General features: G+C 71.8%; 59 protein-coding genes and 2 tRNA genes (1 of these 61 cut by a window edge). 20 read left to right on the forward strand and 41 right to left on the reverse strand.

What is annotated here, in order from left to right; all coding sequences use genetic code 11:
- Positions 1-231 (forward strand): helix-turn-helix domain-containing protein (locus MR1_RS03370; protein WP_169797642.1); only part of this gene is annotated, 231 nt, incomplete at its 5' end.
- A 49-nt stretch (positions 232-280) separates the two neighbouring features.
- Here the strand turns inward: MR1_RS03370 and MR1_RS03375 are convergent.
- Positions 281-979, reverse strand: a complete 699-nt coding sequence (locus MR1_RS03375; RefSeq protein ID WP_067243278.1) for an MBL fold metallo-hydrolase — start codon at positions 977-979, stop codon at positions 281-283.
- 78 nt (positions 980-1,057) lie between these two features.
- Between MR1_RS03375 and MR1_RS03380 the strand changes: the two genes are divergently transcribed.
- Positions 1,058-1,609, forward strand: a complete 552-nt coding sequence (locus MR1_RS03380; protein ID WP_067243279.1) for a TetR/AcrR family transcriptional regulator — start codon at positions 1,058-1,060, stop codon at positions 1,607-1,609.
- A gap of 159 nt (positions 1,610-1,768) precedes the next feature.
- Positions 1,769-2,428 carry an amino acid deaminase gene (locus tag MR1_RS03385; protein WP_255218082.1) on the forward strand — a complete coding sequence of 220 codons (660 nt, stop codon included), beginning with the start codon at positions 1,769-1,771 and terminating at the stop codon, positions 2,426-2,428.
- Positions 2,429-2,516: 88 nt separating this feature from the next.
- On the opposite strand, the gene MR1_RS03390 is transcribed toward MR1_RS03385, so the two are convergent.
- A complete protein-coding gene (locus MR1_RS03390) occupies positions 2,517-3,953 on the reverse strand; it encodes a helix-turn-helix transcriptional regulator (protein ID WP_067243280.1) in 1,437 nt (478 codons plus the stop codon).
- Between the two features lie 131 nt (positions 3,954-4,084).
- Between MR1_RS03390 and aceA the strand changes: the two genes are divergently transcribed.
- From aceA to MR1_RS03425, 7 genes are all read left to right on the forward strand, one after another.
- Entirely contained in the window at positions 4,085-5,398 is a 1,314-nt protein-coding gene (aceA, locus tag MR1_RS03395; protein WP_067243281.1) for an isocitrate lyase, read from the forward strand.
- Positions 5,399-5,539: 141 nt separating this feature from the next.
- Entirely contained in the window at positions 5,540-7,231 is a 1,692-nt protein-coding gene (gene aceB, locus MR1_RS03400; protein WP_067243282.1) for a malate synthase A, read from the forward strand.
- A 116-nt stretch (positions 7,232-7,347) separates the two neighbouring features.
- Positions 7,348-7,815: a ribonuclease E activity regulator RraA gene (gene rraA, locus MR1_RS03405; protein ID WP_067243283.1), complete on the forward strand. Its 468-nt coding sequence runs from the start codon at positions 7,348-7,350 to the stop codon at positions 7,813-7,815.
- A gap of 79 nt (positions 7,816-7,894) precedes the next feature.
- A complete protein-coding gene (locus MR1_RS03410; RefSeq protein WP_067243284.1) occupies positions 7,895-8,347 on the forward strand; it encodes a hypothetical protein in 453 nt (150 codons plus the stop codon).
- 96 nt (positions 8,348-8,443) lie between these two features.
- On the forward strand, positions 8,444-9,814 hold the full coding sequence (locus MR1_RS03415) for an LCP family glycopolymer transferase (RefSeq protein ID WP_255218083.1): 1,371 nt from the start codon (positions 8,444-8,446) through the stop codon (positions 9,812-9,814).
- 122 nt (positions 9,815-9,936) lie between these two features.
- Positions 9,937-10,356, forward strand: a complete 420-nt coding sequence (locus tag MR1_RS03420; protein ID WP_067243285.1) for a YccF domain-containing protein — start codon at positions 9,937-9,939, stop codon at positions 10,354-10,356.
- Between the two features lie 33 nt (positions 10,357-10,389).
- Complete coding sequence (locus tag MR1_RS03425; RefSeq protein WP_067243286.1) at positions 10,390-11,589, forward strand: pyridoxal phosphate-dependent aminotransferase; 1,200 nt, start codon at positions 10,390-10,392, stop codon at positions 11,587-11,589.
- Between the two features lie 123 nt (positions 11,590-11,712).
- Here the strand turns inward: MR1_RS03425 and MR1_RS03430 are convergent, their stop codons facing one another.
- The 16 genes from MR1_RS03430 to MR1_RS03505 all read right to left on the reverse strand — a co-directional run bounded on the left by MR1_RS03430 (position 11,713) and on the right by MR1_RS03505 (position 25,478).
- Positions 11,713-12,108: a VOC family protein gene (locus tag MR1_RS03430; protein ID WP_067243287.1), complete on the reverse strand. Its 396-nt coding sequence runs from the start codon at positions 12,106-12,108 to the stop codon at positions 11,713-11,715.
- Positions 12,109-12,141: 33 nt separating this feature from the next.
- Positions 12,142-13,281 carry a UDP-N-acetylmuramate dehydrogenase gene (locus MR1_RS03435; protein WP_067243346.1) on the reverse strand — a complete coding sequence of 380 codons (1,140 nt, stop codon included), beginning with the start codon at positions 13,279-13,281 and terminating at the stop codon, positions 12,142-12,144.
- Positions 13,282-13,292: 11 nt separating this feature from the next.
- Positions 13,293-13,715 carry a MaoC/PaaZ C-terminal domain-containing protein gene (locus tag MR1_RS03440; RefSeq protein WP_067243288.1) on the reverse strand — a complete coding sequence of 141 codons (423 nt, stop codon included), beginning with the start codon at positions 13,713-13,715 and terminating at the stop codon, positions 13,293-13,295.
- Positions 13,712-14,179, reverse strand: a complete 468-nt coding sequence (locus MR1_RS03445; RefSeq protein WP_067243289.1) for an FAS1-like dehydratase domain-containing protein — start codon at positions 14,177-14,179, stop codon at positions 13,712-13,714. The genes MR1_RS03440 and MR1_RS03445 overlap by 4 nt, the downstream gene beginning before the upstream one ends.
- A 103-nt stretch (positions 14,180-14,282) precedes the next feature.
- Positions 14,283-15,080, reverse strand: a complete 798-nt coding sequence (locus MR1_RS03450; RefSeq protein WP_067243290.1) for a sulfite exporter TauE/SafE family protein — start codon at positions 15,078-15,080, stop codon at positions 14,283-14,285.
- Positions 15,081-15,157: 77 nt separating this feature from the next.
- Positions 15,158-15,928: an enoyl-CoA hydratase/isomerase family protein gene (locus MR1_RS03455; protein WP_067243291.1), complete on the reverse strand. Its 771-nt coding sequence runs from the start codon at positions 15,926-15,928 to the stop codon at positions 15,158-15,160.
- Positions 15,929-16,071: 143 nt separating this feature from the next.
- Positions 16,072-17,331: a 1,2-phenylacetyl-CoA epoxidase subunit PaaE gene (paaE, locus tag MR1_RS03460; protein ID WP_084344336.1), complete on the reverse strand. Its 1,260-nt coding sequence runs from the start codon at positions 17,329-17,331 to the stop codon at positions 16,072-16,074.
- Complete coding sequence (paaD, locus tag MR1_RS03465; protein ID WP_409366238.1) at positions 17,331-17,822, reverse strand: 1,2-phenylacetyl-CoA epoxidase subunit PaaD; 492 nt, start codon at positions 17,820-17,822, stop codon at positions 17,331-17,333. Before paaD ends, paaE begins: the two co-directional genes overlap by 1 nt.
- Positions 17,819-18,679: a 1,2-phenylacetyl-CoA epoxidase subunit PaaC gene (gene paaC / locus MR1_RS03470; protein ID WP_067243293.1), complete on the reverse strand. Its 861-nt coding sequence runs from the start codon at positions 18,677-18,679 to the stop codon at positions 17,819-17,821. The genes paaD and paaC overlap by 4 nt, the downstream gene beginning before the upstream one ends.
- Positions 18,676-18,993, reverse strand: coding sequence for a 1,2-phenylacetyl-CoA epoxidase subunit PaaB (paaB, locus tag MR1_RS03475; protein ID WP_067243294.1), 318 nt, complete (start codon positions 18,991-18,993; stop codon positions 18,676-18,678). The genes paaC and paaB overlap by 4 nt, the downstream gene beginning before the upstream one ends.
- Positions 18,990-19,967: a 1,2-phenylacetyl-CoA epoxidase subunit PaaA gene (gene paaA, locus MR1_RS03480; protein ID WP_067243295.1), complete on the reverse strand. Its 978-nt coding sequence runs from the start codon at positions 19,965-19,967 to the stop codon at positions 18,990-18,992. The genes paaB and paaA overlap by 4 nt, the downstream gene beginning before the upstream one ends.
- Before the next feature lie 131 nt (positions 19,968-20,098).
- On the reverse strand, positions 20,099-20,458 hold the full coding sequence (locus MR1_RS03485) for a hypothetical protein (protein WP_067243296.1): 360 nt from the start codon (positions 20,456-20,458) through the stop codon (positions 20,099-20,101).
- Positions 20,459-20,607: 149 nt separating this feature from the next.
- Positions 20,608-22,674 carry a phenylacetic acid degradation bifunctional protein PaaZ gene (gene paaZ, locus MR1_RS03490; protein WP_067243297.1) on the reverse strand — a complete coding sequence of 689 codons (2,067 nt, stop codon included), beginning with the start codon at positions 22,672-22,674 and terminating at the stop codon, positions 20,608-20,610.
- Positions 22,659-23,552 (reverse strand): 3-hydroxyacyl-CoA dehydrogenase family protein, encoded by an 894-nt coding sequence (locus tag MR1_RS03495; protein ID WP_067243298.1) that lies wholly within the window; start codon positions 23,550-23,552, stop codon positions 22,659-22,661. The genes paaZ and MR1_RS03495 overlap by 16 nt, the downstream gene beginning before the upstream one ends.
- On the reverse strand, positions 23,549-24,289 hold the full coding sequence (locus MR1_RS03500) for an enoyl-CoA hydratase/isomerase family protein (RefSeq protein WP_067243299.1): 741 nt from the start codon (positions 24,287-24,289) through the stop codon (positions 23,549-23,551). The genes MR1_RS03495 and MR1_RS03500 overlap by 4 nt, the downstream gene beginning before the upstream one ends.
- Position 24,290: 1 nt before the next feature.
- Complete coding sequence (locus MR1_RS03505; protein ID WP_067243300.1) at positions 24,291-25,478, reverse strand: thiolase family protein; 1,188 nt, start codon at positions 25,476-25,478, stop codon at positions 24,291-24,293.
- A 191-nt stretch (positions 25,479-25,669) separates the two neighbouring features.
- On the opposite strand from MR1_RS03505, the gene MR1_RS03510 reads away from it, so the two are divergent.
- Positions 25,670-26,302: a TetR/AcrR family transcriptional regulator gene (locus tag MR1_RS03510; protein ID WP_067243301.1), complete on the forward strand. Its 633-nt coding sequence runs from the start codon at positions 25,670-25,672 to the stop codon at positions 26,300-26,302.
- A gap of 79 nt (positions 26,303-26,381) precedes the next feature.
- Here MR1_RS03510 and MR1_RS03515 read toward each other — a convergent pair whose 3' ends face one another.
- The 3 genes from MR1_RS03515 to MR1_RS03525 form a co-directional block, all read right to left on the reverse strand.
- On the reverse strand, positions 26,382-27,032 hold the full coding sequence (locus MR1_RS03515; protein WP_067243302.1) for an aquaporin: 651 nt from the start codon (positions 27,030-27,032) through the stop codon (positions 26,382-26,384).
- Positions 27,033-27,287: 255 nt separating this feature from the next.
- Positions 27,288-28,007: a GntR family transcriptional regulator gene (locus MR1_RS03520; RefSeq protein WP_067243303.1), complete on the reverse strand. Its 720-nt coding sequence runs from the start codon at positions 28,005-28,007 to the stop codon at positions 27,288-27,290.
- On the reverse strand, positions 28,004-28,690 hold the full coding sequence (locus tag MR1_RS03525; protein ID WP_169797643.1) for a GntR family transcriptional regulator: 687 nt from the start codon (positions 28,688-28,690) through the stop codon (positions 28,004-28,006). Before MR1_RS03525 ends, MR1_RS03520 begins: the two co-directional genes overlap by 4 nt.
- Positions 28,691-28,932: 242 nt before the next feature.
- Here MR1_RS03525 and MR1_RS03530 point away from each other — a divergent pair, with 242 nt between their 5' ends.
- Together MR1_RS03530 and MR1_RS03535 are read left to right on the forward strand one after the other, a co-directional pair.
- Positions 28,933-29,691: a GntR family transcriptional regulator gene (locus tag MR1_RS03530; protein WP_067243305.1), complete on the forward strand. Its 759-nt coding sequence runs from the start codon at positions 28,933-28,935 to the stop codon at positions 29,689-29,691.
- A 797-nt stretch (positions 29,692-30,488) separates the two neighbouring features.
- On the forward strand, positions 30,489-30,881 hold the full coding sequence (locus MR1_RS03535; protein WP_169797644.1) for an FCD domain-containing protein: 393 nt from the start codon (positions 30,489-30,491) through the stop codon (positions 30,879-30,881).
- A gap of 45 nt (positions 30,882-30,926) precedes the next feature.
- Here MR1_RS03535 and MR1_RS03540 read toward each other — a convergent pair whose 3' ends face one another.
- Entirely contained in the window at positions 30,927-31,637 is a 711-nt protein-coding gene (locus MR1_RS03540; protein WP_067243307.1) for a YceI family protein, read from the reverse strand.
- 490 nt (positions 31,638-32,127) lie between these two features.
- Between MR1_RS03540 and MR1_RS03545 the strand changes: the two genes are divergently transcribed.
- Positions 32,128-33,486: a GntR family transcriptional regulator gene (locus MR1_RS03545; protein ID WP_169797645.1), complete on the forward strand. Its 1,359-nt coding sequence runs from the start codon at positions 32,128-32,130 to the stop codon at positions 33,484-33,486.
- A gap of 129 nt (positions 33,487-33,615) precedes the next feature.
- Here MR1_RS03545 and MR1_RS03550 read toward each other — a convergent pair whose 3' ends face one another.
- The 8 genes from MR1_RS03550 to MR1_RS03585 all read right to left on the reverse strand — a co-directional run bounded on the left by MR1_RS03550 (position 33,616) and on the right by MR1_RS03585 (position 39,361).
- On the reverse strand, positions 33,616-33,942 hold the full coding sequence (locus tag MR1_RS03550) for a hypothetical protein (protein WP_157517882.1): 327 nt from the start codon (positions 33,940-33,942) through the stop codon (positions 33,616-33,618).
- Between the two features lie 411 nt (positions 33,943-34,353).
- Positions 34,354-34,427: transfer RNA gene (locus tag MR1_RS03555), tRNA-Met, on the reverse strand.
- A gap of 27 nt (positions 34,428-34,454) precedes the next feature.
- Positions 34,455-34,526, reverse strand: a tRNA-Thr gene (locus tag MR1_RS03560).
- 40 nt (positions 34,527-34,566) lie between these two features.
- Positions 34,567-35,676 carry a M23 family metallopeptidase gene (locus MR1_RS03565; RefSeq protein WP_157517883.1) on the reverse strand — a complete coding sequence of 370 codons (1,110 nt, stop codon included), beginning with the start codon at positions 35,674-35,676 and terminating at the stop codon, positions 34,567-34,569.
- A 221-nt stretch (positions 35,677-35,897) separates the two neighbouring features.
- A complete protein-coding gene (locus MR1_RS03570; RefSeq protein ID WP_067243311.1) occupies positions 35,898-36,713 on the reverse strand; it encodes an inositol monophosphatase family protein in 816 nt (271 codons plus the stop codon).
- Complete coding sequence (locus MR1_RS03575) at positions 36,710-37,843, reverse strand: hypothetical protein (protein ID WP_067243312.1); 1,134 nt, start codon at positions 37,841-37,843, stop codon at positions 36,710-36,712. Before MR1_RS03575 ends, MR1_RS03570 begins: the two co-directional genes overlap by 4 nt.
- Positions 37,844-37,957: 114 nt before the next feature.
- Complete coding sequence (locus tag MR1_RS03580) at positions 37,958-38,752, reverse strand: enoyl-CoA hydratase/isomerase family protein (RefSeq protein ID WP_067243313.1); 795 nt, start codon at positions 38,750-38,752, stop codon at positions 37,958-37,960.
- 117 nt (positions 38,753-38,869) lie between these two features.
- Complete coding sequence (locus MR1_RS03585; RefSeq protein WP_067243314.1) at positions 38,870-39,361, reverse strand: FBP domain-containing protein; 492 nt, start codon at positions 39,359-39,361, stop codon at positions 38,870-38,872.
- Between the two features lie 92 nt (positions 39,362-39,453).
- On the opposite strand from MR1_RS03585, the gene MR1_RS03590 reads away from it, so the two are divergent.
- Positions 39,454-40,602: a PQQ-dependent sugar dehydrogenase gene (locus MR1_RS03590; protein WP_067243315.1), complete on the forward strand. Its 1,149-nt coding sequence runs from the start codon at positions 39,454-39,456 to the stop codon at positions 40,600-40,602.
- A gap of 35 nt (positions 40,603-40,637) precedes the next feature.
- On the opposite strand, the gene MR1_RS03595 is transcribed toward MR1_RS03590, so the two are convergent.
- On the reverse strand, positions 40,638-42,137 hold the full coding sequence (locus MR1_RS03595) for a sensor histidine kinase (RefSeq protein ID WP_067243316.1): 1,500 nt from the start codon (positions 42,135-42,137) through the stop codon (positions 40,638-40,640).
- On the reverse strand, positions 42,134-42,856 hold the full coding sequence (locus tag MR1_RS03600) for a response regulator transcription factor (RefSeq protein WP_303621318.1): 723 nt from the start codon (positions 42,854-42,856) through the stop codon (positions 42,134-42,136). The genes MR1_RS03595 and MR1_RS03600 overlap by 4 nt, the downstream gene beginning before the upstream one ends.
- Before the next feature lie 153 nt (positions 42,857-43,009).
- Here MR1_RS03600 and MR1_RS03605 point away from each other — a divergent pair, with 153 nt between their 5' ends.
- Positions 43,010-43,666: a GNAT family N-acetyltransferase gene (locus MR1_RS03605; protein ID WP_084344341.1), complete on the forward strand. Its 657-nt coding sequence runs from the start codon at positions 43,010-43,012 to the stop codon at positions 43,664-43,666.
- 39 nt (positions 43,667-43,705) lie between these two features.
- Here MR1_RS03605 and MR1_RS03610 read toward each other — a convergent pair whose 3' ends face one another.
- The 6 genes from MR1_RS03610 to aztB form a co-directional block, all read right to left on the reverse strand.
- The gene (locus MR1_RS03610; RefSeq protein WP_067243319.1) at positions 43,706-44,959 is read right to left on the reverse strand and encodes a cytochrome P450; all 1,254 of its coding nucleotides are present in this window, start codon (positions 44,957-44,959) and stop codon (positions 43,706-43,708) included.
- A 122-nt stretch (positions 44,960-45,081) separates the two neighbouring features.
- Positions 45,082-45,303: a hypothetical protein gene (locus tag MR1_RS03615; RefSeq protein WP_067243320.1), complete on the reverse strand. Its 222-nt coding sequence runs from the start codon at positions 45,301-45,303 to the stop codon at positions 45,082-45,084.
- A 226-nt stretch (positions 45,304-45,529) separates the two neighbouring features.
- Positions 45,530-46,735, reverse strand: coding sequence for a zinc metallochaperone AztD (gene aztD / locus MR1_RS03620; RefSeq protein ID WP_067243321.1), 1,206 nt, complete (start codon positions 46,733-46,735; stop codon positions 45,530-45,532).
- 26 nt (positions 46,736-46,761) lie between these two features.
- The gene (gene aztC / locus MR1_RS03625) at positions 46,762-47,667 is read right to left on the reverse strand and encodes a zinc ABC transporter substrate-binding protein AztC (RefSeq protein ID WP_067243322.1); all 906 of its coding nucleotides are present in this window, start codon (positions 47,665-47,667) and stop codon (positions 46,762-46,764) included.
- Positions 47,664-48,854, reverse strand: coding sequence for a hypothetical protein (locus MR1_RS03630; protein WP_067243323.1), 1,191 nt, complete (start codon positions 48,852-48,854; stop codon positions 47,664-47,666). Before MR1_RS03630 ends, aztC begins: the two co-directional genes overlap by 4 nt.
- Positions 48,855-48,871: 17 nt before the next feature.
- A complete protein-coding gene (gene aztB, locus MR1_RS03635) occupies positions 48,872-49,780 on the reverse strand; it encodes a zinc ABC transporter permease AztB (RefSeq protein WP_174522505.1) in 909 nt (302 codons plus the stop codon).
- A 62-nt stretch (positions 49,781-49,842) separates the two neighbouring features.
- Here aztB and MR1_RS03640 point away from each other — a divergent pair, with 62 nt between their 5' ends.
- Positions 49,843-50,529 carry a metal ABC transporter ATP-binding protein gene (locus MR1_RS03640; protein ID WP_067243348.1) on the forward strand — a complete coding sequence of 229 codons (687 nt, stop codon included), beginning with the start codon at positions 49,843-49,845 and terminating at the stop codon, positions 50,527-50,529.
- Here MR1_RS03640 and MR1_RS03645 read toward each other — a convergent pair.
- A complete protein-coding gene (locus tag MR1_RS03645; RefSeq protein WP_067243324.1) occupies positions 50,523-51,194 on the reverse strand; it encodes a GntR family transcriptional regulator in 672 nt (223 codons plus the stop codon). The two genes, MR1_RS03640 and MR1_RS03645, sit on opposite strands and share 7 nt — an antisense overlap.
- Positions 51,195-51,280: 86 nt before the next feature.
- On the opposite strand from MR1_RS03645, the gene MR1_RS03650 reads away from it, so the two are divergent.
- The 3 genes from MR1_RS03650 to MR1_RS03660 all read left to right on the forward strand — a co-directional run bounded on the left by MR1_RS03650 (position 51,281) and on the right by MR1_RS03660 (position 53,216).
- A complete protein-coding gene (locus MR1_RS03650) occupies positions 51,281-52,018 on the forward strand; it encodes a DsbA family protein (RefSeq protein WP_084344342.1) in 738 nt (245 codons plus the stop codon).
- A gap of 1 nt (position 52,019) precedes the next feature.
- Entirely contained in the window at positions 52,020-52,862 is an 843-nt protein-coding gene (locus tag MR1_RS03655; protein ID WP_067243325.1) for a cytochrome c biogenesis CcdA family protein, read from the forward strand.
- A 147-nt stretch (positions 52,863-53,009) separates the two neighbouring features.
- On the forward strand, positions 53,010-53,216 hold the full coding sequence (locus tag MR1_RS03660; protein WP_067243350.1) for a DUF6458 family protein: 207 nt from the start codon (positions 53,010-53,012) through the stop codon (positions 53,214-53,216).
- Between the two features lie 17 nt (positions 53,217-53,233).
- Here the strand turns inward: MR1_RS03660 and MR1_RS03665 are convergent, their stop codons facing one another.
- Positions 53,234-54,775: a helix-turn-helix transcriptional regulator gene (locus MR1_RS03665; RefSeq protein ID WP_157517884.1), complete on the reverse strand. Its 1,542-nt coding sequence runs from the start codon at positions 54,773-54,775 to the stop codon at positions 53,234-53,236.
- A 101-nt stretch (positions 54,776-54,876) separates the two neighbouring features.
- Positions 54,877-55,342, reverse strand: partial view of a LacI family DNA-binding transcriptional regulator gene (locus MR1_RS03670; protein WP_067243327.1) — the final stretch only. The gene runs 584 nt beyond the window's last position; the window shows 466 of its 1,050 coding nt (coding positions 585-1,050); the start codon falls outside the window, past its right edge — the gene reads right to left on this strand; its stop codon occupies positions 54,877-54,879.

Consider the following 55,342-nt stretch of genomic DNA (forward strand, 5'->3'; position numbering starts at 1 on the left):
GACGGATCCGGCGGCCGCTGCACGAGGGGCGGGGAGCTGGAGCGCGCGCTGCGCGTCTGGCTCGAGCACGACGCCCGGCTCGAACCGGCCGCCGCCGCGCTGGGGGTGCACCGCCACACGCTGCGAACCCGCATCGCCCAGGCCGCCGAGCTGCTGGGGATGGACCTCGCCGCGTTCCCGGCTCGCGCCGAGCTCTGGACCGCGCTGCGTCTCTCCGATCCTCCGGCCTGAGCCGGCGCGCCCACCCCCCGTGCCCGCGGCGTCGGCATCGGCGTCAGGCTCAGGACGACAGGGCGGCGAGGAGGTCGTCGGCCGTACCCGAGAACTCCGGGCCATGGCCGGGGAGGAGCCGCCGCTCGGGCAGGCCGCGCAGCCGCTCCAGGCTGCCCGGCGTCACGGCCGGCTCGTCGCTGAAGGGCCCGATCCCGACGCCCGTCCGACCGGTCAGCACGTTGCGCGTGGTGACGGCGTCGCCGAGGAACAGCGCGTCGGCGGACGGGACCCGGATCGCCACGGATCCCGGCGAGTGCCCGGGGATCCCGATGATCTCGGGGCGCCCGGGGAGATCCAGCACGTCGCCGTCGACCATGGTGCGCACCTCGGTCACGGGACGCGTCCGGATCGCACCCCGCCGCAGCGCCCCGCCGAGGAACCGCAGGACCGGACCGAGGCGCCACGCCCCGCCCGGAGCGTGCGACGAGCTCGTGCCCCGCGCCCGGTCGGCGTCCGCCTCGTGGACGTACACCGGCACGCCGTAGGTCCGGCGCAGCCACTCCGCCACTCCGATGTGGTCGCTGTCGCCGTGCGTCAGGACGACGCCGCGGATGTCCCTGAGCGTGCGGCCGGCCTCCACGAGCGCCCGCTCCAGTCGACGGCGGTCGCCGGGCAGTCCCGCGTCGATGAGGGTGACTCCGTCAGGGGTCACGATCGCGTGCATCGCGACGATGTCGTCGCCGATCCGAAGAAGCTGCGTGGTCATGAAGGCTACGTTACATAGCTTTCATGGCTATGGTCAATAGCCTATTGTGGACGCGAGACGACAGCAGAGGAGGCCGCGATGCCCGCACCGCAGCGCGTGAGCACGGAGACGCTCGTGCGCGCCGTGCGTAGGATCGCGGAGCGCGACGGCGTGGACGCGGTGACGATGAGCGCCGTGGCCGCGGCCGTCGGCGTGCGCCCGCCGAGCCTGTACAAGCGCGCCGAGAACCGGCTCGCGCTGCTGCGGCTGGCCGCGGACGACGCGGCCGCGGAGCTGACCGGGATGATCGACGCGGTGGCCGTATCGACTCCGGACCCGCGCACGCGGCTCGTCGGGATCGCGCACGCGCTGCGCACGTTCGCCGCCCGCTCCCCCCGGGTCACGACGCTGCTCTTCTCCGCCGAGGGCACCGGGCCGTCCACCGGGGCGACGGCGCCCGTCATGCGGATCCTCCTGGAGACCATGACGACGATCGCCCCGGACGACCCGCTCTCCGCCGCCCGCACGCTGACCGCCTGGGCCTACGGGTTCTGCACCATGGAGCAGAGCGGCGCCTTCCGCCAGGGCGGGGACGTCGACACGGCGTTCGCGCACGGGCTCGACGCCGTCCTGCGCGGTCTCGGCGCCTGAGCTGCGCCTGCGCGGACCACGCGCCCGCATCCGACCGATGCGCCCCCACCCGCCCATCGGGGTCCGTCGTCGGCGAGGTTGTCCGAGAGGATCCCGAGCACACGCGCCCGCACGTCCCGGCCGTCGTGGTCGAGCGCGCGGTCACGTAGGGTGGGCACCGTGGCCCCGATTGATGAGCTCATCCGTGTCGCCGAGCGTGCCGCCGACGGCACGGCGGACGCCGCCCATGACGCCCTGACCGCGCTCCCCTGGCTCGGCGCGTCGATCGACGACGACCGTGCGGCGGACCGGTTCTCCCGCTGGGGCGCGTCCACCGTGATCGACGAGAAGACCGGCGGCGAGATCATCCCCCGTGCCGTGTTCGACGCGCTGCACAAGCGCGCGGGGCTCTCGGCGTCCTGGCCGGTGGGCAACGCCGGGCTGCTCCACGGCTACGGGTACCTGCTCTCGACCATGCCCACGCCGTACGGCCTGAAGCGCGACCGCTGGCTCGGCGACGCACTGGCCGTCTCGCTCGGCCTGCCCGCGGACCACTTCCTGCCGTGGAGCGGATCGACCACCCTGCTCGCCCGCGCCGAGGCGGCGGCCGCGTCCGTGCGGGACGCCGCCGAGTTCGCCTGGTTCGCCCCGGTGGACGGCCGGGCCACCCACACCGCCCTCGGCGCGGAACGCGGCGGGTTCCGCGCCCTCGTCCACGCGGTCGCGCCGACGCCAGGCGCCTCCCCGCTCCTGGTGACGACCTTCCCCGTCGCCGACGTGTCCGCCCTCCGCCGCGAGCTCGACGAGGCCTCGGCCCGCCTGCGCTGGAACGCGGCCTAAGCCTCGTTTCGGGGCCCTTCCCGGGGCCGGCGCGCCTCGCCCGGCGCCCCGGATCCCCGATTCGCGCCCCAAAAGCAGGCCGAGCGGGTCAGGCGGGGGCGTGCGCCTCCAGGAACTCGTACACGTCCGTCGTGTCCACGCCGGGGAAGGATCCGGTCGGCAGGGTCGCGAGCAGCGTCCTCGGCGTCCGCACGTTCGGCCAGGAGTTCTCCCGCCACCGCTGCTCCAGCTCGGCGGGCGCTCGGCGGCAGCACGCCTCGACCGAGTGCTTCGACACCCCGCGGTTCGGGGTGTCGCGGCCCACGAACCACTTCGTGTCGTCGAAGCGCACGCCCACGCTGACCGAGTGCAGCCCCTCGCTGGAGGGCTCCACCCGCGCGGTGCACCAGTAGGTGCCGTTCCCGGTGTCGGTGTACTGGAAGTACGGGTTGAACCGGTCCTCGATGTCGAAGACCACCCGGCTCGTCCACCGCCGGCAGCACATCTGCCCCTCGATGGATCCGAGCCGGTCCGTCGGGAAGTTCACGTCGTCGTTCTCGTAGGCCTTGGTGATGGTGCCGGACTCGTGCACCTTCAGGAAGTGGACCGGGATGTCCAGGTGCCGGGTGGCGAGGTTGGTGAACCGGTGGGCGGCCGTCTCGTACGAGACCGAGTACGCGTCGCGCAGGTCCTCGATGGAGATGGCTCTCCGGGACTTTGCGTCCTGCAGCACCGGGACCACGTGCGCCTCGGAGATCAGCAGGGCGCCCGTGAGGTAGTTCGTCTCCACCCGCTGGCGCAGGAACTCCGCGTAGCTGCGGGGCTCGCCGTGTCCGAGGATCCGGCTGGAGAGCGCCTGCAGCACCGCCGTGCGGGCATCGCCCTTGGCCGGCACCGACTTGGGGAGATACAGCCGCCCGTGCGCGAGGTCGGCGACCGAGCGGGTGGACTGCGGCAGATCCGAGGCGTAGTGGAGCGTGAAGCCGAGGTAGGCCGCGATCTCGGAGGCGGTGCGCTGGGTGAGCGGACCGCCCGGATGACCGACGGCGTCGAGGATCTGCGCCGCCTTCGCCTCCAGCTCCGCGAAGTAGTTGTCCTGACGGCGCATGAGATGGCGCAGCTCCAGGTTCGCTCTCCGGGCCTCCTCCGGTGTCGCCGCGCGCTCGTCGCGCAGCCGTTCGATCTCGCCGTGCAGCGCGAGCATGGCGGCCAGCGCCTCGGACGGCACGGACTTCCCGATCCGGAACGGCTCGATGCCGAGCGTCTGGAAGGTCCCCCCGCGCATCGCCCGCTCCAGGGCGATCTCCATGGTGCTGCGCTCGTCGAGGGGGCCGTCCTCCAGCAACGCGTCCAGCGACGTGTCGAGGGCCCGCGCGATCGCCTGCAGGAGCGTGAGCTTCGGCTCCCTCTTGCCGGTCTCGATCATCGAGATCTGGCTCGGCGCGCGATCGACGGCGGTCGCCAGAGCCTCCAGCGTCATCCCGCGGGTGGTCCGCAGCTGGCGGATGCGGCGCCCGATGGTGAGCGCGTCGGTGTTGTCGTCCACGGGGCGATTCTGTCACAGAAACAGAAATTCGGAAGAACTTCACACCTGATTCGGCCAGATCCGACCCCGAACTTCACACAGAGTGGGAGCACGCCATCCGGCACCGATGCCGGTTCCCCGAAGGAGACGCCATGACGAACACCGCACCCCGCCCCGCCGGCCTCCGCGCGGGCGACCAGGTCCAGACGGCCGCCGAGCTCCGCGAGAGCTGGGAGAACGACCCGCGCTGGGACGGGATCGAGCGCACCTACACCGCCGAGGACGTCGTCCGCATCCGCGGCTCCGTCCGCGAGGAGAACACGCTCGCCCGCCGCGGCGCCGAGAACCTGTGGAACCTCCTGCACACCGAGGACTACGTCCGGGCGCTCGGCGCCTACACCGGCGGGCAGGCCGTGCAGCAGGTCCGCGCGGGCTTGAAGGCGATCTACCTCTCCGGGTGGCAGGTGGCCGCCGACGGCAACCTCGCGGGCCAGACGTACCCGGACCAGTCGCTGTACCCGGCGAACTCCGTGCCGTCGGTGGTCCGCCGCATCAACAACGCGCTGCTGCGCCAGGACCAGCTCGAGCACGCGGAGGGCCAGGTCACACGGGACTGGCTCGCCCCGATCGTCGCGGATGCGGAGGCCGGGTTCGGCGGGCCGCTGAACGCTTACGAGCTCGCCCAGTCGCTGATCCAGGCCGGCGCCGCGGGGATCCACTGGGAGGACCAGCTGGCGAGCGAGAAGAAGTGCGGCCACCTCGGCGGCAAAGTCCTCGTGCCCACTCAGCAGCACATCCGTACGCTGAACGCCGCCCGTCTCGCCGCCGACGTCGCCGGCGTCCCCACGGTGATCATCGCCCGCACCGACGCCCTCGCCGCCGACCTGCTCACCAGCGACGTCGACGAGCGCGACCAGGCGTTCACCACCGGCGAGCGCACGAGCGAGGGCTTCTACCGGATCCGCGCCGGGATCGAGTCGGTCATCAGCCGCGGCCTGGCCTTCGCGCCCTACGCCGACCTGCTGTGGGTCGAGACCGGCGAGCCCGACATCGCGCTCGCCCGCGAGTTCGCCGCGGCGATCCACGCGGAGTTCCCCGGCAAGATGCTCGCCTACAACTGCTCGCCGAGCTTCAACTGGAAGCGCCACCTGTCCGACGCCGAGATCGCGACGTTCCAGCAGGAGCTGGCGGAACTGGGCTACCGGTTCCAGTTCATCACGCTGGCCGGCTTCCACGCCCTGAACCACTCGATGTTCGACCTCGCCCGCGGATACGCCGAGCGCGCCATGAGCGCGTACGTCGAGCTGCAGGAGGCGGAGTTCGCCGCCGAGGCCTCCGGATACACCGCCACCAAGCACCAGCGCGAGGCGGGCACCGGCTACTTCGACGTCATCTCCACCGCGCTCAACCCCGACAGCGCCACTCTCGCCCTCGCCGGCTCCACCGAGGCCGCGCAGTTCCACTAAGCCGTCGCGGATGCCGCATCCGTCGAGACCCCCTCGGCCTCCCGAGACCCCCTCCGAATCACGCATCTCCGAGGGGGTTTCGGGGCCAAGAGGGGGTCTCGACACCACCACCGGCTCCGCTCACAGAACAGGACTCCCACCATGAGCATCACCGCCCCCACCACCGCCACCCGCAGCACCGGACCATCCATCGAGATCACCGGACCCCGCCACGACCGGTTCGACGAGATCCTGACGCCCGAGGCGCTGGCCTTCCTCACCGAGCTCCACCACCGCTTCGCCGGGCGGCGTCACGACCGGCTCGCCGCCCGGATGCGCCGCCGCTTCGAGATCGGCAACGGGCACGACCCGCGCTTCCGCGACGACACGGCGCACATCCGCGAGGACGCCGACTGGCGCGTCGCCGGCGCCGGGCCGGGCCTCGAGGACCGTCGCGTCGAGATCACCGGCCCGACCGATCCGAAGATGACGATCAACGCCCTGAACTCCGGCGCGAAGGTCTGGCTCGCCGATCAGGAGGATGCCACGAGCCCCACGTGGCGCAACGTCATCGGCGGCCAGTTGTCGCTGCGCGACGCGATCCGGGGGGAGCTCACCCACACGAGCGCCGAGGGCAAGGAGTACCGCGTCACGGCGGAGACGACGCCGACCATCGTGATGCGCCCGCGCGGGTGGCACCTGGTGGAGAAGCACCTGGAGTTCACCGACCGGACCGGACGGACCCTGGCCGCCTCGGGATCCCTCGTGGACTTCGGCCTGTACTTCTTCCACAACGCGCAGGCGCTCATCGACGCCGGGCGCGGCCCGTACTTCTACCTCGCCAAGCTGGAGTCCAGCGAGGAGGCGAAGCTCTGGGACGACGTGTTCACGTTCAGCGAGGACTACCTCGGGATCCCGCACGGCACGATCCGCGCCACGGTGCTGATCGAGACGCTGCCGGCCGCGTTCGAGATGGACGAGATCCTGTTCGAGCTGCGCGACCACTGCGCAGGGCTGAACGCCGGACGCTGGGACTACATCTTCTCCATCATCAAGAACTACCGCGGGCGCGGGGCCCGGTTCGTGCTCCCGGATCGCAGCGAGGTCACGATGACGGTGCCGTTCATGCGGGCGTACACGGAGCTGCTCGTGCAGACGTGCCACCGTCGCGGCGCCTACGCGATCGGCGGCATGAGCGCCTTCATCCCGAACCGGCGCGACCCCGAGGTCACCGCCCGTGCGATCGAGAAGGTGGCCGCCGACAAGAAGCGGGAGGCCGGGGACGGGTTCGACGGCACCTGGGTCGCCCACCCGGATCTGATCCCGACCGCGCAGGCCGAGTTCGACGCTGTGCTGGGCGAGCGCACGAACCAGCTCGATCGACGGCGCGACGACGTGCAGGTGCGGGCGGAGGACCTCCTGGACGTGCACATCGGCCGCCCCATCACCGCGGCGGGCGTGCGCGACAACGTCTCCGTGGCGATCCGCTATCTGGAGGCATGGCTCCGCGGTCAGGGAGCGGTGGCGATCGACAACCTCATGGAGGACGCGGCGACCGCCGAGATCTCCCGGTCGCAGGTGTGGCAGTGGATCCACCAGGATCGCGAGACGGAGGACGGCACCGCCATCACCGTGGAGTACGTCGAGAAGCTGATCGCGGAGGTGCTCGCCGAGGTCCGCGCCGACTCCGCTGGCGCGACGGGCGCCGCCGGCACGACGGGATCGTCCGCCGCGCGCACCGCGGACCGGTTCGACGATGCCGCGGAGGTCTTCCGCGAGGTGGCGCTGCGCGAGGAGTTCCCGGCCTTCCTCACCCTGGGCGCATACTCGAAGCACCTGACCGAGGTGGACTGATCGCCTCGATCCCTTCCATCGAGTGGTCAGTTTCTGCGGGTTCGGCGCCGTTCGACCCACAGAAACTGACCACTCGCGACGACGCGACGCCGATCGCGCGATCCCGAGGAGCCGACATGACCGAGTCCACCGCCGACCTCTACGACCGTCTCGGCGAAGCGCTGCAGTCCCTCCCGCTGCAACTGCGCTCGTTCGGCGGACGGGCGGCGTTCTCCGGCCCCGTCCGCACGGTGCGGTGCTTCGAGGACAACGTCGTCCTGAAGTCCGTCCTGGAGACGCCGGGCGCCGGCGCCGTGCTGGTCGTGGACGGCGGCGGATCCCTCGACCGCGCCCTGATGGGAGACATGATCGCCGGGCTCGCCGTGAGGAACGGGTGGGCCGGCGTCGTCATCCACGGCGCGATCCGCGACAGCGCCGACATCGCCCGGCTGCCGCTCGGGGTGAAGGCCCTCGGCACCAACCCGCGCAAGAGCACGAAGGAGGGCGTCGGCGAGATCGACGTGGAGGTCGCGTTCGGCGGCGTCGTGTTCCGTCCGGGCGCGCGCCTCGTCGCCGACGAGGACGGGATCCTCGTCGAGCGCTGAGGGATCCGCCCGAGGTCGCACCGCTCGCCTGACCGCCCCGCGCGGCCCCGGCCTGTTGACCCGGGCGTACGCTGGCGGCATGAGTGACTCCCCGGACGCCGTCCCCTCCGTCGCCGACGACCTCGTGGGCGAGTTCCTGGCCCGTTCGGCGCACGGCGCACGCCTGATCGCGGTCGCCGGAGCCGACGCCGACCGGGTGACCGCGTTCGCGACGCGGCTGGCGGAGGCGTTCGCCGGCCGCGACGTCGTGGCCGATGTCTCCGACGCCACGGGCAAGGACGAGGCCGCCCTGCGCACCGAGGTCGTGGCGCCGTACCGGGCCTCCCGCGTGGACGCGGTCCGCATCGTGACCGGCGACGCCGGACTGCTGATCCCGTCGGCGCGGGGCCTCTGGCACCAGTCGATCTGGGTGCTCGCCGGCGACGAGCCGCCGCACACGGCGGCGGACGCCCTCGTGGATCTGACCGACCCCGGGCGCCCGACCCGACGCTTCGGCGACTACTGCGCGGTGCCGCCGGACCACCTGTCCTGACGCCCCGGCACGACTCCCTCTTCCGGAATCCGCCGCACCGCTGCCGGGCCCCGGGCCCGCGACCCGGTAGCGTGCACTCATGCCGAAACGATCGCCGTGGCCCGCCGCCGCCGGATGCCCGCGGACGCGATGCCCGTGACCCGTCGTCATCGCCGTCCGCTCGCCCGCCACGCCGCGTTCCGCTCCCCCGGCGTCCTCCGCCAGCTGCTCACCGTGCTCGGAGCCGGCGCCGCGTCCGTCCTCGTCGCCGCCCTCGCCGTCGGTGCCTTCGTCCTCTCCGAGCTGACCGGGAGCCTCGCCGAGAACACCGTGTCCCTCGGGCAGGACGCCGTGGTCCCCGCCCAGCCGCCCGGCATCGGCGCCTACAGCGGCAGCTTCGACGTCGTGATCACGGGTATCGACGAGTGCGGGCCGATCACCACGCCGCTGTTCGGCGACCGGTGCGCCGATCCCGAGAGCGACGTGCCGCTCAACGACGTCAACCTGCTGGTGCACGTCTCCGACGCGCCCCGCCGCGTCACGGTCGTCTCCTTCCCCCGCGACCTCATGATCTCCATTCCCGCGTGCACGGACGACAACGGCGACGAGACCTCGCCGATGTGGCGGGCGCAGATCAACACGGCGTTCGCGACCGGTGGGCTGCCCTGCGTGGCGAAGACCCTCGGCGATCTGGCGGGGATCACGGTCGGCTACGCGGCGAAACTCGGCTTCGACGACGTCATCCAGATCACCGATGCGATCGGCGGGGTCGAAGTCTGCATCGGCGGCACCGGGATCAGCGACGAGCACACGAGCCTGGAATGGGAGCCCGGCAACCGCGTGATCCAGGGGTTGGACGCGCTGCAGTTCCTGCGGACCCGCCACGGCGTCGGCGACGAGAGCGACCTCGGGCGCATCTCCAACCAGCAGCAGTACATGTCGCGTCTGGCGCGCAAGGTGGTCAGCGACGAGGTGCTCGGCGACCCCGCGAAGCTGCTGCGGATGGCCACCGTGGTCACGGACAACGTCGTCACCAGCGACACCCTGCAGGACCCCGTGCTCCTGGTCCGGATGGCGCTCGCGCTGAAGAGCGTGCCGTTCGACGACTACGTGTTCCTGCAGTACCCGACCTTCACGGATCCGTCCGATCCGAACCGTGTCGTTCCCGACGAGGACTCCGCGGAGATCCTCTGGGCCGCGATCGCCGCCAACCAGCCGCTGCGGATCACGGGGGACGTCTCCCCCGTGGGCGGGGCCGAGCTCGTGCCCGACCCGAACGCTCCGGCCGACCCCAACGCGCCGGTCGACCCCAACGCCCCCGTCGATCCGAACGCCCCCGTCGATCCGAACGCCCCGGTCGACCCGAACGCCCCGGTCGACCCACCGGTGCCGACGCCCGGCGCGGTCGTGGACGGCCGTCTGGAGCTACCGCCCTCGATCACCGGCACGACGCCCGGCGAGCTCACCTGCTCGGGCGGAAACGCCTGATCCCGCGACGTCCGCTCCGCCGCCCGTCGTCGAGTGGTCAGTTTCTGTGGGTTGAGAGCCCGCGAACCCACAGAAACTGACCACTCGGCGTCCGTGCGGCGGCGGGCGGGGAGAATGGGAGCATGCGCACGCTGCTCAACATCATCTGGCTGGTCTTCGCCGGCGTGGGCCTCTTCCTCGCCTACGTGCTCGCCGGGATCCTGCTGTGCATCCCGATCATCACGATCCCGTGGGCGATCGCCTCCTTCCGCACCGCGCGCTACGTGATCTGGCCCTTCGGCCGCACGATCGTCGCCAAGCCCACCGCGGGCGTCGGCTCGTTCCTCGGCAACGTGATCTGGGTGATCCTGGCCGGATGGTGGCTGGCGCTCGGGCACATCGTCTCGGGGATCGCACTGTGCATCACGATCATCGGCATCCCGATGGCGATCGCGGACTTCAAGATGGTCCCGATCTCGCTCATGCCGCTCGGCAAGGACATCGTCTCGACCCGGGACGGCGCGTTCGACCGCACGCTCGGAGGCTCCTCGACACGGGGATGACCCGGCGCAGGGCGCCCGGGTACGCTTTCCCGTGTGACCGAACGCGCGCCTCTCTCCCGCAAGCTCTCCGCCATCGCCGAGTCCGCCACGCTCAAGGTGGACGCGAAGGCCAAGTCCCTCAAGGCCGAGGGCAAGCCCGTCATCTCGTATGCCGCGGGCGAGCCCGACTTCGCCACACCGCAGTTCATCGTGGACGCGGCCGCCGAGGCCCTCGCCGATCCGGCGAACTACCGGTACACGCCCGCCGCGGGCCTGCCGGCGCTGCGCGAGGCCATCGCCGCCAAGACGCTGCGCGACTCCGGGCTCGAGGTCTCTCCGAGCCAGGTCATCGTCACGAACGGCGGGAAGCAGTCCGTCTACCAGGCGTTCCAGACCGTTGTGAACCCCGGCGACGAGGTGCTGCTGCCCGCGCCGTACTGGACGACGTACCCGGAGGCCATCCGTCTCGCCGACGGCGTGCCGGTGGAGGTCTTCGCCGGTGCCGACCAGGACTACAAGGTCTCGGTCGCCCAGCTCGAGGCCGCCCGCACCGAGCGCACGACGGTGCTCGTGTTCGTCTCCCCGTCCAACCCGACCGGCTCGGTCTACACCGCCGAGGAGACGCGCGCGATCGCCGAGTGGGCGCTCGAGCACGGCATCTGGATCATCAGCGACGAGATCTACCAGAACCTCACCTACGACGGCGTCGAGGCCACCTCGGTCGTACAGGCCGTCCCCGAGGTCGCCGCGCAGACGATCCTCGTCAACGGCGTGGCGAAGACCTACGCGATGACCGGATGGCGCGTGGGCTGGATGGTCGGTCCCGCCGACGCGATTAAGATCGCCGGCAACCTGCAGTCGCACCTGTCGAGCAACGTGAACAACGTCGCGCAGAAGGCGGCGATCGCGGCCCTCACCGGTCCGCAGACCGAGGCCGAGCAGATGCGCGAGGCCTTCGATCGCCGCCGGCGACTGATCGTCTCCGAGCTGTCCAAGATCGAGGGGCTGGTCGTGCCCGACCCGCACGGCGCGTTCTACGTGTATCCGGACGTCCAGGGACTGCTTGGTCGCTCCTGGGGCGGCGTCACCCCGACGACCTCGCTGGAGCTCGCCGACCTCATCCTGGAGCAGGCCGAGGTCGCCGTCGTCCCGGGCGAGGCGTTCGGGCCCTCGGGGTACATCCGCATGTCGTACGCGCTCGGCGACGACGCCCTCCTGGAGGGCGTGCAGCGTCTCCAGCGTCTGTTCTCCTGAGCGGAGGGGTTCACCGAGACCCCCTCTCGGCATCGAGACCCCCTCTCACCCGCGTGGGTGTGAGGGGGTCTCGGCGTTGCGAGGGGGTCTCGGCGCCCAGGGCGGGAGAAGGGCGCGGAAAGGTCAGCCGCGGAAGCCGATCAGCCAGCGCACGCCGTATCGATCCGCGACCGATCCGTCGTGGTCTCCCCAAGGACGCTTCTGCAGCGGGTCGATGATGCGCCCGCCGACGGCGAGTTCCTCGTACCAGCGGGTGAGCGTCTCGGGCTCGGCGGTGCCCAGCAACGCGAGGAACATCCCGCTCATCTGGACGCCGTCCTGGTCGGCGCCAGCGTCGGCACCGGACACGGCGACGGGGCCGTGCAGCTCTCCGTGCGCGATCGCGTCTCCCGGACCATCGCTGCGGCCGCCCTCGGCATACGTGAACGTCATCAGCTCGCCGCCGAACACGCTCCGATAGAACTCCAGAGCCTCGGCCGCGTTGCCGGGGAAGAGCAGGTACGGAGCAGGTGCGGTCATGCGGGCGAGCCTACGCGGTGGCTGAGCCGCCGGCTACAGCTCGACGTCGACGAGCACCGGCTCCGGCTGCAGCAGCAGTCCGAACTCGGCGTGCACGCGCCCCTGGATGAACCGCGCCAGCTCGGCGATCTCCCCCGCGGTCGCGCCGCCGCGGTTCGTCAGCGCGAGGGCGTGCTTGGTCGAGACGCCCGCCCGGGAACGCGGCAGCCGGAACCCCTTGCGGATCCCGGCGTTCTCGATCAGCCATGCCGCGCTGACCTTCACGTCGGAGGACACGTCGGCGCGGGGCGGGGGCACGATGCCGTCGTAGGAGTCCAGCGGGATGACCGTGACGGTGTCGAGGTCGGGCGACACCGGCCAGCGGGGGCACTCGGCGGGAAGGGTCCGCGCGAACGACTCGGAGACGATCGCGTTCTGGAAGAAGGACCCGGCCCCGTGCGTGTCGGGATCCTCCGGATCGAAGATCATGCCCTTCGCCGCGCGGGTGGCCAGGATGCGCTCGCGCACCCAGCTCAGCGGGACCGGCTCCTCCCCCTCGAGCCCCAGCGCGCGGCGGAGCTGCTCACCGCGCACCACGCGCCCCGCGGGACCGACCTCCGCGAGGTCGAGGGTCACCGAGAGGATCACCGCTCGGCGCCGCGGCACCGAGCCGTAATGGTGCTTGAGGACGGAGGTGCGGAACCCGAGCCCGAGCTCGGCGGCCGGGACGACCGACACCTCGCCGGTGGCCTCGTCGATCAGCTCGACCTCGACCAGCGTCTCCTGGATCTCCTGTCCGTACGCGCCCACGTTCTGCACCGGCGCCGCGCCGGCCGTGCCCGGGATGCCCGACATCGCCTCGATCCCGGCCAGTCCCTGCGCGACCGTCTCCGCGACGAGGGCGTCCCAGTCGTGGCCGGCCTGCACGCGCAGCCGGACGCGGCCGGGGTGCGGCGAGGGGAGCCGCTCGATCCCCGTGGAGCGGATCCGGACGACGGTGCCGTCGAACGGCTCGTCCCCGGCGAACAGGTTGGAGCCGCCGCCGAGCACGAACCACTCGTCCCCGCGGGACCAGATGTCCCGCAGCGCCGCCACGATCTCATCGGCGGTGGACGCGTCGACCATGCGGGCGGGCGCGGCACCGGTCTGGAGCGTCGTCAGCTCGGCGAGGCGGATCGGGGCGGTCTCCGGCACGAGGGCGTCCGTCATCGTCCGAGCGAGTCCGCCGCGACGCGGAGCTGGGCCTTGACGAGCACCGTCGTGTCTCCGTGCTTGACCGTGAGGTCGATGCGCACGGCGGACTCGTCCGCCGCTCCCACCTTCGCGGTGACGGTCAACTCTGCGCCGGTGACCGGGTCCACCACGACCGGTCGTGCGAAACGCACGCCGTAGTCCACCACCCGTGCGGCGCCGGGCAGCGCCGCGACCACCACGGAGGAGGCGATCCCCATGGTGAGCATGCCGTGGGCGAGGACGCCGGGCAGTCCCACCTCCGCCGCGACGTCGTCGCGGTAGTGGATCGGGTTGAAGTCACCGGAAGCGCCCGCATAGCGCACGAGCGAGTCCCGGGTGAGGTGCACGGAGCGCTCGGCGACGACCGTGCCGACCTCGAACGTCTGGGCGGTCATGCCGCGGCCTCCGTCTTCTCCTCGTCGGATCCGATCAGCAGCACGCTCGTCGCCGTCACGACGTGCGCGCCGTCGGCGTCCGTGATCTCGGCCTCGCTCGTGACCATCGCCGCGGTCCCCATCGGCCGGATGCCGGTGATGCGCAGCTGCGCCGTCAGCTCGTCACCCGCCACGATCGGCCGGGTGTAGGCGAAGCGCTGCTCGGCGTGGATCGTGCGGGCCAGGACGATGCCGGAGTCCGGAGCGGACAGCAGCTGCTGCAGGGTCAGGTCCTGGATGACCATCGCGAACGTCGGCGGGGCGACGACGTCCGCGAAGCCGAGCGCGCGGGCGGCCTCGACGTCCGTGTGCTGGGGGGCGTCGGCGAAGACGGCGCGGGCGAACTCGCGCACCTTCTCCCGCCCGACGAGATACGGCGTGGTCGGCGGGAACGCGCGTCCCACCAGTTCGGGGTTCACAGGCACCCTCCGATCCTACCCAGCGGGCCCGGGCCCCGTTCCGCGGCCGCACCGTGCGAAGGCCTCACTCCGCGACGTCCTCGCTCGACCGTCCGATCCGGCGCCCCGTTCAGCCCTTCTTGCGGCCGCGGATCGCCTTGAGCGCCATCTGCACGCCGATCACGACAAGGTATGCCGCGAACAGCATGTTGCCGGCGAAGGGATCGATGAGCGTCGCGAGCCACGCGCCGAGGGCCGTGGTCGTGCAGGCGGCGAGGCCGATCAGCCCGGCGGCGAGCAGGTCGACGTTCTGATGGCGGATGTTACCGATCGTGCCGGAGACGGCGGTGGGGATCATCATCAGCAGCGACGTGCCCTTCGCGATCAGGTCGCTCGTGCCGAAGCCGAGCATGAGCACCGGGACGACGATGACGCCACCGCCGACGCCGATCAGGCCGGCCATGACACCCGTGAGCAGCCCCACGACCACCAGCAGCGGTCCCGTCGCCCAGGTGAGCTCCAGCGCCGCGTCACGGGACGGGATGACGAGGAACAGGCTGACGATCACGATGACGAGGAAGCCGACGAAGAACCAGCGCAGCGCCGTCTGCGAGATCCGGGGAAGGAGACGTGTGCCGATCTGGGCGCCGACGACGGCGCCGGCGGCCAGCAGCAGAGCGGGCATCCACGCGACGGAGCCGGAGACGGCATAGGAGACGACTCCCACCGTCGCGGTCGGCACGATCGCTGCCAGCGACGTGCCCGCGGCGAGGCGCTGGTCGAACCCGAGCAGCAGCACGAGGAGGGGCACGATGACCGTGCCCCCGCCGACTCCGAAGAGCCCGGAGAGCAGCCCCGCGGCCAGCCCGATTCCGATGAAGGACGCGTAGGCGCGTGGCCCCCGGATGCGCTCGACGACCTCGCCCACGTCTTCTCCCGTCCCCCGCGCGGTCGGCGGGCAGCATCGCCCAGCCTATGCCCGGGCGTGGCCGGCGCGCGGACGGGTCATTCCCCGCGGAACACCGGCGGTCGCTTCTGCTGGAACGCCGCGAAGCCCTCGCGGTAGTCGGCGGTGTCGCGGAGCGCGGCCTGTGCCGTGTTCTCCTGCCGCATCGATTCCCACAGTCCCCGCCGCTGGTCCCGGAGCGCCGCCACCAGCCGCTTGCTCGCGAGGAAGGCCGCCGTCGCCCCGGTCGCCGCCCTCTCGGCCGCCGCAAGGGTCGCCGCGTGCACCTCCCCGTCGGGCAGCACGCGGGAGAACACCCCCGCCTGCACCGCCTCCGCGCCGCTCATGAGCCGGCCCGTATAGATCAGGTCCAGCGTCCGGTGCGCGCCGAGGCGCTCGTAGAAGAGCGCGTGACCGCCCGAGTCCAGGACCGCGCCGAGCGCTGCGAACGGGGAGCCGATCTTCGCGGATTCGGCCACGTAGACGACATCCGTCGCGATCAGGAGCCCCAGCCCCACGCCGAGGCAGGCGCCGTGCGCCGCCGCGAAGGTCGGCGCGGGGAACGCGGACATCCGCTCCAGCAGCGGCGTCACCCGTCCGTCCAGGAAGGCGGACACATCATCCTCGGCCGGGTCCACACGGGAGATGTCCCGCCCCGCGCAGAACGCCCTCCCCTCGCCGCGCAGGACGAGCGCCCGTACTCCGGCGCTCGCCGCCTCGGCGTAGGCGCTGTCGAGGTCACGCAGCGCCCCTTCGTCGAGCGCGTTGAGGGCCGACGGGTTGTCGAGCGTGACGTGGGCGACGCCCCCGTCGATCCGCAGGTCGATCACGGTCCTCTCCTCTCTCTCATCTCCCGCTCCCCCGCGTCTGCGTCGGTCGAAACCCCCTCCCCCTGTCGAGACCCCCTCTGAATCACGTCCGCGCAAGGGGGTCTCGGCGGGGAGGAGGGGTCTCGACGCACATGGACCGCACCTCACACGTCGTAGTCGACGACGACGCGATCGGAGGTCGGGTGCGACTGGCACGTCAACACGTAGCCGCGGTCGAGCTCTTCCTTCTCCAGCGCGTAGTTCTCGGTCATCGTGACGGACCCCTCGACCAGCCGCGCCCGGCACGTGCCGCACACCCCGCCCGCGCAGGCGTACGGCACGTCCGGCCGCACCCGCAGGGCGGCGTTCAGGATCGACTCGTCCGCGGAGACGGGCGTCTCGACGGACCCGGACTGGCCGTCGAGCGTGAACGCGATCGTGCGCGCCGGCTCGTCCTCGAGCGCCTCGACCGGGCGTCCGCCCTCCGGCCGCTCCCGGCCGGGCTCTCCCGTCGTGAACAGTTCGTAGCGCACGTGCCGACGGTCCACTCCGCTGTCGGCGAGCACGTCGCGACAGAGCTGGACGAGATCGAACGGCCCGCACAGGAACCACTCGTCCACGGAGCTCGGAGGGATCAGCCGATCCAGGATGCCGCGCAGCCGCTCCTCGTCGATCCGCCCGGACAGAAGCGGCGCGCTGCGCTGTTCGCGCGTGAGGACGTGGTGAACGGCGAACCGCGTCGGAAAGCGGTCCTTCAGATCGGCGAGGTCGTCCAGGAACATAACGTCCGTGGCGCGGCGGTTGGTGTAGACGAGGTCGAAGCGGGCGCTGTCGGATCGCGCGAGGACAGAGGCGGCGAGCGCCATGAGCGGCGTGATCCCGGAGCCGGCAGCGATCCCGGCGATGCGGGCGCCGTCGAGATCCGCGAGTGACGACGTGAACGTGCCCTGCGGGCTCATCACGTCGATCCCCTGCCCCGGACGCAGCGCGCTGTGCGCCCACGTGGAGAACCGCCCGCCGCGGTCCCGCTTGATCGCCACGCTGATGCGCGAGCCGCCGCTTCCCGACGCCCCTCCGTGAGCCTCCGGGGCTCGGCAGAGCGAATAGGAGCGGCGCACCTCCTGGCCGTCGATCCGCGTCCGCAGGGCCACATGCTGCCCGGCGAGGTAGTCGAACTCGCCGGCCAGCTCGGGCGGGACGGCGAACGTCACCTCGATGGCGTCCGTCGTGAGCGGGCGGATGGACGCCACGGTCAGCCGGTGGAACCGGGCACGCGGACGACGCCGCGGCTCGTCGCCGTCCGCTGCCTCCGCTGCGCGATCGGTCGAGCCGCCCACCAGTCCCCGCAGCAGTGCACCGGCGACGCGCTCGGCATCGGCCGCGGGTGCGGTGCTCGGGGGCGCCGGTGTCCACAGGCTCGTCATCAGAACGCCTTGAAGTGGTCGAAGGGCTCTCCGCACGAGCGGCACTCGTAGAGCGCCTTGCACGAGGTCGACCCGAAGCGGGACACCTCGTGGGTCTCCGGCGATCCGCACCTCGGACAACGCACCCGCAGGACGACCGGAACCGGTCCGCTCCCGCGGGTCGCCGCAGCGGAACCCGACGGCGGCGCGATCCCGTACTCGGTCAGCTTCCGCCGACCGGCAGCGGTCATCCAGTCGGTCGTCCACGCCGGCGAAAGCACGAGGCGCACGTCGACGTCGCCGAACCCTGCGTGCGTCAGCGACAGGATCAGGTCGTCACGGATCGCGTCCATCGCAGGACAGCCGCTGTACGTCGGCGTGATGTCCACGCGCACCCGACCGTCGTCGACCTGGATACGCCGCAGCACACCGAGATCCTCGATCGTCAGCACGGGGACCTCGGGATCCGGCACCGCTGCCGCGACCTCCCAGGCCCGTTCCTCGACGGTCACCACGACGCCCCCGGATGCTGCCGGGCGAGCACCTGCATCTCCGCGAGGAGATGCCCGAGGTGCGGCGCGTGGGATCCCCGCCGTCCTCCTCCCGCCGCCTCCGCGACCACCGGCAGGGCGTCGTCGAGCCCCGCCTCGCTCAGGACCGCCGCGATCACCGCGTCGTATCCCGGGCGCAGCGAAGACGGACGCACGGCGACTCCCGCGTGCGGCGCCGAGAGTCGATCGGTGAGCGGGTCGTCTCGGAACAGCTCGGCCGCATAGGGAAGCATGTCGCCGAGCCCCCGGATCATCCGTCGGCGTGACTGCTCCGTTCCCCCCGCCAGGCGCAGCACCCACTGGACGGCGTGGTCGCGGTGATAGTCCGCCTCTTTGCGGGCCTTCTCGGCCACGGCGGCGAGCATCGCGTCCGTGCTCTCGCGGAGGGCTCCGTAGAGCTCGACGAAGTACGCCGCGGCGATCAGCTGGCGTGCGATCGTGTGAGCGAAGTCGCCGTTGGGCTGTTCCATGAGCCACGCGCTGCGGAACTCCGCCTCATCCCGGAAGTACGCGAGGTCGTCCTCGCTGCGCCCGTCCCAGCTCCCGGCGTAGCGCAGCAGAGACCGGGCGTGGCCGAGGAGGTCGAGCGCGATGTTCGCGAGCGCGACGTCCTCTTCCAGCTCCGGCGCACGGGTGACCCAGCCGGCCAGCTGCTGGCTGAGGATCAACGCATCGTCGCCCAGCCGGAGGGCATACTCGGCCACGTCCGCCGACGGGGCACGACTCTCCTCCCCGGCGAACTCGGCCGAGAGCGGGAGCTCGTCGACCGTGACGTCCCCGTGCGGGCCTTCCGGCGGCCGCGGCGATCCGGCGCTCACAGGTGCGGCACCCCCTCGGAGGCGGTGTAGTACACGGCGTGGCGGTAGTTCTTCCCGGCAGGGCTCTCGAAAAAGGCGTCCTTCGCGTCCGGATCGCTCGCCGTGATCGCCGCGGCCGGGACCACCCAGAGGGAGGTCCCTTCGTTGCGCCGGGTGTAGAGATCCCTCGCGTTGCGCACGGCCATCTCGGCGTCGGGCGCGTGCAGGGAGCCGACATGCACGTGACTCAGCCCCCGGCTGGCGCGGACGAACACCTCGAAGAGGGGCCACTCCTCCGCGCCGTGCCCGCGGATCGATGCGTCGGGCATGCTCATGCCGCCTCCGCCTGTTCTTGTGCCGCGCGCTTGCGGGCGTACTCCGCCGCGGCCTCACGCACCCAGGCGCCGTCCTCGTGCGCGTCCCGCCGCCGTTGCAGCCGCTCGGCATTGCACGGCCCGTGTCCGCGCAGCACCGCGAAGAAGTCGTCCCAGTCGATCTCGCCCATCTCGTACCGCTCGGTCTCGGAATCCCAGCGCAGGTCGGGGTCCGGAAGCGTCACGCCGAGGACCTCCGCCTGCGGCACGAGCATGGCCACGAAGCGCTGGCGCAGCTCGTCGTTCGAGAACCGCTTGATCTTCCACGCCATCGACTGCGCCGAGTTCGGCGACTGATCATCGGGCGGCCCGAACATCGCCAGGCTGGGCCAGTACCAGCGGTTCACCGCGTCCCGGGCCATCCGCCGCTGCGCCGGCGTGCCCTGCATCAGCGCGAGGAGGATCTCGAACCCTTGACGCTGGTGGAACGACTCCTCCTTGCAGATGCGGACCATGGCACGCCCGTACGGCCCGTAGGACGCGCGGCACAGCGGCACCTGGTTGCAGATGGCCGCGCCGTCGACCAGCCATCCGATCGCCCCCATGTCCGCCCACGTCGGGGTCGGGTAGTTGAAGATCGAGGAGTACTTCGCCTCGCCGTCGATGAGCTGCCGCGTCATCTCCTCCCGGGTGATCCCGAGGGTCTGCGCAGCGGAATAGAGGTACAGACCGTGCCCGGCCTCGTCCTGGACCTTGGCGAGCAGGATCGCCTTGCGCCTGAGGCTCGGCGCACGGGTGATCCAGTTGCCCTCGGGCTGCATGCCGATGATCTCGGAGTGCGCATGCTGGGAGATCTGGCGGATCAACGTCCTGCGGTAGGCGTCGGGCATCCAGTCGCGCGGCTCGATCCGCTGCTCTTCGGCGATGAGCGCGTCGAAGAGTGCCTGCTGCTCCGCGTCGACCGGCGGTGCGTCGCGCTCGGTCCGGGTCGTCATCATCGACTCCTCCAGGAATTACCTAACGATCGTACAGTAATTATGACACACGCCCTCGTCCGTAGCGATGGCACGCGCGACGACATGCCGTCGCGGCGGCGACCACGACTCGACGCCAGCCCTGCTCGGACTCAGCGGCGCGTCTGCAACTGCGGCCGCGGCCCCTCCCAGCGCGCCACCGAGACCTTGACGTCGACGAGCTCGGCCTGCACGTCGTCGATCCGACGCGACAGCTTCTCCTCCACGCCGTCGATCCGATGCGACAGCTTCTCCTCCACGTCATCAATCCGACGCGACAGCTTCTCCTCCACGTCATCAATCCGACGTGACAGCTTCTCCTCCACGTCGTCGATCCGATGCGAGAGTCGGGCCTCCACGCCGTCGATCCGGCGGAGCATCCAGGCGAAGCCGACGAACATCGAGGACCCGAGGGTCACCACGAGCCCCAGCCCGGTGATCATCGTCGCGAGGATCTCGATCGACATGTACACGCCCCCATTCTGGCGCGCAATCCGACGCCACGCCAGAGACGGTATCGCCCCGTCCGGACGCACCGCCGCGGTGGGACGTGGTCTGTGCACAGCTCGCTCCCGCTCCCCGGTGTGCAGGACGAGGGCGCAGGACGACGATTCCGTCCGTGTCAGCCCGCCGCGGGCTCCTTCTCCACCAGCGTCAGCACGTCGTAGGTCGCCACGACCTCGTCCCGCTGGTTGTGGATCACGGCGTCCCAGCGCACCTCTCCGTACTCCTCGGTCTCCCGCGGGGTGATCTGCTTGGCGGTGAGGGTCACCCGGATCGCATCGCCCGGCCTGACCGGGGTGACGAAGCGCAGGTTCTCCAGACCGTAGTTCGCGAGCACCGGTCCGGGCTCCGGCGAGACGAACAGCCCGGCCGCCCAGGAGACCAGCAGGTAGCCATGCGCCACGCGCCCGCCGAAGAACGGGTTGGCCGCGGCGGCCTCCTCGTCCATGTGCGCATAGAAGGTGTCTCCCGTCGAGTGCGCGAAGGCCTCCACGTCCTCCAGCGACAGCTCCCGCAGCCCGGACTCCACTTGATCGCCCAGGCGGAGCTCGGCCAGGGACTTGCGGAACGGGTGCTGCGCGCTGTCCGTGCCCGCGCCCGTGTGCCAGATGCCGGTGATCGCGGTCAGGATCTCCGGGGTCCCCTGTACGGCGGTGCGCTGCATGTGGTGCAGGACGGCGCGGATGCCGCCGAGCTCCTCGCCGCCGCCCGCCCGCCCCGGCCCGCCGTGCACGAGGTGCGGCACCGGCGCCCCGTGCCCCGTGGAGGTCCGGGCGTCGTCCCGGTTGAGGAACAGCACGCGGCCGTTGTACGCGGCGATGCCCGCCAGCAGCGTCGCCGCGGTGGCCGGGTCGCGGGTGGCGACGCTCGTGACCAGCGAGCCGCCCCCCTCGCCGACGAGTCGGGCCGCGTCCTCCAGGTCCGCATACTCCAGGACGCTCGCGACCGGCCCGAAAGCCTCGATCCGGTGCACCGCCGGCGTCCTCGGGTCCGCGAAGCCGATCAGCGTCGGGGCGACGAACGCCCCGTCCGGCGCCGGCCCCGTGCTGCCGTCCGCACGACGGACCTCCGGCTCGGAGACGTCGCCCAGGAGCAGCTCTCCCCCGGCCGCCCGCAGCGCGTCGACCTGCCGCCGCACCTCGTCGCGCTGTGCGACCGAGACGAGCGGGCCCATCGTGACCCCCTCCCCCCGCGGATCGCCGAGGACGACCCGCTCCTCGAGCTTCGCCCGCAGTGCGTCGGCGAGCGGCGCCGACATCCCCGCGGGGACGATCGCCCGGCGGATCGCGGTGCACTTCTGCCCCGCCTTGGTGGTCAGCTCGACGAGGAGCTGTGTCACGTACGCATCGAACTCGGGGGTGTCCGGGGTCGCATCCGGGCCCAGCACGGAGGCGTTGATCGAGTCCGTCTCGCTCGTGAACCGGACCCCCTCCGGGGTTTGCCCGCGAAGACCCTCCGCGGTGCTCGCACTGCCGGTGAAGGCCACGAGGTCGCCGAGGCGCAGGCGCTCGAGGAGGCCCGGGACGGCTCCCGAGATCAGCTGCAGCGTTCCGTCCGGCACGAGTCCGGCGTCGACGAGGATCCGCACCCACGCCTCCGCGATGTACGCGGTCGGGGTCGCGGGCTTGACGATAGTGGGGACCCCCGCGAGGAAGGCGGGCGCGAACTTCTCCAGGGCGCCCCACACGGGGAAGTTGAAGGCGTTGATCTGGAGCACGGCCCCCGGGAGCCTCGTGTAGACGTGCCGCCCGAGGAAGGACCCGTCCTTGGACAGCGGCTCGGCCGGGCCGTCCACGACGACCTGCGCGTTCGGCAGCTCCCTGCGCCCCTTCGACGAATACGTGAACAGGACACCGATGCCGCCGTCGATGTCGTTCGCCGAGTCGCGCAGGGTGGACCCGGCGCGCAAGGACAGCGCGTACAGCTCTTCCTTGTGCTCGGTGAGCACGAGCGCCATCTGTTTGAGGAGGAGCGCCCGCTGGTGGAACGTCAGCGCCCCGAGGCTGCGCTGCCCCACGGAGCGGGCGTGGGCCAGCGCGCCCTCGAGATCGATCCCGGTCGCATCGACCCGGACGATCTCCTCCCCCGTGGACGCGTCCCGGACGACGACGCCGCCCTCGCCCGCCGGTGTCCACCACGATCCCTGCACGAAGCTGGGCAGCACCTCGGTCACGACGGGCTCCATTCGTAGAATCCTCGGCCGCTCTTGCGACCGAGCCTGCCGTCGGCGACCATGTCGCGCAGCAGGCGGGGCGGAGCGAAGCGCTCGCCGAACGCGGCGTGCAGCTCCTCCGCGATGCCCAGACGCACGTCGAGGCCGACGAGGTCCGTGGTCCGGAGGGGACCGGCGGGATGCCGGTAGCCGAGCTCCATCGCCGCGTCGATGTCGGCGGGCGTCGCGACGCCCTCCTCGACCATGCGGATCGCCTCGAGCGCAAGGGCGACGCCGAGACGGCTGGACGCGAACCCGGGGGCGTCCCGCACCACGATCGCGGTCTTGCCCAGGGCGGCCGCCCAGGTCCGCGCCGCCTCGACCAGGGCGGCGTCCGTCGCGGTCCCGGTCACGATCTCGATGAGGGCGGACGAGGGCACGGGGTTGAAGAAGTGCAGCCCGAGGAACCGATCGGGTCGGGCCAGAGCCGCGGCGAGATCGTCGATCGGGATGGACGACGTGTTCGTCGCCAGTACGGCGTGCGGGGCGGCGCCCTCGATGCGACGCAGGGTCTCGGTCTTCAGCCGCCGGTCCTCCGGGACGGCTTCGATCACGAGGTCCCTATCCGCCAGCAGGGTCGGTGCGGTGCCGGTGACGAGCCGCGCGAACGCCTCGTCGACGCCCCGAACCGTGCCGCCGCGCTCGACCGAGCGGCGGATGCTCTCCGCGATCCGCTCTCCCGCCGAGCGGGCCGCTTCCTCGTCGCGCTCCACCACGACGACGTGGGATCCGGCGAGGAGGAAGGCGTGCGCGATCCCGGCGCCCATCCGGCCGCCGCCCATCACACCGACGCGCGCGGGGGCCGGCTCCCGGTCCGCCTCGCCTGCGCCCGTGGCGTCCGCCTCGCTCATCGACGACTCCTCCGTTCCAGGAATGCGGTCATGCGCCGGTGCTTCTCCGGGCTTTCGAAGAGATCGGCCTGGAGCTCGAGCTCGAGCTCCGGGTGCGCGTCGCTCTCCTCCCGCAGGGCCGTCTTGGTGTGCCGCGTCGCGGCAGGATCCGCCCGGGCGATCCGCTCGGCGATCGCGTGCGCCGCAGCGCGGAGGTCGCCGGGCTCGTGCAGGGAGGACACCAGCCCCCAGGCGAGGGCCTCGTCTCCCGTCAGGATGCGCCCGGTGAGGAGGAGCTCGGCAGCCCGGGCCGCGCCGACGATCTCCGGCAGTCGCCAGGTCGCACCCGCGGCCGCGATGATGCCCAGTCCGGTCTCCGGATTCCCGATCCGAAGACCCGGCGTGCCGATCCGGATGTCGGCCGCATAGGCGAGCTCCGCGCCGCCGCCGAGCGCATAGCCGTCGAGCGCCGCCACGACCGGCATCGGAAGCGCGCGGACCCGCTGGAACGCGTGCGTGTTGATCCCCCGGCGCGCATCGTCGGCGCCGCGCTCGCGAAGCTCGGCGATATCGGCGCCGGAGGCGAAGACCCCGCCCTCGCCGGTGAGGATGAGCGTCCGCGGCTCCGCTTCCAGCTCGGCGCACAGCGCGTGCAGCTGGTCGATCATCGCCTGGTCGATGGCGTTGCGGGTGTCAGGTCGGTCGAGCGTCGCCACGACGACGTCGGGGGCGCGTTCGATCCGGAGGGACGCCGCCATGTCACACCCGCTCCAGGATCATCGCCGTGCCCTGGCCGACGCCCACACACATCGTGGCCAGACCGTACCGCGCCCCCTCGCGCTCCATCCGCCCGAGCAGCGTCACGAGGATCCGACAGCCGCTGGAGCCGAGCGGATGCCCGAGCGCGATCGCCCCGCCGTCGGCGTTGACGCGCGCAGGATCCAGGCCCAGGCGACGGATGACGGCGAGCGCCTGGGTCGCGAACGCCTCGTTCAGTTCGACGGCGCCGATGTCCGCCACGGACAGGCCCGCTCTCTCCAACGCCTTCCCGGTCGCCGGCACCGGACCGAGCCCCATGATCTCGGGAGCGAGGGCCGCGGTGGCGGAGGAGACGATCCGGGCCCGGGGAGAGAGCCCGTGGCGGTTCACGGCGGACTCCGACGTGACCACCAGCGCGGAGGCACCGTCGCTGAGCGGGCTGGCGTTGCCCGCAGTGACGAGAGACCCGCCCGGGACGACGGCCGGCAGCCGAGCGAGCGCCTCGAGAGTCGTGTCCCGGCGCGGCCCCTCGTCCGTCTCGACGGTGTGACCGCCCGAGGTGGTCACGGGGAGGGTCTCCGCGGCGAACCTCCCGGCGTCGAGGGCCGCGACCGCGCGACGGTGACTCTCCAGCGCGAACGCGTCGGCGTCCTCCCGCGTGATCCGGTCGATCCGCCCGACCTCCTCGGCGGTCTCCGGCATGGAGGACGTCGCCCGGTCCCTCGCGAGCAGGCGCGGGTTCGTGAAGCGCCACCCGATCGCCGTGTCGAAGGCGGCGCCCGGCTTCGCCCAGGCGCGCTCCGGCTTGGCCTGGACCCAGGGCGCCCTCGTCATCGATTCCACGCCGCCGGCGACCAGCGCGTCGGCGTCACCGGCGCGGATGGCCTGGGCGGCGAGCGCGACGGCCGTCATCCCGGAGGCGCACAGCCGGTTCACCGTCATGCCCGGCACCGTGTCCGGAAGCGCCGCGAGGAGCACAGACATGCGCGCGACGTTGCGGTTGTCCTCACCCGCCTGGTTCGCGGCGCCGAGCACGACCTCGTCCACGGCGTCGACCGGCAGCGCCGCACGTTCGACGGCGGCACGGACGACGAGGGCCGCGAGGTCGTCCGCCCGCACCGAGGCGAGCGCTCCGCCGTAGCGCCCGACGGGCGTCCGCACGCCGCCGACCAGATAGGCCTCGGGCATCGTGACCTCCTGCGACGGTGCGGGGCGGATCGTCCTCGTCGGCGGGCTCGGGCGCTCGCTCGGCGCCCTGAGCTTTTCCTACCGATCGTTCAGTAATCTTCGCAGACCGGGGGTCACGGCGGCAACCCGTGGCTCGCCCGCGATCGTCCGTCCGCGCGGCGGCGACCGCCGGACGGTGCGAGACTGGGTCGATGACCCCCGATGCCGAGCGCGCGTCCGCCGACGCGCCGACCGCGACGGCACCGCGGCGCGGCCGGCCGGGCTATGACCGGGACCAGGTGCTCGCCGCCGCGGTGCTGCTGTTCACCCAGCGCGGTTACGACGCGACCAGCGTCTCCGACATCACGGGACGACTGGGCGTGTCCAAGGCCGCGCTCTACCACCACTTCTCCTCGAAGGAGGAGATGCTCCGCATCGCGCTCGACTCCGCTCTCGGTTCGCTCGAGCAGGTGCTCGAGACCGCACTGCGGTCACCGGGATCGGCCACGTCCCGTCTGGAACAGGTCGTCACCGGCGCCGTGCACGTGCTGACCGACGAGCTGCCGACCGTCACTCTGCTTCTTCGCGTCCGCGGCAACAGCGAGGTGGAGCTCGCCGCGATGCAGCGACGGCGGACGTTCGACCAGCGGGTCAGCGCCCTCGTGGCCGAGGCCCAGGGCGAGGGCGGCGTGCGGGACGACATCGAGCCGGCGCTCCTGACGCGGTTCGTGTTCGGCATGATCAACTCCCTCGTGGAGTGGTACCGGCCCGAGGGCCCCGTCCTTCCGGACGACATCGCCGCCGACGTCGTGCAGGTGGCGATGACGGGGCTCCGCGGCCGCTGACGACGACAGCCGCCGTGTCGATGCCCGGGGCATCGACACGGCGGCTGTCAGGTGATCGTGCGCTCGAGAGAGCGCCGGGTCACTCCGCGGCGGCGATCTTCTTCGCGTCGTCCGTGTTCAGCAGACGGAAGGCGAGCGCGGCCACGATCGCGCCCACCACGGGGGCGAGGATGTAGAGCCACAGCGCGCTCCAGGCGAACTGCCCGCTGATCGACAGCCCCAGGGCCACGGCCGGGTTGAACCCGCCGCCGGAGACGCCGCCGACCGCGACGGCGCCGACGAACACCGTGCCGCCGATCGCGAGGCCGTAGAACGAGTTGCCGGCGGTGTCCTTGGACGTCGCGACGTTCAGCACCACCCAGACCAGGACGAGCGTGAACAGCGCCTCGGCGAGGAACGCCGGGCCGATCTCGATCTGGGTGGGCTCCGCGGCGCGGGGCCACAGGGCGAAGCTCGCGAGCGCGGCGAGGGCGCCGCCGACGAACTGGGCCACAATGTAGGCGATGAGGTCGCCGACGCTCAGGCCGCCGCGCAGGAACACCCCGACCGAGACGGCGGGGTTCAGGTGCGCGCCGGAGATGTGCCCGGTCGCGAAGACGAGCACGCCGAGCGCGAGGCCGATCGCGAGCGGTGCGAGCGCGTTGCCGCTGTTGACGGCTCCGATGATGCTGAAGACGAAGAGGAAGGTCGCGAGCGCCTCAGCGGTCGCCTTCCGTGCCGTACCGGTCATGGTGATGCCCTTTCTCGTGGGTTCATCCGAATGAGGGCGATGCTCGCCCGCGCGCCGTGCGGGGTCGAAGGCCCGATCGGCGCGACCAGAATATCGACATCTGAGTGTTTCCTGTGTGTTTGCCGCACGTCCGCGTCGGCGTGTGACGACGAGGACGCGGACTCCCGCCCCCCGGCCCGTCGCGAGACCGCGCGGCGACGGATGCGGCGCACGCCGGCGCGGACCCGCCTCGTCACGGCTCTGCGAACCGCACGGTCAGGCCTCCAGGGCGCCGCTCAGCACGGCGATCGCGTCGGCCGAGGAACGCCCCTCGGCGTCGTGCGCGGTCAGCGCGTCGATCGCGTCCTGGTACAGACGGAACACGATGGCGTAGGCGGCATCCGCATCCCGCTCGACGAATGCGCGGTACACCGCGTGGAAGCCGACGGCAGACGGGAACGGACGATCGATCTCCTCGAAGTACGCCTCCAGTCGCGGGCGCACGACGTCGTCCATGTCCATGAGCGCCTCGTTGTCGGACATGCGCATCGACTCATCGCGGAACTCGATGCACCCGCGCATGACGTCCTTCGGGCGGTCCTTCGCGAGGGCGGAGTCGATCCGTCGCAGCAGGGCGGCGAGATGATCGAGGTCGTCCTGGGAGCGTCGCTGCGCCGCAAGATGACAGCCGTACGCCGACACCTGCTGCGCGACGACGAAAAGGTCGGTCACGTCCTGGTAGCCGCACTCGGCCACGCGGGCTGCCGACCGGGGTCCGCCCGGGGTGGCGAGGCCCTCGTCGATCAGGTTCTGCACGGCCGGACGGACGGCGGCGCGCCCCACGCCGTGCGCGTCGCCGATCTGCCGTTCGGAGAGCACGCTGCCGGCCCGACGCCGGCCCGAGATGATCTCGCGCCGCAGGGCCTGCGCCACGCGGGCCGCCTCGTCCGAGGAGTGCGTCCTGGCGCCCTCCGCCTTGGTCATCGTCGTCGTCACCCGCGCCCCCCTCCGTCGACACCGGAAGCCGCCGACGCGGCCTCCTCCAATCCGCGAAGGGCGCGGTCCACGCCGACGCGCTGGATCCGCGACTCCTCCTCCTCCAGCAGGCTCACCGCGGCCTCCACGTCGCGCGCGACCAGGGCGTCCATCAGCGCGTGGAGCCATCTCCGCGCGTCGGTGCGCGGCTCGATCGCCGCAGCCAGCACCCGCTGGCGGATCTCGAAGCGCGCCATCGCCTGTTGGAAGACGCGGTTGCGCGTGGCCGCGATGAGGCGCTGCTGCACATCCGCGAGGATCTCCTCCGCCGCGGCGGGGTCCTCATCGGACAGCTCGGCCAGCCTCGCCTTGCCGTCACGCAGTTCCTCGTCCGTGGCGTGCGCGACGACGAGCTTGACGAACAGCACGGCGAACGCCCCCTGGACCTCGCGGGCGTCCGCGATCTCTCGGGGGCGATGCGTGCTCTTCACCACCGCACCTCGATTGCGCCGGTGCTCGACGAACCCTTCGCGCTCCAGAAGGTCGAGCGCGACACGCGCGGGCGTGCGGCTCACACCGAACTCGGCGGCGATGTCGGCCTCGACCAGCCGCGCCCCGTCGGCGATCTCGCCGCGGACGATGCGCCCTCGCAAGGCGTCCGCGATCCGCCGCGTGTGGTCGCCCGCGGCATGGAAGTCAGTCATGGCCACTATTTTGGCATGCGACCTAACCATCGCGATCTCCCTTTGCTCTTGCGGGCGAGGAAGCCTCGCGTGCCGCGCCTTCTCCCAGCCCGACCCGAGCGCGACCTGGCGAGCTTTCTCGCCACCCACCGTTGTGCCACCGGGTCGCCGTACGGAATCCGCTGTGCGAATGCTCCACACATTTCGTGAATACTGGCGTGCAATCTATCCACCATCCACCCACGGTTCACTATGCTCGGAACATGGCTTCTGTCACCCGCCTCGTCGAAGAGGGCGCGTCGTCGCCCGAGCACGGGGCGACGCCCCCGGACGCCGCCCCGGCACTTCGCGGACTGGAACGGATCACCCTCTCGCCCCATCGGCTGAGCGACGCGGTGTTCGACATCCTCGCGGGCGCCATCGCGACTCGGCAGCTCCCGCCCGGCACGCGCCTCGCCCTGCCGGCCCTGTCGGCGGAGCTCGGGGTCTCGCGGATGCCGGTCCGCGACGCCCTGCTGCGCCTCGAGCAGATCGGCTTGGTCGAACTCGCCGCCAACCGCTTCTCGCGGGTCACGCCATCCACGCGTCGCTCGTCGGATCTGTCGGTGAGATTCGCGTGCGATCTGACCGGCAGCACTCTGCGCTACATCGTTCCCGAACTGAGTTCCGCGCAACGCCGCCACCTGATCGAAGACGTCGTCGCCATCGAGGAGGCGCTGGGATCACACAGGATCACCGACGTCCTCGCGTCCTTCTCCGCGGGCATCGAGCGCCTCGCAGAACTGGCCGAGGGCACGCCGTACGGCGCTGCCCTGTCGCACATGCGATTCGCTTTGATGCGCGACATGTTCGCCTACCGAGTCGCCGCGCCGCTTGCCCCCGATCTCGGCGCGACCTTCGAGAGGCTTCGCCGCGCCATCCAGGACGGCGAGGGTGAGGAGGCGGCTGCCGCGGTGCAGGGACTCCAGTCCATCCTGGCCCCCGCCGACGACGTCCCCAACAACGACCTCGGGAGTCGGTGAGGCGCACCCGCGCGCGACACCGGTCGCGGCACGTCCCGACCGATCACACTGACGAGCCTGCGCCGTGCTCGCAGGCCTCCGGTACCGCGAACACGCGATGACACGTCCTCCCCCGGCGATCGTTCGTGGCCGGCGACGGTGCCCGTCATCGGCCCGACGCATCCGCGTCGCGTCGGCCTTCGTACGCATGGCCAGGGAACGGCGCCCGGCGCCGACATGGACGGCCCGGCTTCGAGGCCTGGGGAGGTGACTCTCTGCCGCTTCGAGGTTCTGGCATGCCATCGAATCTCACCGATGACGGGCACTGGCCAGTGTAGCCCAGCTCATCGCGCGAGTCGATACAGAACTCCGGCGAAAAGTCTATGCCGTGGCGCGCATCTAACTGGAACGCAATCATGGACAACGCATCGATTCTCTGGCATACTCTTCACGGGCCGCTTCGCGCTCCGTGGCAGAGGACACCCTCTGCCCCACGCGAGGACCCCGTCGACGCGGCCACCCGGAGGAAAGACCGTGAGCCCCGCGCGGTGGGGGATAACCCGCGGGGCTCGCGCCCGGGCAACCCTTCCCGCCCCTCTTCCGCGGGAAGGGTTGCGTCATTGGTGCGACACTGTATTCCAACGCCTCATCAGTTGCCGCGCAGAGCCTCCCCTGCTTGCTCGTTCGGCTTTCCCAGATAGGATGCCAGGACGCAAAGGGGAGGAGACCCGATGGAACCGGGTTCTGGGGACACGAGGCCGCACGGACGACGCGTCATGCCGCCGTGGCCGGTAGGCGCTTCGACAGGGGCCCGGCGGGTGAGTGACCCCGCCTACGCCCATGGAGTCATCGCACTTCTCGCGGCACGGTTGGCTGCGTCCCGTCGCACCGACGACGACCTCGCCGTGCTTGAAGGCCACATCGATGCCGGAGCGGACGAACAGCGGACATGGGCGGACTTTCTGAGCGCCCTGCGACACGCCGCGCGGAACCCTCTGCTGGAGCGGCTCGGCCCAGAGACCCTGAGCCACGTCGCTTCGCTGGATCGCGCGCCGGCCGCTGTCGCCGCCCGTCAGGCGGCGCGAAAGACGGTCGTCGGCGCCGTCCGCGCCGGTGATTCCGAAGCCGCAGAGGAAGCGCTCCGGCACCTGCTCGACCTCGTCGTCCGTCCGGACCGAGCGGGATCGCCGACCTACCCCGTTGCATCCTGATCCGGGTCCGTGGCCCGGGCGGGCCGCCGCCGCTCCGTAACCGGTTCAGGGACGCTGGATGAGGAGCGAGAACTCCACGGCCCCCGTCGGCTCCACCGAGACGAACCCGAGGTTCGGCGCTTCGACGCCGAAGTCCGCGAACGTCACGGGGATGGATCCGGCCACCTGGCCCCCTTCGCCGTTCCAGACCGCCTGCAGGTCCACGGTGACGGCACGGGTCTGCCCGGCCATCGTGAGTTCTCCGCTGGCAGTGATCGTCTGCGACTGACCGGCGGCGGGCGCCTGTGGGGCGGTGACCGGCGCGGTCAGTCGGAAGGTCGCCGTCGGATAGGTGCCCGCGCGCATCGCCGTGTCACGGAAGTAGCTATCGCGGCTCGCAGAATCGGTCTCGATGGAGGCCACGTCGACTTCGATGACGGCATCCGTGAGCGTCAGGCCGTCAACCGTCAACGATCCCGTGACCCTCTCGGTGCGTCCGACGACGGTGACGTCCGTGCCGTTCAGGACCTCGTCCACCCGATAGCCCGCGTATGACCCGTCCTGCACCGCCCACTCGCCATCGAGCGCAGGAGCCGCGGCGTCGCCGCCTCCGGCGTCTTGCGTCGCGGGAGGCGTCGCCGCGACCGTCGGCGGTGCGTCGACCTCCCCGACGATGAGATCGCGGTACACGATCGGACCGGCGATCGCTGCCACGCCGCCGAGGACGAGCACGCCGGCCAGGCTGGACAGGAGGATCACTTTCGCACGCTTTCTCATCAGCGCTCGCCTTCTTCTCGTCTCGTGATCGGTGTCTGGCGTCGACGGATCAGCCGTCCACGCCGAGGTTCGCATACGCGAGGTAGCCGTCTGCCACGGGCTCGGCCGTCAGCGGCTCCGTCGGATCGTGGATCCCGTCCGCGTCCTGTGTCTCCACGCCCTCGTTCCGCTCCCGGCGTTCTGGAGTCCCATCCATTCCCGAGGTCCGGACCCGCCGTCGGATCGACACTAACCGACGGGTCTCGGGGCCTCGCCGTCCTCGCCCCGTTATGGAGGGGATTCATCGGAAAGCGTGCCTCCGATACACGGTGCTGCTGCTGGTACGCGTTCGCCCCGGCAAAGGGACGTGACGGCCCGTCTGTGAGCGACCACGACGGAGAAAGGGCGTGCGATAGTCTGAGGATTTCTCGCCGCACACGCCCGCCGTCGTTCGCCGACGCGATCCCGGTCCGGTGGTGCACGGGGGCGATCCGGACGGGAGGTGCAGGGCGTGGACGAAGCCGACGAGTGCTCCGCCACCGAGCGCGTCCAGCGGGCGATCCGCGACGAGATCATCGACGGCACCCGGCCCGGCGGAAGCCGGATCGTCGAGGCGACCGAAGCCGCACGGTTCTCCGTGAGCCGCATCCCGGTGCGCAAGGCGATCCGCGGGCTGATCCACGAGGGACTGGTCGACCGGCTCCCCCGCCACGGCGGGCTCGTTCACGTGCTCAGCCGGACGGACGTCGCCGATATCGCGGAGCTGCACAGCGCCTTCGACCGCCTCGCGGTCCGGCAGGCGGCCGTACGCCGCACCGACGCGGACCTCCGCCGATTCCGCGCCGACGTGGAGGACGCCCGTCGCGCGGTCGCCGCGGATGACACGGAGCAGCTGCGCCGAGCCGGGCTGGCCTTCCGGACACACAGCTACGAGTCGACCCGCAATCCCATCCTCCTCGAGATCCATGCCGCCCTGCTGAGCCGCACCCGGCGGATGTTCGCTCTCGCCGACCCCGCCCTGACGACGCCACTGCCGTTCTACGAGAGGTTCGAGCGCGCGTTCGCCGACGGTGACCCCGATGCCGCCGAGACCACGATGGTCGAGCTCGCCGAGAGCTCGCGCGCCGCCCGCCATGCCCGGGTACTGCGTGCGCTCGACGACGATGCGTTCGACCTCTCCCTGACGGCGCCGGAGACGGAGGCACCGCCTCTGCATGGCGAGGACCGATATGCGCCTGAGCACGTGATGGTGCACGACCGTCTCCAGCGTCAGATCATCGACGGCCTCCGCGCTCCCGGGAGCGTCCTCTCCGAGAGGCTCCTGGCGGAGGAGTTCGGCGTGAGCCGCATCCCGGTCGGCGAGGCCATCGAGATGCTGACCAGGGAGGGACTCGCGACTTCGGGGTCCTCGCGGGTGGCCTCCCGCGTGCGGGGCCTGCGCGACGAGGAGCGCGACGACCTCTTCGACGTCGGTGCCGCCATGGACGTGCTCGCCACACGCCTCGCCGCCCAGCGACCGCTCCCACGCGAGCTCGCGGCGCTGAAGGAGAAGCTGGTCGCCGAGCATCGCGTCGTGCCCGGCGACACGAAGACCCTCGTGGAGACGATCTTCGACTTCCGAACGCAGATCTACGACATGTGCGGCAACCTGCTTCTCGTGGAGATGAACAGGCTCATCGAGGGCCGGATGAGGCTGCTCGTCTCGCAGGCACCGCTCGCCTCCGTCGTGCTGCGCGGGCACAGGCTGCTGTACGAGGCGATCGCGAGCCGCGACACCCGCCTGGCCGAACTGGTCTATCGCGACGTCTTCACGCGGGCCGACCGCCGGGGGCAGATCCTCGCGAACGCTCCTCGCGACGACGGTCAGTGATCCGCGCGCTCGCCATAACGCCACGGGCACTGCCGCTCGACCTCGACAACGGGATCCCGTTCGCCAGCAGCGCCGCAACCAGGAGCATCTCCGTACCGCCTCCTTCACCCGGCGGGACGAGTTGCCCACCTAGCGCATGGTGAGGCCAACAGCGACGATCGCAAACAGCACATCAGCGATCACAAGCGTCCCGAGAACGATCCGAAGCGCCCGGTACCGCTGCACCAGAAGCGACAAAGCGGCCAGCACCGGAATCGCAACGAGGCCCTTTGCCGACATCACAAGGACACCGAAAACGGCGGTGCCTGCGAGATTCCCGGGTATCGAAACCATGCCAACGATCGCGATCATCAGCAGGTAGCCGAGCATGTCGCCGCCAATGATCCATGCCGGTGTCGGCTCTCGTTTGCGGATCGTCGCGACGGTGGCTCGAACGACCAGTGCGATGGGGATCACGGCCAGAGCCTGAACAACGTCGAGGTACGTTGAGATTCCGTCCGTGAGGCGTCCCATCGTCCCCGGGAGAATCAACACCAGGACAGCAGCATGGTAGGTGAGCGCGCCCGCGACCGCGGCCTCCCGCCATGCTGCTGCCCTGTCGTCACTCAATGTGAGGCACTCTTCTGGTGGAAGCCCATGCCGCAGATGTTACCGAGCAGACAGTGGGATCCCTCGGGACGCCGAGCGATCCGGTCTGCGGGACCTCATCGCCGGGCGCAACCCGGAGGAGTTCGTCTTCACAAGCGCGCGGGGCGGCCGACAACGCCGCGTGATTTCCCCCGTGATACGTATGTGATACGCCGGCGCCAGGCGCTCCCCGCAGACACGGAAAAGCCCCGAGATTCCGCGGAATCTCGGGGCGATCTGTAGCAGGAGCGGGGCTTGAACCCGCGACCTCACGATTATGAGTCGTGCGCTCTCACCAACTGAGCTACCCTGCCGCGGCACCTGGCGGACCAGGTGTTGCGAGCCCCGAGTCAGGATTGAACTGACGACCCCTTCCTTACCATGGAAGTGCTCTGCCACTGAGCTATCGGGGCGTGCTGCCCTTGCGGGCAACCAGACGAGAATACCAAAGATTCAGCGCTGATCCGAATCGGCGCCGACGCCCTCCTCGTTGAGCGACTTGCGGCCCGCGTTCGCCTGCAGCCAGGGCAGCGGATCGATCGTCGCGTCGTTCACGTAGAGCTCGAAGTGCAGGTGCGCGCCGTAGGAGTTGCCGGTGTTCCCGGTCAGGCCGATGATGTCGCCGACCTTGACCGTGTCGCCCGTCTTGACGCGCATCGAGCCGTAGATCATGTGCCCGTAGTGGCTCGTGATCGGCTTGCCGTCGATGATGTGGTCGATGTAGATGCCGACCCCGTAACCCCCGTCGTTCTCGCTCGCGAGACGCACGACCCCGTCCGCGATCGCCTGGATCGGCGCCCCCTCGCCCGGGATGAGGTCGATGCCCTGGTGCATCCGGCCGTCCCTCGGCCCGTACGGCGAGCTCATCGCGACGCCGACGGCGTAGGGCCACTGGATCGCGGCGGTCCGGTCATTCGTGTAGAGCTCGCTGGAGAAGCGGATCCCGGACTCGGCCGCCACGTCCGCCTGCGACATCGCCGTGAAGCCCTGGGCGCTCTGCAGCGACGGGTTCTGCACGTCGTTCGGAGCGATGAACGCCTGGATCTGCTCCTCGCCGCCGGCCGCGGACTCCGTCTTGGCGCGCTCACCGACGACCAGGGAGGTCGCCGCGGCAGCGCCGGCCGACGAGGCCACGGCCTGCGAGGGGAGCGTCATCGAGACGGCGATGAGCGCGGCGACGCCCATGGCGCCGGCGACGGACCCGACCGTCGCCAGACGCCGGAAGGAGGAGCGGGTCTGGCCGGGAGCGGGCACACGGATCGACGACTCCGAAGAAGACGAGGCGGCAGGCGCGTCGGAAGAAGACGAGGCGGCAGGCGCGTCGGTGTCGTTCGTGCCGGCGACGCGAGCCGCCGCGCCGCCCAGCGCGCGCAGCGCGGCGTCGAAGTCGGGAGCGGAGGTCGGCCGGCCTTCCGGAGCGTGGACATCCGTGCTCGGACCGGCGGCGGAGGCCGGGGACGACGACATCATCCTGCTCTGGCCGGCCGCGGCACGGGCAGCTCGTCGGGACGAGGCGGACGGGGCAGCGGGCGCTGCGGCGGACGGGGCGGCGGGCGCGGACACGCTCGGGGGGATCGTGGATGCGGGCGCGCTCACGGCCGTCTGGCGTCGGGAGCGTCGCGTCTGTGCGGGCTCGGACGCAGGAGTGTCGAGGAGCAAGAACGTGTCTCTCGGGTCGACCGTCGGGGGAACGGCGTGGGGGGCTCAGCACCTCCGCCGTCGGGCCGACGAAGGTAACGATCGGATAAACACTATCGAAGGTGGCCTGGGAAAGCCATGGACGATCACGGCACCGCGCGGATCCTCTCCACGAGATCCGCGACGAGCTCGGCGGATCCGGCGACGCACATGCGACGCGCGCTCCCCGGTTCGACAAGTCGCTCGAATCGGCCGCCGGCCTCTTCGACGAGCAGGGCGCCGGCGGCGAAGTCCCAGGGCTTGAGTCCGCGCTCGAAGTACCCGTCCAAGCGGCCCGCCGCGACGTACGCGAGATCGAGGGCAGCCGCGCCCATCCGACGAAGGTCACGGACGAGGGGAAGGACCCGACGGACAGTGGCGAGGTCCCCGTCGTGCGTCGCGGGGTCGTAGCCGAAGCCCGTGCCGAGGAGCGCGCCGGCGGGATTCTCCGTGGAGACCTGGAGGGGTACCGCGCCGAGTCGGGCCCCGTGCCCGCGTGCGGCGGTGAAGAGCTCTCCCAGAACGGGCGCATGGACGACCCCCGCCAATGCGCTCCACGTGTCGGGATCGTCGCCGCCGGCGACCGCAGCGATGCTCACGCAGTACGTCGGGAACCCGCCGGCGTAGTTGACCGTCCCGTCGATCGGGTCCACGACCCAGGTCACGCCCGTCGTGCCGGGCTCGCCTCCCGACTCCTCGCCGAGGAAGCCATCGCCCGGTCGCTCGGCGTCGAGCCGATCTCGGATGAGCTGTTCCACCTCGCGATCGGCCTCCGTGACGATGTCGGCGAGCGTGCTCTTGGTCGCCGCGATCGATACGCCCTCCGCGCGGCGGCGCCGTGCCAGTTCGCCCGCCTCGAGGGCGATCTCAGCGGCGAGGGAGCGCAGCGCGTCGACGTCGGGGGCGGCGGTACCCGCGATCATCGCTGCGGAGCCGCGGGCGGGGCGGGCGGGAACGCCGGGGGCACCGGAGGGTCCTGCGGTCGGGGCGGGACCGGGGGCTCCGCGGGCGGCTCGGGCTGCGGGGGAACCGGCGGCTCGGGGCGCGGCGGCACAGGAGGCTCCGGCTGGGCCGGCGGCTCCGGCTGGACCGGCGGAACGGGCGGCACGGGTTCGACCGGCGCCGAGGCCGCAGGCGGCAGCTGGTGACCGGCCGCGGAGCCCGAGGAACCGCCCGCGGATGCCGGTGCGGGGGCAGACGCGAACGGGTCGGCGGCAAAGGCCGCCGGAGACGCGGGCGGAGCCGCCTGACCGGGGTAGCCGCCGATGGCCGGCGCAGCCTCGATCGTGGGCACGCCCGTGTAGTAGGCGTTCCAGTCGGGCGAGCCGTCGCGGAGCACGGGAAGCGGGGTGCGTCCGTCCGCGTAGGTCGGCCACGCGCTGGCGACGGCGGGCTGCGCGACCGGGCGCTTCGGGGCGAACAGCGCATTCAACAGCGGCAACAGGGTCGTCCCCACCGCGGCGAGGATGGTCAGGGCCACGACGATCCGCCAGAAGAGCTCCGAGTACGAGAAGGCGTGCGGTAACGTGAGGAAGAAGACCAGCATGGCGACCAGGACGCCGAGGAAGCCGAAGGTCGTGTACACGATCACCCGCGTGAAGGTCGTCACGTAGCGCTGCGACGCCCGCCAGAAGAGGCGAACGTGCAGCATCGCCAGCTGCAGGATCGCGACCACCAGGACCAGGTGGAAGAACCGCTCGAACCCGCTGTCGACGCCGAAGTCGTAGTCATTGAAGGTCTGCTTCTCCGGAAGCCAGATCTTGACCGCGCCGACCAGCAGGGCGACGATCCACGAGATCATGCTCAGCAGGGCGAGCCAATCGGGGCGGGTCGGCGCCAGGCTCGCCTCCAGGATGGCGATGCCCGCGAAGCCTGCCAGCAGCAGGATCGTGAGGAACGCGCGGCCGATGAGCCCCTGCTGATCCCCCACCAGCACCCACACGACGCAGACGAGAGCGGCGGCGATGAGCGCGCCGATCGCGATCCAGATGGCTCCTCGGATCAGCAAGGAGGTGTTCGGCTTCTTGGAGCCGGAGGCAGCGACGTCTGACATGGCGATCCTCTCGTCGGTGCCTTCATCCTGCCACGCGGACGTGGCGTATCCGGGAGAGGATCCCCCGGGTGTGGGGAGATCCTCACGGATCGGATCGGTGCAGGACGAGCAGCGTCAGGCGCGACGCGACGATCGGGCTGCGAAGGCCGCGACCCGCGTCTTCGCCTCCTCGCCGTCGAAGGCCGCGCCGATGGTGCGGGCCTCCTCGTCGAGCTGCTCGGCGAACGTGCGGGCGGGGCGGGAACGCACGAGGCGCTTCGCCTGCCCGTACGCGCCGTGCGCACCGGCCAGCCAGAACCGCGCGACCTCCTCCGCCCTCGCGCGCACGGCCGCAGCCTGGGACTCCGCGTCCTCGCCCGCGACGACCTCGGCCACCAGCCCCCACTCCCGGGCCTCCTCGGCCGAGAGCAGGCGGTCCTGCAGCACGAGCTGGAGCGCGCGACGCTCGCCGACGGCGGCGGCGAGCTGGGCGGACACGGACAGATCCGGGGTCAGGCCGATGTTCGCGTACAGGCTTCCGATCCGCGAGCCGGAGCCCACGATCGCGTAGTCGCTGCAGAGCAGGATCCCCAGACCGCCACCGGCGGTGCTTCCGTGCGCGGCGGCGACGACCGGGACCGCCGACTCCGTGAGCGCACGGATCCCCCGGTTGATCGTTCCGGCGAGCGCCGTGACGTCCGCGCCGCCGCCCACGCCCTGGGACATGGCGATGACGTCCCCTCCCGCGCAGAAGGAGGGGCCTTCCGCGTCGATCAGGATCGCGCCGACGTCCTCCCGCGTCGTGGCCTCCTCCGTCGCCTCGGCCCAGGCGTGGGCGAGCTCCGCGTCGAACGCGTTGAGACGCTGCGGACGGTTGAGGGTCAGACGGGCCATGCCGTCCTCGACGGTGAAACGGATGGGGTCGGTCATCGGAACTCCTCGCATGCGGACGACAGCGGCCGGCGGCGCCTCCGCACCGGGAGCACGCCACGACTCAGCCTAGGCGCTCCCGCGCCGCGCCCTCGCCGGGCGGGAGCCGCCGCCGGCTCAGTCCTCGCGGAGCACCGAGTCCACGAACGCGTGCAGCCGCGCATGCGTGCCGTCGAGGCGCCGGTCGGCATGGTGCGCCGCGCGGATCTCGTTGGGCGCGAGGGGCGGCACGATCCGCACGCTCTCGTGGCAGGAGAGGTCGGCGCACATGTACGTCCCGACACTGGATCCGCGCAGGCCGGCGGCCCCGGCCCGTCGCGCGGAGAACAGCGCGACCTGGTTGCCGGGCTGCATCGTGTGGCAGATGTTGCACATCCCCGACCGCGCGCGGCTCGGATCCGTGGACCGCAGGAGGATCCCGACCGCGCGCCCCTCGCGCTCCACGACGACGCATCCGCGACGGGGCGACTCCGGATCGCGCCACGCGAAGAAGTCCAGGTAGTCCCACTCCGCGAGCAGGAGGTCGTGGGGCATCCCGATCCGCGCGATCTCGTCGTCGTCCGCGTTCACGATCGATGCGCGGATCTCGTCCTCGGTGAGCGCACGCATCGCCCCAGTCTACGAGCGGGCGGAGTCCGTGGGCGGGTCGGGCGGGCCATTCCGGGGTGCCGGGTTCGGGCGCGTCGGACTACCGTGGGGTCATGGGACCGAGGCGGAAGAGGTTCCGGCGGGCCATCGCGGGCATCGCTGCGGCGACGACGTGCCTTCTCGCCGCCGGCGCGCTGGCCGCCTGCGGCTCCCCCGGTCCGGCCCCCAGCCCGTCGCGCTCCACGCCCGAGACGGCGTCCTCCATGCCGGCATCGCCGACGCCCGCCCCGACCGCTTCCGCGACCGCCACCCCGGTCACGCCCGGGGTCGTGGCGGAGGGTCTGGACGTCCCCTGGTCGCTGGCCTTCCACGCCGGGACCGCGCTGTTCAGCGAACGAGACAGCGCGCGGATCCGCGAGCTCTCGCCGTCGGGAAGCCTCCACGACGTCGGCGTCGTGGACGGGGTGACGCCCCGCGGCGAGGGCGGGCTGCTCGGCATCGCCGTCCGCGACGGCTTCCTCTACGCCATGTCGACGGCCGACGACGGCAATCGCGTGCAGCGCTTCCGGCTGGACGGCGCTCCCGGCGCGCTGTCGCTCGGTCCGGCGGAGACGATCCTCGCCGGGCTCCCCGCCGCGGCCGTGCACAACGGCGGTCGGATCGCGTTCGGCCCGGACGGCATGCTCTACGTGACCGCGGGAGACGCCGGCGACCCCTCCCGCGCGCAGGATCTCACAAGTCTCGGCGGCAAGATCCTCCGGATCACGCCGGACGGCCAGGTCCCGCCGGACAACCCGTTCCCGGGATCGCCGGTGTACAGCTACGGCCACCGCAATCCGCAGGGGCTCGCCTGGTCCGCGGACGGCACGCTCTACGCGAGCGAGTTCGGGCAGGACACGTGGGACGAGCTCAACGTCATCACCCCGGGCGCCGACTACGGGTGGCCGGAGGCCGAGGGGATCGCGGGGGTCGAGGGATTCGTCGACCCCGTGCAGCAGTGGCCCACGGACGCCGCGAGCCCCAGTGGCATCGCGATCGTCGGCGACACGCTCTTCCTCGCGAACCTCCGCGGCGAGCGTCTCCGCCGCGTGCCCCTGTCTGATCCGTCGTCGTCCTCGGAGGAGCACGTCGGCGAGTTCGGGCGGCTGCGCGACGTGGTCGATGCGGGCGGCGGGGCGATCTGGATCCTCACGAACAACACCGACGGGCGCGGGGATCCCCGGGAGGGCGATGACCGGATCGTGAGGCTCCCCGCCGACTGAGCCGTCCCTGTCCGGAGGGGGCGCGGCGACAGCCGCTACCCGATGCCTCCGTCCGGCGACGCGGTCGCATCAACACCGTCGGCGGCGGCGGGCGGGGCCGGAAGCCGGATCGTGAACATCGTCCCCGGCCGGTCCTCGGCGAACGCGATGGAGCCGCGGTGGGCGTCGACGATCGCCTTCACGATCGATAGCCCGAGCCCCGACGACGAGCCGGATCCGTCTCCGCCGCGACGGCCGTTGAACCGCTCGAACAGGTGCGCAGCGCGCTCGGGCGGGATGCCGGGCCCGTCGTCGGCGACGATCAGCCTCGCGGTCTCGCTCCCGGGCTCCCCCGTCTCCACCCGCACGGTCGTCGTGGTGCCCGGCGGCGTGTGGGTGCCGGCGTTCGCCAGCAGATTCGCCATCAGCTGGTGCAGCCGCTCGGTGTCCCCGCGGATGATCGCGGGACCGTCGGGGAGCTCCGCGGTCCAGGAGTGGTCGGGGAAGGCGGCGCTCGCATCCGACACCGCCGCGGCCGCGATGTCGGCGAGGTCGACGTCGTCCAGCTGCAGGTCGTCCTCCTCGTCGAGTCGGGCGAGGAGAAGGAGGTTGTCGACGAGCCGCGCCATCCGCGCGGCCTCGGACTCGATGCGGCTGAGAGAGTACTCGGTCGTGGGCGGCAGGGCCGCGCTGTCCTGCCGGGTGAGCTCGGCATAGCCGCGGATCGAGGCCAGCGGCGTTCTCAGCTCGTGGCTGGCGTCGGTGAGGAACTGGCGCATCCGCCGGTCGACGGCCACGCGGTACTGGATCGCGTCGTCGACGTTGTCGAGCAGCAGGTCGAAGGCGCGCCCGACCTCTCCGACCTCGCTCCGATCACGGAGGTCCCGGTCGTCGAGCGGGCGCGGCACCCGGGTGTCGTCATCGCGCAGCGGACTTCGCGCCACCACCTTCGCGGCCGTGGCGACCCGGGTGAGCGGGCGCAGCATGAGCCGGACGAGGATCGTCGCCCCGACCGCGAGCGCCACCATCGCCAGTGCGGCGACGCCGGCGTTGACGGCGGTCTGCAGGCCGATCGCCGCATCCACCGCGCTCGTGGAGACGGCGGTGACGAGCACCCGCCCCTGGGCCTCGTCGACGGTCGCGCGGAAGGACCCGAGGCCGGGAAGGGCGAGATCCTGGATCCTCCCGCGATCGGCGGACTCCGCGAACGCACCCACCGTGGCGAGCGCCTCTGCGGGGACGGGGCCGCCGCCGTCCTCGGTGAACCGTGCCGCATCGAGCACCCGGCTATCAGCGGTGAGGAGCACGATCACCGATCCCGGGCCCTGTCCGATGAACTCGGACAGAGGCTTGTGCGGCGAGCCGTGGTTCTTGACGATCACCCGTTCGAAGGCCAGCTCGGACGCCGCGACCTGCTGGTCGACGATGGCGGTGGCGTTCGCCCGGAGCGCGACCCCGACCACCAGGCTCCCGAGGAGCATGGCCGCCGCGAACAGGATCAGAGTGCCGCCGACGATGCGTCCGACCAGGGAGGTCGGCCCCCAGCGCCGCGTCACGGCTGCGGCGCTCTCAGGATGTAGCCGACGCCGCGGACCGTCTGGATGAGGGTCGGTCCCGGCCGCGCGAGCTTCTTGCGCAGGTAGGAGATGTAGAGATCCACGATCGAGCGGCGCCCGGCGAAGTCGTAGTGCCAGACGTTGTCGAGGATCTGGCTCCGGCTGAGCACGAGATCGGGGTTGCGCATGAGGTAGCGCAGGAGCTCGAACTCGGTCGCCGTGAGGCTCACCGCGCGCCCGTCGAGGGTGACCTCGTGGGTGCGTTCGTCGAGCATCAGCGGCCCCACTTCGATCCGGATCTCCTCCTGCCCGGGGATCGACCGGCGCAGCAGCCCGCGCAGCCGCGCGACGAGCTCGGCGAGGCTGAAGGGCTTGGTGAGATAGTCATCTCCTCCCGCGGTGAGGCCGAGCACGCGGTCGCCGACGGAGTCCCGGGCAGTGAGGAAGAGGACGGGGATCCCGGGCGCGAGCTCGCGCATGCGCCGAAGCAGCGCGATGCCGTCGGTGTCGGGAAGCATGATGTCGAGCACGACGGCGTCCGGCCGCTCGGCGCGCAGGGCCGCCAGCGCCTCGGCGCCCGTGCCCGCGGCCTCCACCCGCCATCCTTCGTAGCCGAGGGCGAGACCGACCAGGCGGGTCAGGACCTCCTCATCGTCGACGAGCAGGATGCGGATGTCCCCGCCGTCGCTGCGCCTGATCCGGGGAAGCTGGGCGAGCAGGGCGGGTCTCGGCTCCTCGTTCGAGACGGGGAGGAAGGATCCGGACTCCACCATCCAAGTATTTCCGCATGGCAGGCGTGCGCGCCCGGGATTCATAGAAGACGCACACGATCGCTTCGAGACCGCACGTGTTCGCTGACTACCGTCCGTCGCATGACAGCGACGACACCCCACGGCGCAGCCCCGCTCTCCTCGCCCCGACGCCCCGGGACGCCTCGGGCCGTCGGGATCCCGGCCCTGCGCGCAGCGATCCCCGTGCGTCGTCCCGACTTCCTCCGAGGCCCCCGCGTCCCGACGCCGCTGCACGCCCGACCGGTCCCCACCGCGCGGCTCCTGCTGCGCCCGTACGCGATGACAGACGCCGACGACTGGTTCCGCATCCAGTCCTCCCCCGAGGTCCTGCGCTTCCTGCCCTGGCCGCGACGGTCCCGCCGCGCGTCCCGCACGCACCTGCGCCACCGGACGCGCCACACCCGCCTCTGCTACGACGGGGACTTCCTCGCCCTCGCCGTGACGCGGGACGACCGGGTGATCGGCGACGTGTCCCTGCATCTGCGGGGGACGGATCCGGCGACCTTCGGGGTGGAGGTCGGCTGGCTGCTGCACCCGGCGCACACCGGGAACGGCTACGCGTTCGAAGCGGCGTCCGCGCTGCTGCGGCTCGCGGACGAGGCGCTCGGCGCGCACTGGGCGCTGGCCGAGATCCACGCCGAGAACACGGCGTCCCTCCGGCTCGCGGAACGCCTCGGGTTCACCCGCGTGAGCGAGACGCCCGCCGACATCCTCCGCCTGATCCGCCCGCGCCCCTGACCCGGCGCTCCGCGTGCATGGCGATCCGCGCGCGAGCGGTCAGCGCAGGTCGAGGATCATGCCGTCCGCGGGTGCGGTCGGCAGGCGGCGGAGGCTGATGCGCAGATCCTGATCCGGGACGCGATGCTCCGTCCGGGCGAGGACGTCCACCGCGGCCGCGATGAGGTCGGTCGTCGCGTCCTCGCCAGGACAGCGGTGAGCGGTGAGCGGATCGCCGACGCCCTGGGCGACGACCGGATGCGGACGCTCATCGGCGAAGCGCTGCGGATCGAACACGGACGGATCCGGCCAGATGCCGGGATCGTGGTCGGTGCCGTACAGGTCGAGCAGCATCCACTGGCCGCGCCCGAACCGCTCTCCGCCGAGGTCGAAGGGCTCGTCGGCGATCCCGCCGATCAGGGGGAAGAAGGGGTAGAAGCGCCGGACCTCCTCCGCGAACCAGCGCGCGACCCCGTCCTCGCTCCGGATGCGCTGCTCCCACGCCGGGTGCCGGACGAGTGCGTGCGCGGCGAAAGCGAGGAAGCGCCCGACGGCCACGACAGGACGGACGAGGTTGAGCAGCTCGACGGCCGCGACGGGGAGCGGGAGAGGCATCCCCATCTCCTCGTGGTGCGCGATGCGCCCGACCGGGCTCTCCCGATCCCCGCGCTCCCGCGCACGGATGACCTGATCCGTCGCCCACCGCTCCGCCCGGCGTCGTCGGACGCGCGCCGCCCAGTTGACCGGGCCGATGCTCGCCGCGCGATCGATCATCGCGCGCACGTCGGCCAGGAGCCGCGGATCGTCGCGTCCGGCGTCCGCGCCGACCCAGTCGAGGGCGGCGCGGAACAGCACCGCCGAGCCCAGTTCGAGCACCGCGACACGCGATCCCCGACGGGCACGCAGAGCTTCCTCGACCTCGTCGCGGAACAGGAGCACGAGGCGGGCGCGGTCGTCTCGCGCCATCGCCAGCATCAGGGCCTTCCGCTCCCGGTGCGCACGGCCTTCGAGGGCCTGGACGCTGCCCTCGTCCTGGAGCAGCCGCATGGTCGACCGCGGCAGCGCTCCGGGACGGCGGAACCGGGTCGCGCCGAAGACATGGGCAGCCTCCGCGCCGCGGGCGACGACCACACGGCGGCCGAGGAGCCGGGTGCGGAAGGCGTCGGCTCCGGCGTCACGGAACCCCCGGATGCCGAAGAGATAGCCGTCCCGCACGAACCGCAGCCCCGATTCGCCCCGCAGCCGCGGGACGCCCGTCGGCGAGACGGCGGCCGGCGGGGCGCCCGCGCGCGTCGCCGAAGCCCCTGACGTCATGTCCCCTCCGTCCGTCATCCAGGTCGGATGCCCATCACACCTCGGGGACGCGGATCACGACAGGGGGTTCCGTCCGGCGGCGACAACGGGCACAATCGCCGCCGCCGGACGTGCGCGTCGCGTCAGCGCAGGGCACGGCGCCGACGGCGCCCCGCCTCCTCCACGGCCTTCTTGATCTTCTTCGCCGCCCGCTTCCGCGACTTCTGCGCCTCGGGGCTGGTCCACAGCCGCTCGATCTGGTGGCGCAGGTCCTCGTAGTCCTTGCCGCGGGAGCGGCCGGCCTCCACCCCGACGATGTACGCCGCGACGACGACGATGGCGATGATCAGGACGTTCTTGCCCATGGCTCTTCCTTCCCGTGAACTGTCGTGGGACGCGCCGGGCGCCTTCCGCCCGCGACCGCGTCACACTTCCGAGACGGATGCCGGAGGTCGATCGTCACGCACTCACACCCTTCTCGGAGTCTGTTCCAGGACAGTCCGGTTCCCAGGCGAACGCGAGGGGGTTGCGCCCGGGCCGCACCGGACCCCGCGTCGCCCGGCCGGAGGGTACGGCCGGGCGACGGTGGCGTCAGCCGTGGGCGACGGCGAGCTCGTTCGGCGTGTGGTCGAGCTCGACGCTCGCCACGGTCTTGCCCGTGGTGAGGTCGACGGCGTGCACCGCGTTCGCGGCGGGCTCGGTGACGTACGCGATGTCGCCGCTCACACGGATGGCGGGGTGGGCGTCCTGCCATTGCGCCGGCCCCTGCCACGGCTCGATCACGGGGTAGGCGTCGGTGATCTCCCCCGTCTCCGGGTCGAGCACGTGGATCTTCCCGTCCGTGCTGAGGATGTAGGCCTGGTCCTCCGGACCGCGGGCGACATCGCGGAAGGTGTACTGCACCTCGTCCGGGAGGTCCACGACGCGGGACGTGCCCGCTGCCGTGTCGATGAGGGTCACCGCGTTCAGGAGGTATCCCTCGGCATCCGGATCGCTCTTGTAGTCGCCGACGACGATCGGGCTCGTCTCGGAGACGAACGCGTTGCCCATCCGGCCGTACGGGTCGGGCGCGCTCAACTTGCGGAAGGTCCCGTCCCGGTACAGCAGCGCGCCGTCCTCGCATCCGAAGACGACGGCCTCGCCCATCGCCGTCCCCTCGCCGTGGATGCCCGGGCACTCGGCGTTGACGGAGATCTGTTCCCAGCCTCCGTCCTTCCCGGCGAGCGCCGTCGCGCCGGTCCGTCCGGTGTCGTCTCCCACGGTGGTGAGGAGCGTGCCGTCGGACAGGACGATCGAGACGCCGTGGTGGGGCGCCGCGGCCGTGTAGGTCTCTCCCTCGGGGAGCGACGCGTACCCGTCCGCGAAGATCTCGGTGTCGAGGATCGTCGTCCTCCCGGTCCCGTCGTCGAAGAGCACGGTCCGGCCGTCGTGGACGACCACGTGCCCCGGGGTGGTCGCGTCGAACACGAGGTCGGTCAGCTCCGGCTGGGCGGTGTCCAGCATCTGGAAGCCCTTCGAGGTCGTCACCGCGATCGTCCGGCCGTCGCCGAAATCGTTGAGCCGGGTGAAGGTCTCGGATTCCAGCTCCGCGACGACCTCCAGGGTGGTCGGGTCGAGCACCGCGATGCCGTTCTCGTACGAGACGGCGACGCGACCGGTGGTCGATCCGGAATCCGTCGCGACCGTGCCTTGGTCGGACGCGGGCGTACCGTCCGCGGCGGCGGGCGCGCAGCCGGTCGCGGCCAGCGCGAGCCCGGCGAGCCCGGCAGCCGTCGTCCATCGGATGTGTTTCTTCATCTTCTCTCTTTCTGGGTGGGGGGGTCTCAGCGACGGAGGCCCTGGGCGATGCGCTCCGTGTTGGTGCGCATCATGGTGAGATAGGTGTCCGCGCCCTCGCCGGGCCCGGTCAGCGACTCGGTGAACAGCTCGACGACGTCCACCCGGATCCCGGCCTCCCGGGCGAGCACCTGGACGAGCCGGTCCGGCTGCGAGGACTCCGCGAAGATCGTGGGCACCCCGGCCTCCTCGATCGCGACGGCGAGGTCGCGGAGGTCCGCCGCGCTGGGTGCGGCGAGCGTCGTGCCGCCCGGGATGACGGCGCCGACGATCCGGAAGCCGAATCGGTCGGCCAGGTAGCCGAAGACGTGGTGGTTCGTGACGAGGGCGCGATGGTCCTCGGGGATCGCAGAGAACGCCGTCGTCATCTCGGCGTCGAGATCCGCCAGCTCGGCGCGATAGGCGTCGGCGTGCGCGCGGATCGCGCCCTCGTCGATGCCGTCGATCCCCGCCAGCGCGTCCTCGAGCGCGTCGACCACGTCGACCATGCGCTGCGGGTCGGTCCAGAAGTGCGGATCCGGGGCGCCGTCATTCTCGGGACCGTACGCGAGGACCTCGATGGCGTTACCCGCGACGACCATGTCGACGCCGGATTCCGCGGCGCGGTCGAGATGCTGCTGCAGCCCCTCCTCCAGCCCGAGCCCGTTCGACACCGCGAGGTCGGCCGTCCCGAGGAGCGCGGCCTCCTGCGCCGAGATCTCGAACGAGTGCGGGTCGGCGTTCGGCTTCATGAGCGTCGTCACGTCGGCCTGATCGCCCGCCACGGCGCGCACGACGTCCCCGAGGATGTTCGTGGTCACGACGATCTGGGGCCGGGTCCCGGACGACGACGGAGCCGCACATCCGGCGAGCGCGAGCACCAGGCCCAGCAGGAGCGCCGCCCACCGTCTCATCGCCCGACCTCCGTGAACAGCGCCGGTGCGACGGCGGGTTCCAGGGTCCGGGCGACGCGCGCGCCGTCCGCGTAGGCGATCTCGTGCACCACGCCGCCGACCGGGTCGTTCAGGTAGGCGCGCTGGGCGTCGACGACGAGCGCCGCCGCCTCCGCGGGACCGGAGACCAGCGGTTCCGTCACCGCGACCTCCACACCGTCCACGAACACGCGGACCCGCCCCTCGGCGTCAAGCGCGACGACATGGCCGTCGGCGTCGTCGACGGCCACGACGCGCGCCAGGTCCGCGTCGACGCGCACGAGCTCCCAGGCTCGCGCCCGCGTGTCGAGCAGCCAGTACCCGGCGCCGGGCGCGACACCGGCGACGGTGGGCCGACCTTTCCGTCCGTCCAGCGCCGCGGGCGCCGGAGCGCCGCCGGGGATCGGGATCCGTTCCACCGCGTCGCTCTCGCCCAGCAGCAGTGCGCCGTCGGCGCACCCCACGACCAGCCCCGCGCGGGTGGTGATCGCACCGCTCGCATCCGGGCAGGGCGCCGGTGCCCCCGTCTCCTCGCCCTCCTCGTCGAGCAGGCGGATCTCACCGCCCGAGACGAGCGCGGCACCGTCCGCTCTGGGGGCGAGCAGCCCCGGCGCCGCCGCGTCGATCCGGAGGCGCTCGACGATCTCGCCGCGCGAGAGCGCCGCGTTGTCCAGCAGGACGGCCTCCCCGCTGCCGCCGAAGAAGAGCCCCGTCGTCCCCGCCGTCGACAGCGGCCCGGTGGCCACGACGACGGGGCCGGAACCGGGGACGGTCCCGATCACCCGCGGCTCCGCGCGGTAGTAGTGGTAGTGGTCCCCGTGGTCCCAGGTCCACACGCCGCTGTCGATGACCTCCGCTCCCTCCTCGGTCGTGACGAACGCGTACCGTCCGTCGGAGGCGAGGGCGGTCGGGCTGCCGACCGGATCCAGCGTCGTCGCGGCTCCGTCGAGGAGGTCGAGGATCCCGACGCCTCCGTGCGCGTCGACGGAGAGGATCTGCAGCGGCGGCTCGGCGACCTCCTCCGCCCCGGACACCGCGCCGTGACCGTCGCCCGCCGGAGCGGAGGAGGCGGACGGGGGTGCGGACGGCCCGGACGCGCTCGCGCATCCGGTGAGGGCCAGTGCGAGGGCGAGGAGCGCGACCCCGCTGTGACGTGGGAGGACGGACATGTGTTCCTTTCGACGGATCATCGCGACGCTCCGGCCGCGAGAGGGGTGAGGGTCGGCGCGCCGTCCGCCGCAGCCCTCTCGCGGAGCGTTCGGCTCCGGCCCGCGGCGCGTCCACGGACGCTCGCCCGGAGTCCTGCGGAGGCGGCGGCGAGGGCCACCGCGGAGAAGGCGATGGACGCCCCGGCCGCGGTCCCCGCGTGCCAGGACACGACGAGACCCCCGAGGACGGCCAGCACGCCGACCCCCGAGGCCAGCGCCATCGTCGCCGGGATCCGACGCGTCCACAGGCGAGCGGCGACGGCGGGCGCGAGGAGCAGTCCGACGACGAGCAGCGATCCCACCGCCTGGAACGAGGCGACAACCGCCAGCGTGACGAGCCCCACGAGGGCCACGTGCGCCCGCTGCGGGTGCAGCCCCTGGGCGAGGGCGATGCGTCGGTCGAAGGCTGCCACGACGAACGAGCGATGGAAGACCACCGCGACCACGACCGTGACGGCGAGGGCCAGTGCGAGCGCCCCGATGTCGGCCGAGCCGATCGCGAGCACGTCGCCGAAGAGCAGGGCCGTCGCGTCGGTGGCGAAGCTGCGCGAGTGGGAGACGACGATGACGCCCAGCGAGAGCATGCCCACGAACAGCAGGCCGATGCTCGTGTCGTAGGACAGTCGCCCTCTCCGCTGGAGGAGCCCGACCGCGGTGCTCATCACCACGGCCGAGACCGCCGCACCGAGCAGCACCGGTGCGCCGACGACCGTGGCGATCGCCACGCCGGGCAGCATGCCGTGCCCGATCGCCTCACCGAGGAACGCCATCCCTCGGATCACCACCCAGGTCCCGACGATCCCGCACACGAGGGCGACGAGAGCGCCGCCGATCAGAGCGTTCAGGACGAACGGTGTCCCGAGGGGATCGAGGAGCCAGGACAGCATGCGGATCGTTCCTCTTTCCGAAGTTGATAATGAGAATCGTTCTCAACGGTAGCATGGCGGTCATGAGCTCCCGAACCACCGCCCCCTCGCTGCGATCCGTCCGCGCCGGCTACGACGGACCCGATGTCCTGCACGATCTGTCCCTCCGCTTCGCCCCCGGCGAGATCACGGCGGTCACCGGACCGAACGGATCCGGGAAGTCGACCCTCCTCGAGCTCCTCGCCGGCGGCATCCGGCCCCGCGCGGGGACGGTGAGCCGCAGCGGCACGATCGGGCTGGTCGTGCAGCGACTCGCTGCCGCCGACGCCTTGCCGCTGACGGCGGAGGACGTCGTCCGCATCGGCACCTGGGGCGCGGCCGGTCGGCGGATGACCCGTGGGCGACGACGGCTCGCCGTGTCCGAGGCGATCGCGCGCGTCGCCCTCAGCGGCCTGGAGCGCAGGCCCTTTGGGGAGCTCTCCGGCGGTCAGCGGCAGCGGGCGCTCCTCGCCCAGGGGATCGTGTGCCGCCCGGACGTCCTGCTCCTCGACGAGCCGACCGCCGGGCTCGATGCTGCGAGCACGGAGCGCACCCGCGTGATCCTGGCCGAGGAGTCCGCCCGGGGTGCGGCGGTGGTCTGCGTCACCCACGACGATGACGCGCTCGGCGCCGGACGGGTCGTCCACCTGGAAGCCGGCCGGGTCACGGCCGACCGGTCGCGATCCGGCCGGTACGCCGCGGAGGAGTGCCGGCGGAGTTCCCGTCAGTGAAACGTCGTCGCATCGTCGAAGCCGAAGGAGGACAGAGGGCGGACGCCCGTCTCCGCGATGTGGTCCCGCAGCGCAGCGGTGAAGCCCTCGCCATCTCCGGACCGCAGCAGGCCGGTGAGCGCCTCGTGCTCTGAGATGATCTCCTCGCAGCGCCGCAGGAGACGGTCCCCCGCCTGGAAGAGGACGAAACGCTGACGGTCGGCGAGGCGATCGTAGAGTTCCAGGAGCACCCCGTTGCCTCCCGCCTCGACGAACCCTCGGTGGAATCGCAGCGTGAGTTCGATGAACTCGCGGATGTCCCCGTCCGCGAACGCGGCGCGCTGATCGGCGAGGGAGGACTCCATCCGGTCCGCCAGGCGGCAGCGGAGCGCCTCCGGAGCGCGGGCCACGGAGGTCGACTCCAGGGCGAGCCGCGCGTCGCCGAGCTCCGCGACCGCGCGTTCGGAGAGCCCCTGCACGACCGCGCCGCGCTTGGGGTAGATGACGATCCAGCCCTCGTCCTGAAGGCGCGCGAGCGCGGCACGGACCGGCGTGCGGCTCAGCCCCATCGACGACGCCAGCGATGCCTCGCCGAGCATCTCCCCGGGAGCGTGGGTGCCGTCGAGGATGTGATCGCGGATGACGATGTACGCGCGCGACGACGCGCTCAGGTCGTTCTCCGTCACGGGCGGTCCTCCAGGAAGGTGAGTCCAGGGTACAGCCGGGGCGTACGCCGGATCGGACTCTTGAATGCCAGTTGTATCCTAGATCCATGAGCGAATCCCCGCGCCCGGACCCGACCGAGCTGACCTCGAAGCTCACCTTCTACCGGCGGCTGACGGCGGCGCTCGCAGTCGTCGTCGTCTTCCTGGGGATCGTCGTCGTCGCCCAGTTGACCATGAACACGGGCTCCGCCGCCCCCGCGGCCCAGCCGACGACGAGCTCATCCCCGGAGGTCCCCGAACTCGCCCGCCGCGATCCGGACGACCCCATGGCGCTCGGGAAGGTCGACGCCCCCGTCGCGCTCGTGCAGTGGACCGACCTGCGCTGCCCGTTCTGCGCCGCGGTGCACCGCGACACCATCCCGACGATCATCGAGGAGTACGTCGACAAGGGCCTCGTGCGGCTCGAGGTCCGCGACGTGGCCTTCTTCGGCGAGCAGTCCGAGGACGCGGCCGTCGCAGCCCGCGCGGCCGGGGAGCAGGGACGCTTCTTCGAGTACCTCGACGCCGTCTACGCGGCCGCCCCGGACAGCGGTCACCCGGACCTCCCCCGCGAGAAGCTCATCGCCTTCGCGAAGGAGGCCGGGATCCCGGATCTGGACCGATTCACCGCCGACCTGGACGACCCCGCCGTGCGCGCGGCGGCACAGGCGAGCACCGCCGAGGCCCAGCGCCTGGGCGTGAGCGCCGTCCCCTTCTTCGTCGCCAACGACACCGCCCTGTCGGGCGCACAGCCGGTCGCCGTCTTCCGTGACTTCCTGGACCGGGCGATCGCACAGAAGGGCTGAGATGGACATCGGCCTCCTCGGAGCGCTGGTGGGCGGCGTCCTGACGCTGCTGAGCCCGTGCTCGGTCATGCTCCTTCCAGCGTTCTTCTCGTACGCGTTCACGAACCCCGCGAAGCTCGTCGCCCGGACCGGGATCTTCTACCTGGGCCTCATCACGACCCTGGTGCCGCTCGGCGTCCTGGCCGGAACGCTCGGCGCCTTCGTCACCCAGCATCGCCTGGTCTTCGTCAGCGCGGCCTCCGTCGTCGTGATCCTCCTCGGCCTCCTCATGGTGCTGAACGTCCCGGTTCCGTTCCTGCGCGGGGGCAAGGGCGTCGAGAGCACGACGCCCGCATCGGTCTACGCGCTCGGCACCGTATACGGGCTGGCGGGCGTCTGCGCCGGCCCGCTGCTCGGAGCGGTGCTCACGGTCGCCGCGCTGAGCGGGAACGCACTCCACGGCGGCATCGTGCTCCTCTTCTTCGCCGCGGGGATGACCTTGCCCCTCCTGGTCCTCGCGCTCCTGTGGAGCCGGCTGCCGTTCGTGCGGCGGCTCGTCCGCCCCCGGGAGGTGCGTCTCGGGCGGTGGCGGAACACGTGGACCGGCCTCGTCGGCGGTCTGCTGACCATCGCCCTGGGCGTGTTCCTCCTCGTCACCGCGGGCACGTCGTCGCTCGGAGGGGTCCTCTCCGCCTCCGACCAGGTCCGGATCGAGGGCTGGGCCTACGAGGCCACCCGCGGCGTGCCGGACATCCTCGTCCTCCTCATCGTCGTGTTCGTGGCCGCGGGCGTCGCCGGGCTGATGGCCCTCCGTGCCCGCCGAACGGCGGCGCCGAGCAGCGCACTCGCAGCGGACGAGGACTGAGCCGAACCCTTCGGGCGACAGGGGTGCGGACGGTGCGGCGGCGGGGCCGGCCCCGGAGGACCCCCTCCCCGACGCGCCCTGTCAAGGCCCTGTCCGTGCGGATCCGCTCCCGGCATGCTCGACGCGAGCGCGACCGAAGGAGGAGCCATGACCATCGGCACCGGAATCGTCCTGTTCGTGATCGGCGCGATCCTGACATTCGCGATCGACATCGACGTCCAGGGCGTGGATCTCGACATGATCGGATACATCCTGATGGGCGCCGGTGCGGTGGCGTTCCTCATCGGGCTGATCCTGCTCCTCGTGCGCCGCGGTCGGCCGCGGGCCGAAGCGATCGACGACGACGTGGTCTGAGCACCGACCCGGCCCGGTCACGCCAGGACGGCGGCGGCGAGACCCAGGCGACCTCGCACCTGCAGCTTCCGATAGATGTTGCCGAGATGCACCTCGACGGTGCGGTCGGAGATGTCCAACGCCGCACCGATCTCGCGATTGGTCCGACCAGCTGCCACGAGCTGAGCGATCTGCTGCTCCCGGTCCGTCAGTTGCTCCGGCAGTCGCGGGAGTGCGGCGGCGGGGATCGGGTGCGTCTTCCGGGTGACGGCGGACGATCGTCGGCCCGCGGCGGCGGCCGTCGTGCGGGCGGCCTGGTCCCCCGGCCCCGGCGCCGGGAGCATCGCCCCCGTCGCCTCACTCAGCTCCGGAAGCACGCCCTTGAGCTGCCGCAGCAGGCCGCCGAGCGCACCGCCGGCCATGCCGGCGAGGGGCAGCCGCGGGAGGGCGCTCCGAAGCACCGCTCCCGCGCCGTCGACATCCCCGACATGAGCGAGGAACCCGACCTGGTGCAGTCGTACGGCCGCCTCCACCGCCGGGGACACGGCCCCGTCGCGAAGCTGCCACGGCCACTCGGGCGCCGCGCGCCCCAGCGCGAGGAACATCCGCGCCTGCAGACGGTCCGCTTCGCGCGGATCCTCGCTCCGGGCGTCGGCGATCTCGGCGAGCTCAGCCAGGTGCAGCGCATCGGCCGCCGTCGCCGCCGCCGGCGCGAGGGCGAGCTGCTGCCTCGCCAGCCGCTCGCCGAGATTCGCTCCGTCACGGTCGCCGAACCCGCGGGCAGCGCGGAGCAGCACGGCGGCACGCTCACGCGTGCCCGGATCGCCGTTCTCCGTCAGCGCCCCGAGGATCCGGGTGGCGGAGAGATCGGCCCCGCTCATCAGCGCCGCCTGCGCCCGGAGCAGCTCCACGCGGGCCCGCGCCTCCGCGGATGTGCGCAGCGCCGCGTCCGTGGCGACGTAGTAGGCGGCCGAGCTCGCCCCGGACTTCAGCAGACGCGAGGCGAGGTGCATCAGCGAGCGGACGAGGTCGCCGTCCACCGACATGCCGGATTTCGCCAGATGCCACGGGGCGAGCGCGAAGTCTCGGGCATCCATGGCCTTCGCCAGCGATCGATGGATCGCGATCCGCGCCTCGGGATCAGCGCCCTTCCGCAGCGCGAGGCGCAGGCGCGGATCGGAGAAGCGGAACGTGCCGTCCGCGGCGAACCGCAGCGCACCGTCGGCGGGGCCCGAGACGACGTCGTCCAGCTCCGTGGCCGCGGCGGCGAGGACGACGTCGAGGGAGTCCACGACGCTGAACGCGGCCGTCATCAGCAGACGTCGCCCCGCGGCCGACAGGCCGTCCAGCCCCTCGAACGCACGGTCGAGGAGGACAGGGCCCACGGGCAGGGTCTTCGGAAGCATCTCTCGGCCCGCGAGCTGATCGGCGGTCAGCTGAGCGGCCATCTCGCGGAGCACGTCCGCGTCCCGGAGGGTCTCGGAGGCGAGGCGACCGGCGATGTGCGCGGCGACGGGGACGCCGAGGACCGCCAGGTTCTCGCTGGCCCACTCGACATCGCTCAACGAAACCGGTTCCATCCTCTCGCGATGCTAGAGCACCCGGCGATGCGCGATCCCTCTCGTACGGGCTTACCCGTATACCGGAAAGCACCACGGCTCTCCGTCGAGACTCCGCGGCGTCAGCCGGCCGCGACCACGGGCGGACGCCCGGTGGATCCGCGCACCACGAGGGACGTGGGCAGGGTGAGATCGGGCCGCCGCTCCCCCCGCAGAAGCGCCAGCAGCGTCGTCGCGGCGGCGGTGCCCTTCGCGTCCACGTCCTGCCGGACCGTCGTCAGCGGCGGCGACACCCGCGCGGCGAGCGGGCTGTCGTCGAAGCCGACGACGGAGAGGTCCTCGGGGACGCGGAGCCCGCGGTCGCGGGCCTGACCGATGACCTCGAGCGCAGCCAGGTCCGAGAACGCGAGAACGGCGGTCGGCGGGTCGTCCAGCATCGCCGCGATGCGCTCGCGCAGCACGTCGTCGACGTCGAAGCCCGGTGTCCCGACGATCCGCGGCACGACCCCGGCACCGGTGAGGACGCTCGCCCATCCGTCCAGGCGTCGGCCGATCGTCCCCGATGCACGGCCACGGTGAGCGGGGTCG

This window comes from Microbacterium resistens NBRC 103078 (assembly GCF_001552355.1).
GTDB lineage: Bacteria > Actinomycetota > Actinomycetes > Actinomycetales > Microbacteriaceae > Microbacterium > Microbacterium resistens.

Excerpts from the sequence above, each read along its gene's own strand:
- MR1_RS03510 (WP_067243301.1), top strand. The coding sequence starts at position 25,670 with ATGACCCCCGATGCCGAGCGCGCGTCCGCCGACGCGCCGACCGCGACG.
- MR1_RS03585 (WP_067243314.1), bottom strand. The coding sequence starts at position 39,361 with ATGCGTGCGCTCACCGAGGACGAGATCCGCGCATCGATCGTGAACGCG.
- aceA (WP_067243281.1), top strand. The coding sequence starts at position 4,085 with ATGACGAACACCGCACCCCGCCCCGCCGGCCTCCGCGCGGGCGACCAG.
- MR1_RS03410 (WP_067243284.1), top strand. The coding sequence starts at position 7,895 with ATGAGTGACTCCCCGGACGCCGTCCCCTCCGTCGCCGACGACCTCGTG.
- MR1_RS03655 (WP_067243325.1), top strand. The coding sequence starts at position 52,020 with ATGGACATCGGCCTCCTCGGAGCGCTGGTGGGCGGCGTCCTGACGCTG.
- MR1_RS03500 (WP_067243299.1), bottom strand. The coding sequence starts at position 24,289 with ATGGCGGCGTCCCTCCGGATCGAACGCGCCCCCGACGTCGTCGTGGCG.
- MR1_RS03590 (WP_067243315.1), top strand. The coding sequence starts at position 39,454 with ATGGGACCGAGGCGGAAGAGGTTCCGGCGGGCCATCGCGGGCATCGCT.
- MR1_RS03525 (WP_169797643.1), bottom strand. The coding sequence starts at position 28,690 with ATGACTGACTTCCATGCCGCGGGCGACCACACGCGGCGGATCGCGGAC.
- MR1_RS03530 (WP_067243305.1), top strand. The coding sequence starts at position 28,933 with ATGGCTTCTGTCACCCGCCTCGTCGAAGAGGGCGCGTCGTCGCCCGAG.
- MR1_RS03570 (WP_067243311.1), bottom strand. The coding sequence starts at position 36,713 with ATGATCGCGGGTACCGCCGCCCCCGACGTCGACGCGCTGCGCTCCCTC.
- MR1_RS03640 (WP_067243348.1), top strand. The coding sequence starts at position 49,843 with ATGAGCTCCCGAACCACCGCCCCCTCGCTGCGATCCGTCCGCGCCGGC.
- paaA (WP_067243295.1), bottom strand. The coding sequence starts at position 19,967 with ATGACGACCCGGACCGAGCGCGACGCACCGCCGGTCGACGCGGAGCAG.
- MR1_RS03380 (WP_067243279.1), top strand. The coding sequence starts at position 1,058 with ATGCCCGCACCGCAGCGCGTGAGCACGGAGACGCTCGTGCGCGCCGTG.
- MR1_RS03610 (WP_067243319.1), bottom strand. The coding sequence starts at position 44,959 with ATGACGTCAGGGGCTTCGGCGACGCGCGCGGGCGCCCCGCCGGCCGCC.
- MR1_RS03420 (WP_067243285.1), top strand. The coding sequence starts at position 9,937 with ATGCGCACGCTGCTCAACATCATCTGGCTGGTCTTCGCCGGCGTGGGC.
- MR1_RS03650 (WP_084344342.1), top strand. The coding sequence starts at position 51,281 with ATGAGCGAATCCCCGCGCCCGGACCCGACCGAGCTGACCTCGAAGCTC.
- MR1_RS03660 (WP_067243350.1), top strand. The coding sequence starts at position 53,010 with ATGACCATCGGCACCGGAATCGTCCTGTTCGTGATCGGCGCGATCCTG.
- MR1_RS03505 (WP_067243300.1), bottom strand. The coding sequence starts at position 25,478 with ATGCCCGAGGCCTATCTGGTCGGCGGCGTGCGGACGCCCGTCGGGCGC.
- paaB (WP_067243294.1), bottom strand. The coding sequence starts at position 18,993 with ATGAGCATGCCCGACGCATCGATCCGCGGGCACGGCGCGGAGGAGTGG.
- MR1_RS03540 (WP_067243307.1), bottom strand. The coding sequence starts at position 31,637 with ATGAGAAAGCGTGCGAAAGTGATCCTCCTGTCCAGCCTGGCCGGCGTG.
- MR1_RS03515 (WP_067243302.1), bottom strand. The coding sequence starts at position 27,032 with ATGACCGGTACGGCACGGAAGGCGACCGCTGAGGCGCTCGCGACCTTC.
- MR1_RS03430 (WP_067243287.1), bottom strand. The coding sequence starts at position 12,108 with ATGACCGCACCTGCTCCGTACCTGCTCTTCCCCGGCAACGCGGCCGAG.
- aztB (WP_174522505.1), bottom strand. The coding sequence starts at position 49,780 with ATGCTGTCCTGGCTCCTCGATCCCCTCGGGACACCGTTCGTCCTGAAC.
- MR1_RS03615 (WP_067243320.1), bottom strand. The coding sequence starts at position 45,303 with ATGGGCAAGAACGTCCTGATCATCGCCATCGTCGTCGTCGCGGCGTAC.
- MR1_RS03440 (WP_067243288.1), bottom strand. The coding sequence starts at position 13,715 with ATGACCGCCCAGACGTTCGAGGTCGGCACGGTCGTCGCCGAGCGCTCC.
- MR1_RS03665 (WP_157517884.1), bottom strand. The coding sequence starts at position 54,775 with ATGGAACCGGTTTCGTTGAGCGATGTCGAGTGGGCCAGCGAGAACCTG.
- paaE (WP_084344336.1), bottom strand. The coding sequence starts at position 17,331 with ATGACGAGCCTGTGGACACCGGCGCCCCCGAGCACCGCACCCGCGGCC.
- MR1_RS03375 (WP_067243278.1), bottom strand. The coding sequence starts at position 979 with ATGACCACGCAGCTTCTTCGGATCGGCGACGACATCGTCGCGATGCAC.
- MR1_RS03605 (WP_084344341.1), top strand. The coding sequence starts at position 43,010 with ATGACAGCGACGACACCCCACGGCGCAGCCCCGCTCTCCTCGCCCCGA.
- aztC (WP_067243322.1), bottom strand. The coding sequence starts at position 47,667 with ATGAGACGGTGGGCGGCGCTCCTGCTGGGCCTGGTGCTCGCGCTCGCC.
- rraA (WP_067243283.1), top strand. The coding sequence starts at position 7,348 with ATGACCGAGTCCACCGCCGACCTCTACGACCGTCTCGGCGAAGCGCTG.
- MR1_RS03575 (WP_067243312.1), bottom strand. The coding sequence starts at position 37,843 with ATGTCAGACGTCGCTGCCTCCGGCTCCAAGAAGCCGAACACCTCCTTG.
- MR1_RS03580 (WP_067243313.1), bottom strand. The coding sequence starts at position 38,752 with ATGACCGACCCCATCCGTTTCACCGTCGAGGACGGCATGGCCCGTCTG.
- paaZ (WP_067243297.1), bottom strand. The coding sequence starts at position 22,674 with ATGGAGCCCGTCGTGACCGAGGTGCTGCCCAGCTTCGTGCAGGGATCG.
- MR1_RS03495 (WP_067243298.1), bottom strand. The coding sequence starts at position 23,552 with ATGAGCGAGGCGGACGCCACGGGCGCAGGCGAGGCGGACCGGGAGCCG.
- aceB (WP_067243282.1), top strand. The coding sequence starts at position 5,540 with ATGAGCATCACCGCCCCCACCACCGCCACCCGCAGCACCGGACCATCC.
- aztD (WP_067243321.1), bottom strand. The coding sequence starts at position 46,735 with ATGAAGAAACACATCCGATGGACGACGGCTGCCGGGCTCGCCGGGCTC.
- MR1_RS03630 (WP_067243323.1), bottom strand. The coding sequence starts at position 48,854 with ATGTCCGTCCTCCCACGTCACAGCGGGGTCGCGCTCCTCGCCCTCGCA.